The organism is Vibrio sp. (assembly GCF_038138445.1).
GTDB lineage: Bacteria > Pseudomonadota > Gammaproteobacteria > Enterobacterales > Vibrionaceae > Vibrio.
In genome coordinates this window covers 1-56,291 of the sequence record NZ_JAYQDQ010000016.1, presented here as the reverse complement: position 1 = coordinate 56,291, position 56,291 = coordinate 1, and the positions used below count along the sequence as shown (strand labels likewise).

Genomic DNA, 56,291 nt, shown 5'->3' with positions numbered 1-56,291 from the left:
CGGCGGACTGTTAATCCGTATGTCGCAGGTTCGAGTCCCGCAGGGGGAGCCACTTATAAAAAAAGCCTCATCATTTGATGAGGCTTTTTTTATACACTTAGCTCAATTATATCTTCTAGGGTTGGCAGACTACTATGCCAACCCATATTAGAGTGTCTAGTCAGTACCGCCAACCGTCAAGGAATCCAACTTAAGCGTTGGCTGTCCTACTCCAACAGGAACACTCTGTCCCGCTTTGCCGCATACACCAACTCCGCGATCTATGCTCAAATCATTACCAACCATGGAAACTTGCTGCATGGCTTCGATGCCTGAGCCTATTAAAGTCGCTCCCTTAACTGGACGTGTGATTTTGCCCTTTTCGATCAAATAAGCTTCTGAGGTTGAGAATACAAATTTACCAGAGGTAATATCAACTTGTCCGCCACCAAAGTTAGGTGCGTACAACCCCTTCTCTACAGTAGAAATTATTTCTTCAGGAGCGTGCTTTCCGGGTAGCATATAAGTGTTAGTCATACGAGGCATAGGTAAGTGCGCATAAGACTCACGGCGTCCATTACCTGTCGGCTCTACTCCCATCAAGCGGGCATTATGTTTATCTTGCATATAGCCCTTCAATACACCATTTTCAATCAGGGTATTGTACTGACCAGCAACACCTTCATCATCAATGTTGAGTGAACCACGGAGATCTTGCAAAGTCCCGTCATCGACAATAGTACAAAGCTCTGATGTGACTTTCTGACCCACCTTACCACTAAAGACTGACGACTCTTTACGGTTAAAATCTCCTTCTAACCCATGTCCAACAGCCTCATGCAATAACACACCAGGCCAGCCTGCACCCAGTACAACTGGCATAGCTCCGGCAGGCGCTGCATCTGCGTCAAGGTTAACCAGTGCCATGCGGATTGCCTCATCTGCATATTGGTAGGCGACTTTACTGCCCTTCTCTTGAGTGAGGAAAAAATCATAGTTGAAGCGTCCACCGCCACCAGAGCTGCCTCGTTCACGACGCTCACCACGCTGAGCTAGGACACTAATTGATAATCGAACCAATGGGCGAATATCACCTGCATATGTACCATCGGTTGCAGCAACGAGCATTTGTTCATGTACACCGCTGAGACTTATCGATACTTCTTTAATCAGAGGCTCTTTAGCTCGAATATAAGCATCCAATTCTTTGAGCAGCTGGGTTTTTTGTTGTTTTTGCCAACTTTCCAATGGATTCACAGCACCATATACCTGCTGGTTGCTGCTCGGTTTCAAAGCCTGAACTTGAGCGCTCTGACCTTGCTGAGCAATGCCTCTTGCCGCGAGAGCACTTTGTTTTAGTGCGTCTAGCTGGATTTGATCCGAATAGGCAAAGCCTGTTTTTTCACCAGCAACCGCTCTAACACCGACACCACGGTCGATATTAAAAGAGCCGTCTTTGATAATACTATCTTCAAGAACTAATGACTCATGCCAACTCGACTGAAAATAAATGTCGGCATAATCAATCTGACGTGTGGCAATACTTGCCAAAGTTTGTTCTATGTCCTGTGCGGTCAGGCCCCCTGAAGATAGTAATACCTCTTCTACATGATTTATTGTCATAGTTAGCTCTTAAACATTTAAATGGGTTTCAAAGCGAATGTGCTTGAGTGTTGGCATCGCAGATCGCACGGCTTCAACTCGGTCTAAATCCAAGTCAACGACTAAATTGTCTGGAAGGCTATCTAAACTAGCGATAACCTCTCCCCATGGGGATATTACCATTGAGTGCCCCCAAGTTTCTCGGCCACATCGATGAGTGCCAGTTTGATTGGACGCTATAATCCAGCTTTGAGTTTCAATTGCACGGGCACGTAGCAAGGGCTCCCAATGCGCTGCACCAGTTACTGCCGTGAAGGCTGCTGGAACCAATAAAATATTGGCTCCTCGTTGAACCAATTCACTGTATAAATGAGGAAAACGCACATCATAGCAAATTGATAAACCTAGATGACCAACTGGAGTATTAACCGTGACCACTTGATCCCCTGGCGTGAATGTTTCAGATTCCCGATAACGCTGGTGAGAGTCCTCAACATCAACATCAAACATATGTAATTTATCATAGTGTGCCATTAACTCACCTTGAGAATTATATACCAAGGATGTCGTCGTCACTCCTTTTGCTCGGCGAATCGGCATACTCCCAACAACCAGAAAGGTCGCGGTAGATTTTGCTAACTGGGATAATTCACTCTGAAGCTCCCCTTCAGCTAATGACTCTGCAACCTTGTGATAATCCTGTCGACTTCCAAAGACTAAGCTATTTTCAGGTGTAACAATGAGCTTTGCACCTTGTTCGGCCAACAATATAGCCTGACGCTTAATATAGGCCAGATTCTCTTGAGGATCTGGCCCAGAAGTCATCTGAATAATTGCTATCTTGGGCATGATTTATTTTCCCCTATTTAATCGCTTCACGCAGAGTTTCTGGTAGCTTAAACTCTCCTTTACTCCTCGATAGCTCCTTAACCTCAGGGTTATCAAGCGGTCCCTTAACTTCGTAATTAACTTGGGTGAAAACTTCAACCACAGGAGATATCACGGTTGTGATAGCTAAAACATACAAAGCCGTTGTGGGTGTCACCGCAAATGCTGTAAGAACTGGAATACCCGAAGTAATATCGGGTACAAAATTAACTTCTGCATCAACGGTTTTGGAGTTGAGATTTGCCAAACCTTTAATCGTCATCTCACCCGCCAAAGCATCCATTTTGATATCATTAGTAAGGAATATCCCATTCTTGATATCACCCGTTCCGGTTATTGAGTTAAATGCCATTCCACCATCAAATACATCGCTGAAGTCCAGCTGCATCTTACGTATGATGGAGTCTAGACTAAACAAGCCTAAAAGCCTTGCAGCCCCAGTGGCACCTGTCACTTGACCTTTACCTAATTTCAAAGAAACATGGCCTTCCAAGGTATTAACTTTCACCGACCATGGAGAGCCATCCCATTCGACTTTAGAATCGAGATCAAATGGAGCCTGCTGAATCCCAGAAGTAATGCCAAAACGCTCCATGACATCACTATTATTTTCTCCTGACATACTAATATTAAGCTGAGTATGACTTTGCTGCTCACCAAGTCGCCACGAGCCGTTCATAGCGACTTTGCTGCGGCCACTTTCAAAATTTAACTTCTTCCATTCAAGTACATCTTCATGACGTTCTAGGTCCATCAGGACTTTACCAACTTTATATCCTTGCAACCAAAAATCATCGATGGTGAGCGTTATATTGGGAATGTATTCATGGAAAGAACGTTCAAAATCACTAATAAGTTCTTGTTGATCTCTACCTGCTTTAAACAAGGTCACATCTTTATATTCTTTATCTAAAGCAGGAACATAGACGTGCAGCCTATCGAAAGAAACAGCAAGATCATAAGGCTCTATATAGTTTGCTTCCCCAGCTGCCTCCTGGCTTTCTAGGCTCATATGCCAGCCTAAGTTTTTCCTCTTGGCTCTAAAATCTACGTCATTCCACCAAATGCCTCCAAGCGTCAACTCCTCGACGTCAAGGTCAATACGATTAGGCATTGGAATTTCTGGCATATTCATATTATCAAGGGATGCGGTTCCTTCACTTTCCGAGTTAGATATCAAATCCATCCACTGATCAAAGTTGAGCTTATCTAGGCGAACCTGTGCTTGATGACCGGAAATCGGGCTGATTTTAAAACTACCTTTACCAAGAACCAGATTCGTGGCCTTAAGTACAGGGGTATCAGGGCGAATATCAATTTCGGTCTTGTACTTAAAGTTAGGTAATTGCAAACGTGCACTGATACTTTCTTGATTTCCTGACGCTTGCATGCGCGCTTTCCAAGCCTGATTGAGCTCTTTTTTGAGAGGGTAAGGATAATCGCTAGACACCATTTTTAAATCAGCATTAGTGTCAATCTGGTAAGAAAAACCGACATCATTGAGTTGAATCGCAATGCCCATTTGCCATGGAACATGACCATTAACTGGTTCTATCCAGCGCTTACCAAGATAAGAAGCTAAAGGTTTAAGCTCCCAGTCACCAACCACGTCGATATTAACATCGTATCCTTGGTCTGCATTTTCCCCTCTAAAGTCCAATGCAACTGGTTGTTCTAATAGACTTCCTGTTAGTCCAGCAGCACGAACGACGTCATTATCAAACTTAATGCGTCCTGACACCTTCTCTAAATTCATTTCTGGGGTTTTAATCGCAACTTTTGCATTCGTCAGATCAGCATGACCCCAAGCTCGTACCTCCTTTTCGGAATCAAAAGGCACATTGAGCTTAAAACTTGATTTCACTTCCCCTTTTACTTGAACCGTGGTCAATGCAGCGCCAACGGAATCAACCAGCGGTGATGACATCATATAATCTTTAACTGAGTTTCCCTGCCCGACTGCACTCGCTTCAATTTCTATATGTCCGCCGGACCCAAGCCTTGGTATTTGCCCTGTAATACGGGTTGCTTTTATATCGGTTAAGGTTGCGCCATGAGAATCGAGATAAAGCGAGTCGTTTTGAAAGAGTAGGTCGAGCTGCAAGTCAGTAATAGTTGGCCAAGCGGTATCAAAACTAAACTTGGCATTTTTAAGCCCAACCCACGCCTGAAATACACCATTATTATTGCTGTAGGGAAAGTCACCTAATTCGCCATACCAGAGTAGTTTGGAAGTCTTGACCTTACCTGCTTGAACACCGCTCGACAAGTAGTCAGTCAAGTCACGCCCTAAAGCTAACGCAGGTAAATAGCGCCAAGTTTCTCCAGCATTATAAAGGTCTGCTTCAGCATAAAATGATAAAAATGGACTTTGTTCTTTTGGAAAATCAAGGCGAAACTCTCCCAGAACTTGAAGATCAGGAGTCGCCACAGTGACTTTATCTGCCCACAACGACCAACCATTAGTATCGCTTTGCCATACAATATCTAGCTGACCTTGTTTAATGTTAAGCGGCGCCTGAAATACATCACCATAAGGTAAAACATCATCAATAAGGCTTACTTTGGACTTAGCTTGGTAACGATTACCTGATATGTCAGCTGAAAGGTGTTTAACGCCGGGCAATAGCTCCCATTGCTTCATTGAGCCATCATTAAGCTGCATCGAGTATTTAAGTGAATCAAAATCGGCTCCCTTCATTGATAGACGAATGTCTTCAAGAGAGCCGCCAAGATTTAATGTTTCTAATAGTTGCGATACTTGTTTGGAGTTTGGGAAAAGCTTGGCCAGAGGAGCGACAGCTTTTAGATCAAGCTGTGATACATTAAGAGACCAATCTTCAGCTTGCCAGCTAAATGCGGCATCAAGCTCAGGCCAAGGCTCATGATCGGTGCGTAGCTTGAAGGCGTGAGCATTGACTTGCCAACCTTGCTCACTTGGTTCTAACTCTAAAATTCCTGACTCAATCATCAATTCATGCTGTTGGCCTTCTTGCCAAATAAGTTCCGAAGGTTCTATTTCAACATAAGCACTGACTGGTTGGTTGTGTTCAAGATTCATCCAGCTATTGAGGCTTACTTGTCCCTTCTCAATACCCGTTTCGGTTTGTAGATACTGAGTTAGCCAAGGTGTAATCAGTACATTATCTACTGCTAAATAGAACTCACCACTAACCTCAGCTAAAGATCCATGATCAACAAAATTTGCTTTAACCTGTGCAGAGTTTAAATTGGTATCAGCGATACTAACTTCACCATCAGCGATGTGGTGTTGACCCTTGTTTTGCCAAAACAATTGACTGATATCGAGCTCTCGAACTGAGCCATCAACCCCTTGGATCCGAATTTCAGAGTCTTGCAAAAGAAAACTATCTAGCTGACGTAACAACAACTGATCAAGTTTTTCAATAACGCTTCGCTGCTCTGTTTTAGGCTGTAAAACCTTTGTACCACCGGATTGAGCCCATGTAACAGAACTCAGGTCTAGATTGAGTTTGTTCATGCTAAGATCAGCGATGACTGGCCTCATATCTAACAGTGATTGAACCAGATCAAACTCAACTTCAACCGTTTGAACTGAAAAGTGGATCCCACTTGATTCTGGGGTATTAGCTTGAACATTTTTCAGTGATATTGAAGGGTGGGTGTTACGCCAAAAACCACTGATTTGATCAATTTCAAAATCCAGCTCCGAACCTTGGTTGACCCAATGCTGAATTTCTCCCTTGAAATGGTTAAGTTGTGGTAGAGCTATCCTCAAGGTTGTGACAAACACAGCTAAAGTGACACAAAAGACAACCGCTAGCCACGAAAGTCCATGAAGAATAAATTGAGTCGTTAGTCTATTCACAAACAGCCTACATCATGACTACGTCAAATTGCTCTTGAACATATAAAGGTTCAGCTTGCACTTTAACCTGCTTTCCAATAAAAACCTCTAATTCTGCCAATGCGTGAGATTCTTCTCCTTGCAAGTTATCTGCCACTGCTGGAGATGCGTAAACAACAAATTTATCGGCCTCATATGCTCGATTCACTCTGGTGATCTCTCGCAAAATTTCATAGCACACAGTATCGACTGTCTTAACACTACCTCGACCTTCACAAGTAGGGCAGCTTGAACATAAAACATGTTCAATACTCTCTCGGGTTCGTTTACGAGTCATTTCAACCAAACCCAACTGAGTGAATCCATTAATATTCGTTTTTACTCTATCTTTATTTAGAGCAACTTCTAATGAAGTAAGTACTCGCTTACGGTGGTCTTCAGACATCATATCAATAAAATCGATAATGATAATGCCGCCTAGATTCCGTAACCTCAGCTGACGTGCTATTGCCTGAGTGGCTTCAATATTGGTATTAAATATCGTCTCTTCTAAGTTACGGCGACCAACAAAAGCTCCAGTATTAATATCAACTGTTGTCATTGCTTCTGTCTGATCTATGATGAGATAGCCGCCTGACTTTAACTCCACTTTGCGTTCTAGTGAACGCTGCACCTCGTTTTCGGTGTCATACATATCAAAGATTGGCTTATCACCATCATAGAGTTCAAGCTTATCGGTGAGCTCTGGTACGTACTCTGAAGTAAACTCTTGCAGGTTCTCAAATTCTAATCGCGAGTCGACTAATATTTTGGTCAGCTCTGTGCCCACGAAATCTCGTAAAATTCGTTGTGAAAGACCTAACTCACCATAAAGATTTGAACGGGTTTTATATTTAGTGCGACGTTCATTGACCTTAGACCAAAGGCGTTTCAAAAAAGCCGCATCTTGGGACAATTCTTTATCATCCGCTCCTTCTGCTGCGGTACGGATAATAAACCCGCCCTCCTCGTCACAATAATGACCTACTACTTTTTTAAGACGATTACGTTCTTCTTCACTTTCAATCCGTTGTGAGACACCAACATGACTCGCGCCAGGCATGAAGACGAGATAACGAGAGGGAAGCGTAATATCGGTAGTAAGACGAGCACCTTTAGTGCCAAGAGGATCTTTGACAACTTGAACAACTATGTCTTGGCCTTGGCGGACCAATTCCGAGATATCTCGAACTTGAAACTGCTGCTTTTCATTTTCAGCAACACATTCTGTGTGAGGGACAATATCGGATGCGTGAAGAAACGCGGCTTTATCGAGACCAATATCCACAAAAGCTGCTTGCATACCGGGTAAAACACGGCTCACTTTACCTTTATAAATATTGCCAACAATGCCTCGTTTTGCTTCACGTTCTACATGAATCTCTTGAAGGCTACCCCCTTCAATCATAGCGACTCGAGTCTCGCTTGGGGTGACGTTGATTAACAACTCTGCACTCATGAGTACACCTCAATATGTTAAAATTATAAGAATTTGTGCAAGAGCTGGTCAGTTTCGAATAATGGTAGGCCGACTACGGCATGATAACTACCTTCAATACGTGTTACAAAACGTCCTCCAATCCCCTGAATTCCATAAGCACCAGCTTTGTCACACGGTTCACCCGTTTGCCAATATTGTTCGATTTCTTCCTCTGACAGAGGCTTGAACCAAACATCGGTAGTTACAACTATCGTCTCTTGTTGCTCACTACTTACTATAGTCACGGCTGTCATCACTTGATGAGCGCGGTTAGACAATGACATAAGCATCTGCTTAGCCTGTTCCAGATTATTGGGCTTCTCCATTACCCTATTGTCACACACTACAATTGTGTCGGAGCCGATCACTACAGCATCACTTTCTATCTCTAACCCGGCTAAAGCCTTATCTTGAGACAGACGTTCAACATATTGTGTCGGTGTTTCATCTAAACTCTGAGACTCCTCTACATCAGTTCGGATAACACCAAATTGATAGCCTAGCTGAGACAATAACTCTTTGCGCCTCGGTGAGCCCGAAGCCAATATTAATTTCTGTTCCATTTTTTACCTCACATGCCAATGTCTTCTGATCCTTCGCATCAATAAAAACAGCCATGGCCAAAGAATGGCGTTGATAAGACCACTCCAAAGTAATAATGGATTAAATGCCACCTCCTGAACCAAGTATTCACCAGAGAAGATAAGCACATCTAACATCATAGAAAGCAAACCAACCAGTATGGCTTGCTGCCAAAGTGCCATATTCCTCAATACTAAGAAGTTCAGTGCGACTAGGTAAACAACGATGGACATCATCATGCCACGTATACCAAGAGTAGAGCCGAGCAAAAGGTCCCAGAGAAGCCCTAGAACCAGAGCGGTACCAACGTTCACTCTATGGGGCAAAGCCAGTACCCAATAGCAAGTAACCAAGAGTAGCCAAGAAGGGCGCAATAGGTCAAAAACACCTGGCCATGGAATGGTTTGCAGGGTTAAAGCAATTAAAAATGAAAAGGCAATGACCATCTTACCTTTTAAGACACTATTCGCCACCAGCGGTTACCTCTTGCGTGTTTTGCGGCAATGCCTGTTGAATTTTATGCTGTCGAGAATCGTTTGGCCAAACAAGGAGTAAGTAACGCAGACGTTCAAAATCAACCACAGGTTCTGCCTCAATTGCCGCAAATTCTCGTGCTGTATCGCGCATCACATTAGCCACATGGGCAACAGGGTAGCCTTCTGGATAAACCCCACCAAGACCAGATGTAACCAGCAGGTCCCCTTCCTCAATATCTAAGCTAATAGGGATATGATCCAAATTAATCCTATCTATCGAGCCCTTACCCGAGGCAATAACACGAATATCGTTTCGAATAACTTGGACAGGAATGGCACTTTGGCTATCAGTCAGAAGAAGCACTCGGCTATTATGCGCTGAGACAAAAGTCACTTGCCCGACAATCCCTTTCTCGTTGGCTACGGGCTGTCCGACGTAGACACCATCTATCTGACCTTTATCAATCACAACTTGCTGGCGATAAGGAGAAGTATCTACCGCCATCACCTCAGTCACCACCTTACGCTCATCACGTACAAATGAAGAACCTAACAGCTTACGCAAACGTTGGTTTTCTTCTCGGTACTGATCAAGCAGTAACATGTCATTCTTAAGACGAAGAATTTCACGTTTAAGTTTGTAATTGCTTTCCATAAAGTCTTGGCGAATATTAAATCGCTCATACGCATCATCAAATATAACGCGAGGGACATCTGCCAAGTATTGAATGGGTGCCACCATACTATTGAGAAGATAGCGTATTTCAGCAAAAGCACCTAAACGACTGTCAGCCAGCATAAGGCTGGCTGACATAATGACCGCAAAAAACAACCGTAACTGAAGTGAAGGTCCTCTGCCAAAAATCGGCTTCATTGAATATGAGTTCCTTTTTTCACTCAAATAGGCCTGAGGTTAATTCAGGCCTATTTGATTATTCTTCACTGAAAAGATCGCCGCCATGCATATCGATCATTTCTAACGCTTTACCACCACCTCGTGCAACACAGGTTAATGGGTCTTCAGCGATAACAACTGGGATGCCTGTTTCTTCAGTCAGAAGACGGTCAAGGTCTTTTAATAAGGCACCGCCACCAGTTAGAACCATACCATTCTCTGAAATATCAGACGCAAGTTCAGGTGGACATTGCTCTAGCGCAACCATAACGGCGGAAACAATACCAGTGAGAGGTTCTTGCAGGGCTTCAAGGATTTCATTGGAATTTAAGCTAAAGCTTCGTGGCACACCTTCGGCTAGGTTACGGCCACGCACTTCGATTTCTTCGACTTCATCACCCGGGTAAGCGGAGCCAATTTCGTGCTTGATTTTTTCTGCTGTCGCTTCACCAATTAAGCTGCCGTAGTTACGACGCACATAGTTAATGATGGCTTCATCAAATCGGTCTCCGCCAATTCGTACAGACGAAGAATACACCACGCCGTTTAACGAAATGACCGCAACTTCTGTGGTCCCGCCGCCAATATCAACCACCATGGACCCTGTAGGTTCTGAAACACGAAGACCTGCACCAATTGCAGCCGCCATAGGCTCATCAATCAGATAAACCTCACGGGCTCCAGCGCCAAGTGCCGATTCGCGAATTGCTCGGCGTTCAACCTGAGTAGAACCACAAGGCACACACACCAACACTCTCGGGCTTGGCTTTAGTACACTGTTGTCATGAACTTGTTTAATAAAGTGCTGCAGCATTTTTTCGGTGACATAAAAGTCTGCTATCACGCCATCTTTCATTGGACGAATGGCAGAAATGTTACCTGGAGTACGGCCAAGCATTTGTTTCGCTCCGTGCCCCACAGCAGCAACACTTTTACCTGCTCTGTTACGGTCTTGACGGATAGCGACGACTGAAGGCTCGTCAAGAACAATACCTTGTCCTTTGACGTAAATAAGAGTGTTGGCAGTACCTAAATCGATAGATAGGTCATTAGAAAATATGCCACGAAGTTTTTTGAACATATTCTTCGCTCGTCCTGAAAGAATTAGAAGATAGAAATTTGCACTAAATGTACCAATGCCTAGCCGTATCAGCAAGGTGTAGAGCTATAAACATGGGGTGAAATCCGTTATTTCTAACAGATTCCTAACCAAAGTCGAAAAATCACGCAATGAATAAAGCGTATTTATCGAGTGTGACGTTTTTTTGAACATTGAGAAAAACGCTAGTCTTGTTCATTCCACCAAATGACTCGATCGCTTCCTCGGTAAATACCAAACTGAACCTGTCCAGAAACCGAGTTATTATCATCGAAACTGCCATCGTTATCGACATCCTCTCTAAGCCATGGCACTCCCCTAAGCTGCATATCAAAAGACGAGGTAATCGTCCCCGTATTTCCAGAACCAGGCGCACTAAATTCAAGCCAAGACTCGCCGCTGCTAGCTGTAGCTGATGTCAGGGAGGCGTCAACCTCAGGCGGAATCGGGCTACCGCTGGTGACAACTGTGTAATCACTTGAACTAAAATCAAAGTTGGTGACGCTACCAAAGTTTGTACAAGCATCTGCCGTATTAGTGACGAACTGGTTACTATTGTAATACTGCAATTCGAGTCTTTGCCTTAGCGCAGAAAGCTCAGAGCCATAGGTATCATTAATGAGTAAACGCCCCCAGTAAAGCTGCATTGCATTATCGCTGTTAAAGCTAATACCTAAGCAATCGCTAGTGGAATTCGAATCGGCTGTTTTATAACAAACACCATCTTGATCGGTGATATCGCTCGCACCCAAAGTGAGCTGAAGATTTGCTGAGAAAGAGTTTATAGGGCTCACACCTTTGGCGTAGGTGATCTGTTCGTTATTTAGTTGCACTATAGAGGCGTTACCGGGGTCTGTAAACCTATCAACACTTGCTGCATCTTCATCATAACTAATCGATTCACTGGTATTAGTATCACTGTATGAACGCGTTGGCCAACTACTGTCATAACGCCAAAAGTCACCAAACTGATAGTTTGTGACATCAGCACCATTGGTAGCCTTCGGGTTTAGCGCTAAACGGGGGGCAAGGAGATAGCCAAAAGGCTGGCCAATATAGCTAAAGCTGTTGTTGCAAGTCGCTTGCAGCGTAGGTGATTGAAAAATAGACGCTGCAAAGTAGGCGGGAATAAAACGCAGATACACACTTTTAGCGGGTGCAATGGTTTTTGCGTTGCTGCCATTAAATGTTGCTGGAGGAGTAATGGTAAAATCAAATACTCCCACTTCTGACAAAGACTGGGGAACGATATTGGTGCTGCCAGCCACAGCAGAATGATCATAGCTTACGGTGCTTATTGTGCCCTCTTGAGAAGTTGCAGTATCAGGCGATGCCAATTTATGAGCAACATCGATACCGCTATGTGTGTAGTTGGGCGTTGGCTGATTAGTTTGACCTAGCGCTGTAACTTCTAGGTTAAAGCTCGCACCTGCTTTAGTAAACCAATTACAAAACGCATCGATACTGGTGCACTCTTCTTCAACTCCAGCAGAGTTCTTTGCTACTACAGCAAGAGAAGCAGGAAAACTCACAAAGTTACTGGCCCCAGTTAACTCCAAACCACTTTCATCCCCAGTACCAGTAAATTTAGCATTCAGTTGTAACTGCCCAGCATCGTCATAATTAAGATTAAACTTTGTTTGACCATTGCTATCAAAGGCCAAGTCAAAATTACCCGCTCCTGACTCACTGGTATTGAGTGCATCATATGTTCCAGTTGGATCAATTGACACTTTAGGATCACCAATTATATCAGGCGCTGTGGGGTTTAAATGCTGACTCCAGAGGGCCACACTTTTAGTCACATTGCCAAAACCCACATCACACTTAGTATTACTATCACCCTGCTTAACTGCGCTTATCGTCACCTCTACGGCTTCAGCGGCATATTTATCGGGTACATCAATTTCAAAACCACTGTCAGAAAAGACTAGGTCGCAATTTGATGCGCTCCAGCCTCCACTGCCTATTTGGCATAAATTTGTAGAAAATGGTCGAGCAGGTGGATTAGAACCCATAACATCCAAAGTTATTGTGCCAGGTTGATATTTTCTAATGTAAAAGGTCCCTGAACCACCAGTAAAACTCTGCGAACTTCCACCTTCCCAACCACCACCACCAGAGACACTCGATGGGTCTAGAGAAACAGTAACCGTATCAGTAAATAACTCACTACAAGTAGCGTTTTTGCAAGCCTGAATCGTGACTTCAGAACGATTACAAGTTATTCCTTGTCCCGTATGGGTGATACGAAAGTGATCGATTTGCTCATCGATAGGTCGCGATCGAAGCGCACACACTTCAAAATTATCTATTTCATGAATATTGGTCACACTACCAGTAGAACCTGTTACTGATAGTAGAAAGTCAGCCGGTACCGCTGCCTGATTGTACTGACTAGCTAAAACATTGACTGGACCAACGATAGACTGCCAACTCCCACTGCCTATTTTACGTGAAATCTCAACCTGAGATTGATTACTGACCTGTGAGTCAACAACAATGCGATAGCGGTGAATTGAACCCGAGTTATTGTTATCAACGGTAGGAGATAAGCAATTACCGTTAGTATTAGTCTGACCATTATTACATGCACCAGCTAAATATCGATAACCTGTTTCATCAACTCCGGATCCTCGAATAGCAACAGATTGCCGCCTGCGTCCAGGGGTAGAGCCTTGCCCGCCCTCTCTGGAAAAGTTACCATATTCATCGATGCCAACCCCAAGCCAACCACCAGCAAATCCAGGCTCATTAGGCTTAAAACCATAGCCAAGAGGGCCGCCAAAAGCACCAGCTCTGGGGGTAATAAGAGCATCAGACAGAACGATAGCAATACCGTCAGCTCCATTACCTCCATAAGCAAAATGATCAAACTCAATCTCAACTAAATTATCTGCAGCAGGAAAGAGACGCTGATAGGTGGAGGAAGTTGATTGGTCTTGAACGGCTTGAGTAAACCTCAGCCTATTACTTACTACTTGAGGCTGAAAACTTCCTTTACTGGTTGAGGTAACCCATAAATCAGACAATGACCCCGCATTGAAATCATCACTAAAGCATTGTGGTGATGGATTAGAACCACCATCGCACATATCCAATAAATCAGCATTGGTAATCGCATCAGGATCTATAATGACGTCACTATTACCTCCGATTGTCAGCGCCCCTCCTGCACCAATCGCTCCTGTTATATCAGCATTACCAGCTACATTGACTGAACCTGCAACATAAATGATACCATTGACGTTGTTCTGCCCAGTGATCGAAAGACTACCGGCAACATAAATAAATAGGTCTTCTGGATTACCACCTACGTTAATATCAGCATTTGACAGTTTAAGAGTATCAAAATAGAAACGTGCAGTAGTGCCTGTACTATTGAGTATGGTGCCATTTTTTAGATCACCATCATTAAAGTTCCAGTCTCCAGCAGGAAAATCTACCGTAACGCCTTGCCCATTAACCTCACATCTTCCGTTCCTACACTCTAAATCCCCTCGCTTAGCACCAATAACATCTGTAGATGGGCGAACAATACCATTAGGGCTTTGATTGCCCGATGGAGGATCGGTAAAAATATCAGTACATAGGGGTGCTGCATACACAAAGGTAGAGCAAAGCAAACTCAGTAAAAAGCAGCCAATAGAAGATAACTGTCTCATTGCTTAAGCCCTACTTGAATTACTCTTTGTAATTGCCAATCGCCCACACTACAGGTCCCTGTAGATGTAATCTGGAAAATATTACGGCTATCATCAAGTTGACCAACATTGACGCAGCTAACGCTTGCCGAGCATTGAAAAAAACCAGTGCCTTGCAGGGTTATCGCTTGGACGGAAAGAGATTGGCAGCTGCCGCTAGATGGGGTTTGATAGAAACGGCTAAGCTCGATTTGAGCAGCAGAGCGCGCTGCCAGTTCAGCCCTTGTTCCGATTACAGAAGCAATAAACTGATCGCTGCTGCGCTCTTGGTTTCGGTTAGCCACTGCGGCGACAAAGCCAACCACGACCACAATAATAAACACCACCAGCAGCAGGCCACTGCCAGTTTGTTTATGGCGTATTGTAGATAAGCGCATCATGATCAAATCTTACCTGTTCTCCGTTGTCCTCAAATATCAGCTCCATTTTCACCAAACCATTGCGTTGCAACTGTGGTTGCTCGACGAAAAAGTTAACAGCGCTTAGGTTACCTGCGACTCGAACTCCGGTATTGAGGGACGCTGGCGTCAGCGACGCTCTATTTAAAGAATAGCCGGAATAGCGCAATAACTCATTACCCACTAGGCAAAATGCCACTGGATCTCGATAGAAATAAAGGCGATCAGCGGGGCTAAGCGTTTCAAATCCACTTGCTTGGGTCAAAGTCACATCCACCATACTTGTCATTGCCCCACTAACAGCAAAATCAACCGCTGTCAGAACTTGGGCTGTTTGGCCAGTTGCTACCACATCGGTTCTAAGCTCAGTGGCATCGGTTGGGTAGACCACAACTCGCTCATTAGCTGGGATATTCTTTTCAATCGGCAGCACTCGAATCGTGTTGGAAGCAGCCGAAGTAGAAGGGAGATCAAGATAAATCGCACTATTGGTAATGGGTAAGATTTCAATGCACTCATTGTTAACAATCACGCTGTTGGGTACGGCTTCTCGTATTTCTCTGCGTAATCTTTCGGTGACAAAGCGCCCTTGCTGCACCAAAGCTTCACGACTGGCTGAATCTGAATAAAGCACTAAAGACTGGCGGATCACCTCGCCAATAAATAGACCGACAATGCCGAGCAAGGTAATAGAGACCACCATTTCAATTAGGGTAAAACCACGCACGCGCTCTAGTTGCATTAATAGTTACCTCTGATCACCGCAAACGGATACTGATTTCCCTGACGATCGGTCACTGTCACTTCGATTCGTTTGTAATGGGTGATGCTGGTCGATGGTGTGCCTTGCATCAGCCCGCCATTAAAATCCTCATAATAAACCCTAATCGCTATGTTATAACCTTGATAGCCTTCACTGAGGGTATCTCCCAACACATCACGCGCACTACCATTAAAACCATTAAAATCATCAACGTCATTGTAAAGGGTATTGTTACTCTCTCCAGAGCCGGTTTCTGGACCTAAAGCGGTTGGTGCGGTGCAAATCGCCCCTGACACGCCGGACAAAATGCATTCAGGTAAGCCCCCATTTAGGCCTGAGTTGTGATCAAAATTTCTGCCCAGCACTTCATCTATAACAGCACGTCCAAGCTCAGCCGCCTTAACAGCCGCAATTTGATCGGCGCTTTGTTTACCTCTTGGAAACAGGGCAGTAGAAACTCCGCCAACGGCTATCGCCAAAATGGTGATGACAATGATCATTTCAACCAATGTAAAACCACGTACCTTAGCAGCTTGATGCATTGGCGTAGATCCCCCCTTGTGCATTGATACAGATATAGCGTTGCGTACCAGATTGGCCAGTTAGCGTTACGGTGCAGTCGGGGGTGCATTGCTCTGGGCGTCCTAAAGTATCAAAATCAATAAAATTGACATTACCATCGGCATCAAGGCTAAGCTGAACATTGGCTTGTTGGCCATTAACATAACTGCTGTCACTGGTGTCTGTGGGAAGGGCAGTGCTGCATGAGCCTGCTGATGCCGCTGGCGAGACTTGCATCACTTGGTTATTGCTTATCAACCAGCGGCCGCAAAAGCCACTACGATTCATAGAACGAAGCTGAGTTAAACGTAAAGAGGAAAGTACTTCTTGTTCGATAAGCCGGGCATCAAAGCTGCTTTTGCCAAGAAAGCGACTCGAAGCGTACGCAGAAACGATTCCAAGTAGGATAACAATGGTGATAAGTTCAACGAGAGTAAAGCCTTGGTTTTGCTTACTAGGCATATCAACCTTTCATAGGTGATGGGCGTGGTTTAAGTATAGATAGTAAATGGTATTTCAGGCACTAAGACTGTCTTAATGTAAAAGCCTAGCACCTTAAATTTTAATAATAAAAAGGCCAGCATTGCTGGCCTAAATAAACAGGTTAGCAGCCAGTACTAATAACCTGTGAAGTCGCTATAGCAGTTGCAGTCGCTTGAGTGTACAAAACACCGCAGTTTGTAGTTGGTCCAGATGAAGCGCGATAAATAATTTGGGTGGCACCGCTTGTAGCCCCTACCCAATCAGGGTTTGTACTAGAAGTACCTTGAATTGCGTTTCCTATCCCAGCCGATGTAGCTGCAGGGTAGCCATAAACTATACTGATAGTTGTAGTTGCATCTGAAACAGTAGAGGATGCAAGTTTATCTTTTCCATCAATTGCGGCCTTACCATAGATAACGCCAGCCGCACCATCAATAGCCCCTTTAAGCCCCTGCAAAGCAGCACCACGCGCATCACCTTGAAGGTTAAGAAAACGAGGCGCCGCTGTTACGGCTAAGATACCTAAAATTACAATCACCACAACCAGTTCAATAAGGGTGAATCCAGCTTGTTTTTTCATCATCTTACATCTCTCTTTTCACTTTGACCCGCTATTGCAAGGTGACAATAACGCGGCCCGTTTTAATCTCATACACAAACTGATTGTCAACACCGCCGACTTTTTGAATATAAGTACAACGTTCATTACTCTCCGCTTGCGCCGAATATTTAATATTGTCGCTACCACTGGCTGTTGTTGCGGCCTCTACACCCGGTGGGTTTTGCAGTAAATTTTCCATCAGCTCGACACAAATATCATCGGTTAAAGCTGCTGGGAAACTGGTATCACCGGTTTTTTTTACTGCCCATGGGTAGCCATCACGAAACCCTGTGTCTGAGTTGCTGGAGTTTTTTGCCCTAGTAAGCCAAAACTCCACACCGTCATAATTAACACTATTGTAGGTTTCTGTATCCACTGTTACTGAAGGGCGAGATTCCGCTTCCCACTGCGCGCGTGCAGACAAGACTCCGGTCGCATAGCCTCCCGCTACACCTTCTACGCTGGCTTTCTTAGCGCTGTCTGTCACATCTAAAAAGCGTGGCAAAGCTGCCACTGCTAATAAACCGACAATCACAATCACCACTACAAGCTCAACTAAAGAGAAACCTGACTGCTTACCTTGCATAATTATCAACTCGCCATCTAGCGGCGCGAATTATACTTAATACGCCAATTATAACCAAGACAAATATTAGACTTTTTATTCTAGCCATTATTAATACCAATGCTGAACTTACCTTCTACTAACTGAACTCGAATTTGCCTATCCTTTGAAAATACATACTCACAGTCATAGTGACCTGCGATGGTGCGCTCTATCACCTGATTTGGCGCTTCATCAAGCACCCTTTGTTCTGGATACAAGAGTTCAAACCAAGCCTGGCAACTTGCCTTCCTCTGATCACCTAAGGGCAGCAACCATCCACTGGATGAAAAGATAATTTGCTGTCCTTCGATTTCTAATTGCTCTGGCTGTCCTTTTAATACCCACTGCTGTTTATAAAACCCCGCTCTATCGAGCATTCTTTTACTCGCCAATAAAAATGCCGTTTCATCCATGTCTTTTTGCAGCTTTTCCACCGCCGTCAGCAAACTTACCAGTAACACGCAAATCACAACCAGCCAGAGGACCAGTCGCGACCTATCTGGGCTTATCACCATATCAGCCTTGGATAGCATCTAGCATTCCCCACATAGGGAGGAATATTCCAAGTGCCAAGATGAGCACCATGGCCGCCACTACTACTAATAATATAGGCTCTATTCGCGCGGTTAGCGTTTTAAGATCGTAATCAACTTCCCTATCATAAAAATCTGCCGCTTCAAGTAACAACTCATCAATACGACCGGTTTCTTCGCCCACAGACAACATTTGTAGCACGAGTGGAGTAAATACTTTACTGTTGTTGGCTGTGGATGAAATGGTTCCACCCGCTTCAATTGATGATTTCATCTCAAGTAAACGATTTTCTAGAAACTTGTTTTCTAAGGCTTCTGCCGAAAGTGCTAAGGATTGATTCAGCGGAACACCGGCTTTAAGCATCAAGGCAAAGGTGCGAGAAAAGCGAGATAACTGGGCTCGGTTAACTAAATCTCCAATAATCGGCATACGCAAACGAAACTTATCCCACTTTTCCTGCCCACGGGCAGTGCGCTGCCAAGTCTTAAAGGCAAACAAGCCCCCGAGCAGAAGCGCTAAAAGCAGCCCCCAGTAATTCACAAAGAAATCTGAGGTAGTAATAATGATCCTAGTGGGGAGAGGCAGATCAACCCCAAAACGAGAGAACATACTCGCAAACTGAGGAATAACCTTCACATTAAGCACAAATAAGGCAACAAGAATAAAACTGATCACAAAAGTTGGGTAACGCATTGCGGTTTTTATCCGCTTGCGAGTTTCCACTTCCTGTTCATAATAATTTGCTAATTGCAGTAGGGCTTGGTCCAAACGACCTGTGTTTTCACCCACGTTGATTAAGGATACAAACAGAGGGCTAAACACTTTGGAATGCATTTGCATTGATGCCGATAGACCTCGACCATTGGTAAGCTCATGGGATACGTCTTCCAACGCTTCTTTGAGCTGCTTATTAGCGCTATTTTGTGTTAGCCCTTTCATAGAGCGCAGCAATGGCACACCAGCTTTGGTCAAGCTATACAATTGACGACAAAATATCACTAGTACTTCTAGTGGAACCGAAGGGGTAAATAGGGCTTTGAGATCGAAATTTAATGCACTGCCACCACCACCGCCAACTGCGATGGTGGTCGGTATCACACCTTTATTGATCAAAGATTCTGCCGCAGCTTCTTCCGTAGCTGCATCAATTTGCCCAGCGGCGGCTGAGCCATCTAAATTTCGTCCCTCGTAGCGAAAAATTGGCATCCGTGTACCCTACAGATAAATGGCATCAACAGAGCCTGACGCATCGCCTTCGCCAAGCGTCATGACTTCATCTAAACTCACCACGCCTTGCAAAGCCAGTTCCATCGCCGACGCTAAAAGGGGTTTGTAACTTTCAGCTTGGCGAGCAACAGCAGCAAAGCCCACCGCGTCTCCTGCTCTTAACATATCCATCATTTCATGCTCCAATTCGAGCATTTCAAACACACCTATCCTGCCTTGATAGCCAGTTAGGTTGCAATTTTGACAGCCTCGCCCTTTGACAAATGGTGCTTGTTCTTGATTAGGAAAACGCTGTGCTAGCCATTGTTTCTTCGCCTCTTCTAATTTGTCATCGGTTTTACAATCTGGACACACCTTACGCACCAACCGCTGGGCAACCACAGCTCGCACAGCACTGGCAACAAGATAGCCTGGTGCTCCCATATCCATCATACGTAGCGCACTATCGACTGCATCATTGGTGTGCAAAGTACTTAACACTAAATGCCCTGTCAGTGCGGCGCGCAATCCAATTTCAACCGTTTCTTGGTCACGCATCTCCCCAACTAGAATAATATCTGGGTCTTGGCGCAAAAAACTGCGCAAGATGGTAGCAAAGTCGAGATCAATTTTTGGATTGACCTGAACCTGATTAACCCGCGACAAGCGATATTCGACAGGGTCTTCCACGGTAATGATTTTTTTACCCGGCTGGTTAAGCTCTGTCAGCGCGCCATAAAGCGTGGTGGTTTTACCCGACCCCGTCGGTCCTGTCACTAGAATCATGCCATGTGGCCGCTTAAGTTGGCGTCTTAAACGAACCAGTAGATGCTCAGGTAAACCGGATTCTTCAAGCTTGCGCACCCCAGCAGACTGGTTGAGTAAACGCATCACAACTGATTCACCGTGTTGTACTGGCATGGTCGACATACGAATATCCACCGATTGCCCTTTCGAGCGAATATTAAAACGCCCGTCTTGCGGCAAGCGCTTTTCTGAAATATCTAGATTAGCCATCAATTTGAGTCTTAACACAAGTGCAGGTGCGACATTCACCTCGTTAAGTAGCGTCTCATGTAATACGCCATCAATCCGTTGGCGCAAACGCAGCACATCCGCATCTGGCTCAATATGAATATCAGAAGCTCCGACTTGAATTGCATCTTCAAATAACGAGTTGATAAGTTTGACTACGGTTACTTCATCACTGTCTTCGTCTTCAATATTGAAGTCAAATGAGTCAGTAACCTGATGCTCAGCCTGCAATTGTTCGGCAAAAGACGCAATTTCTTTGGTGCGCCTGTAATAGCGATCAAAACCATCAACCAACTGTTTTTCAGGTGTAATGACAAATTCTACTGTGTATTGCGACAGTTGATCGAGTAACGCTTCTTGAGCCGATAAATCCGCAGGATCACTCATAGCAATTCTGAGTGTATTGTCTTGACGACCAATCACCATAGCGCGCAGTCGACGTGCATGAACCTCAGGCAAGATCTGCACTGCATCAACATCGACATGCGCTCTGGCTAAATCAATCAAAGGAATATCTAACTGCCGAGATAAAAAGTTGAGCATATCGCTCTCAGTCAAAAAGCCCAGATCAATCAGTGTGTCACCTAATTTTCTACCTGAGCTCTTTTGCGCGGCTAGCGCTTCTTCTACCTGAGGCTCTGTAATAATGCCTTCTTCGACCAATAAGTCGCCTAGGCGCTTTCTTAGTTTAATCTGCATCAGGTTGCTCCTCTAAGCGACGGATAAGAGCCAAGCGATCACGAATAAACTGTTGAGATTGACTCGATAAACCAAGCTTATTTAGCGCTTGCTGATAAGCTTGTTCAGCGCCGGGTAAATCCAATGCTCTTTCTTGCTGAATGCCAAGGCCCAGCCACCAGCGACCTGAGTCTGGCTCCATAGACACCAAACTCTGATAACTATTAAGGGCAATCTCGTCATGATTCGCCTTCTGTGCCAACGCGGCTCGTAATGAGATATAGTCAACCGATGCCTGTTCTGGAACATGTACAAGCGCTGTTAAAGCTGCATCATTTTGCTTTTCTTTTATTAGCAATTTGGCAAGTGATAACCGAAGAACCGCCGATTCTTTATCAATTTGAATGCCTTTATTTAGTATTTCGACTGCCTTTCTGACATCCCCTTTACCGTAATACAAGGCTGACAGTTTCTTGCGAACTTCAATATTATTGGGCTCATAACGAAGAGATAGCTGGTACTCGTCTAAAGCCTGATCAAGATTATTATTTTCTAACGCTTTACTCGCTCTCTGTTGGGCTTTTTCCGACAACTGTGCTGGTGATAACTCAACTTGATGGATCACCATCTCACCGGCTGGCGCGCCAGTGAGATGAGCATGTTTATCAGCCTGATAGACCTGACTTTTCCTAGTCTGTGCGGTAACGAAAGGTGCAGCATTGGGGCTTGAAATGACGCGTTTTTTCTCAGAAGCTTTACTGGAAGATTCGGCCAAGTAAATGGTATCGGTACTCACCGAAGGTTTGGATGTTGGAGATAACACCTTTGCAGGCAATGGCGTTATGGTATCAGAAGCTGGGGCTTGCTCGGCTTCCAACGGGGACTGAACAGAGAGAGTCCAGCCACCCACGGCAAGACTCAAGGTAAAACTACCTATAATCCACGGAAAAACTCTGCGCTGTTTAATGGGTTGGATACGCGCTTTGACAACAGGTTCAGCCTGCCGCGAGCGACTCTTTGCCAATTCGGAAAGAGCGTTATTAATCGCACTCATGATACACTCCAACCCCATATCAACGGGCTTTTAAATTTCGGTTTACAGCTATCATAGGTATCATGAATGGCACTAAACAAATGTCGATTTTGCACCATTTCGCTTCCTTGGCTGCATGCTAGCACTAGGCACTTGTGACAAATTTGATTGATTAACCTTGGTATTCCTCGACTTGCCTTCCAAATTGCTTTTTTGTGACCAAGGGTGAACAACTCTGTATCTGCTCCAGACTTTTCCAATCTGTTATCAATATAAGCCACTACTTCTGAGAGTGTTAATCCTCGCAGTTGGGCACTAAAAGTGATTCTCTGTCTAAATTGACGCAGGTGATGTTGCTCCAAACGAGTATCTAACTCAGGTTGACCAAGCAAAACAATTTGTAATAATTTGCTGTGCTCTGTTTCTAAGTTCCCGAATAAACGCAACACTTCCAATGCCTCATCACTCAATGCCTGAGCTTCATCAACAAATAAAACGACTTGCTCTCCCAAACGGGCTAGCTCTATAAGTTTAGCTTGAATGTCTCCAACAATGGTGGTGGAGTCAGAAGGTGTCACATCCAGTTCAGCTGCTATAGCTCGGCGTAGCTCATCCCCATTAAGAGCAGGATTCGGCAAATAAACCAGTTGCACCTCTTGATCCAATTGGTTAACGAGAATGCGGCACACCATTGTTTTTCCAGTCCCCACTTCTCCTGTTACTTTGATTAAACCTTCTCCCATCTGAATCGCAGAATGTACTGTCTGAATAGCCTCATAGTGAGGCTCCAAACCTAAAAAAAGCTCTGTATTTGGAGTTAAGTGAAAGGGAAATTGGGTTAAACCAAATCGTTCAAGGTACATAGGCAGTTATTGCTCATCTGGGAACCATTCTTCAAGCAGATCTCGCGAGCGTTCCAACTCCTTCTGCCAAGTATTCACACCCACTATGGTCGGCTTAAGCAAAATAACTAGCTCAGTTTTCTCTGTAATTTGAGTTGTATTGCGAAATAAATGACCAAGCCCTGGTATATCGCCCAAAAAAGGCACTTTTGATGTTTGATCAAAAGTATTGGATTTCATCAAACCACCAATGATAACAACGTCACCATCTCTAGCTCGAATCACCGAATCTGATTCGCGAATAGAGCTTGTCGCAACAGGTAGTGTCACCTTGTCCGTACCATTGGTTATATCTTTAGTTTCTTCCTTTACATCAATGACCGCAGGGTGAACATGAAGCAAAACACTGCCATCATTGTCGATTTGCGGCGTTACATCTAAGGAAATACCTGAGAAGAAAGGCGTTAGCTCTATATCCGTGGTTGTGTCAGAGGCCGTGGTGCCACTGCTAGTATTGCTAGAAAAGTCAGTAACATAATAACTGTCATTGCCAACTTTAATGACAGCTTTTTGATTATTCGATGCAGTGACTCTTGGGCTCGAAAGCACATTGAGATCACCTTGTGTAGACATAAAGCTAATCACTGCATCAAAGCTGCCACTTGATATCACCAAATTACCAGGTCCGCCCAGCAAAGCACCGATCGAGTCTAATCCAGGCAGTGCTGGCACAGGAGTTGTTGGGCTGCCTTGACCCAAAGTGTAATTTGTCCCATTGGAGGTAAAGGCTTTTGACCAATCTATGCCCTGCTGATAGCCATCACTTAATGTTACTTCTAATATTTTCGCCTCCAGAATCACTTGGCGGTGTAATCTTTGCTGCGACATACCAATAAAGTTCTGCACTTCACGTATTTGATCTGGAAAAGCTCGAACGGTAATAATTCCAGCTTGCGGTGTAATCACCACACTCTGCCCTTGCCCCGAACCAATTAACTGACTCACCGCCTGTTCTAGCTGTGGCCAAAAATCACTTTCACTGGTGGTTTCAATTTCCGTTCCTCCTTTCGCTGAACTTGTTGTAGAGGAAGTGGAGGAAGTATCTGAACTGCTGCTTGATGACGACGTCGAAGAGCTCGTGTTAGTGATGGTTCCAGTCGTAATGAAGGTATTGGATCGACCATTTCGTTTAAACTGTAAGTAGTCAACAGGGATAGTAACGGTTCTAAGTCCAGCAGGGTATATTTGGATAACCTTACCAGTTTTCTCTACTTGGTAACCATACAGGTCTCGCACCACAGATAAAACCTCATCGAGCGACACATCAAGTAAGTTAACTGTGATGGCTCCAGATACATCAGGGTGCAAAGCGACACTGTACTCGGTGCCTTTTACCAAACTAGTGAAAAAAGCTTTCGCTTCTACCTCATTGGCTTGAATTCTAAAACGTTTCACCGTTTTAGATTCAATTAAACCCGCGTGATCAAGCTCCGGCATTAAATCCGCTTCAACAGAAGGAGGCAGTTGCTCTAACCCGCCAAAGCCACCAATCGCCTCGTCGAGTTCATTTTTTATTTCAACGGGGTCACGGTGCCCCATCGAGCAACCAGCTAGTAACGTAACAACAACTGTTATAACGAGTTTACGCATACAATCTAAAATACCTTAATGTTTAATATCCTGAGTAAAAATCTCGAGCTTCCATTGTTTCCCTCCACGCGAAAGCGTCACTAACTGAGCATCAATCTGACTAACGTTAAAGCCATTTACCATTTCGCCTACCACCACCACCTTGTCGCTCAGCACTGCTTGGCATTTCCCTGCACTTAAACAGACTATACTTTGCAGTTTAGGTAATGGCTGCTGAACCTTCTTACTATTAGACTCGACTGAATCAGTTTTTTTCCAGCCAAGCGGTGCTGTAGGGTCTTGCGAAGCAACTCCCAACAATGAGTAGACCAGCAATATAGCGCCCAAAACTCTAACCACCAATAAACTCCTGCCTTGTCCCCAAAGTGTATACCTCGATAGTCACACGCGCGTTTGGATAATCATCTACTGCGTAATCAAAACTATTCCAGTAGTAATTGACTGGCATAGATTCCAAAGTGTTTAAATAAGTCAAAATTGAAAAATAGCCACCGGTTAACTCTATTCTCACAGGATGCACGAAATACCCTGTCTGGCTTTGATTATCAGCCCCCAAAATCGGCTGGGGTTGCAAGGACTCTAACAGTACAAGCTTTAGTCCTTGTGTTTCAGCCAATACCTTCTCTAGTAACTGAGCCATTTCACTAGGTGAAATAAAGTCTTCCATAATCAAAGCTAGCTGCTTGGACAACCTTTGGCTCTCAGTGAGAAGTTTTTTGTATTCCTTGTTCAAGTTTTCATTCGGATCTTTCTTTAGCTTAGCAGTAACTATCAATATATCTGCTTCAAGCCTTTGAAGATTTTGTGAGGTCAGTGTAACTTGGCGCTCCAACTCCTGATTTGATTTTGCTAAGGGTTCGATCAACCAAGCTGACATAGTCAGAATAATGACAACGAAACCGCAGATGACCAAAAGGAGCTTTTCCCTTTGATTCAAGGATTTAAACTTAGTATCCAGTTGATTCCATATCGGGTGCATCACTTTCGCTCTCGCTGACTATTCAACTCAAAAGTCACTATGTCTTGGTCATTGCGCCCGATTCGTAGCTGTTCGAATCTACGACCGACTAAATTGACCTCAGATTGAAACTGGCTAACCCAGTTAGGTATGGCTTTCGGCTCACGAGCTAAACCCTGTAAATCCAGAGTGTCAGCATCAATAAAAATGCGGTTAAGAGAAATATCCTGGCGACCTAACTTAGCCAAAGCTTTCATCACTCCTGAATATCCTAATTGCTGGGACTCATCAAATTCTGCCACTGCTTTTAATGAAGCACGTTTAGCTTGAATATCAGTTTTGAGCCTCTCTACTGCCGCTATCTTGGCAGCAGAGGGCTTATGTATAGCAAGACGTTGATTAAGCTCGGATAACTCTTGTTGTGCTTGCTGCTGCTGGGCAAGATAGCGCTTAAGATCACTATTTAAATACGCGTGTTGAAAATAGAGATATCCGATGACTGCGAGCAAAAAAACCGCAACAAGAGCCCAGCCAATGGCTATATTGGCTAAGGTAAAATATTCTATTTTAGGTTTAAGTGATTCAGGGTAGAGGTTTACCGCATTGGCTCCCAACTGAGAGACAAATTTAATTAATACTTCTCCCGACTCACACTGCTCCTCTGTTAAGCTAGCAACACTAACATTTAAGCGTTCATTTAATGCTTCCACTAACTCATGCAATTCCTCTTCATCACAACACACTTTCATTTTGTGCAGAGAGGTACCTCTAAGCTGTGATGACAGGTAATCAATAGAACGTTGCAGTTCCAAGGCAATACCGTCCAGTTGCAAAACGCTGGTTGCAACACCGGTTAATGGTGAAGCTATGCCTCGCATGGTTCTTTGGAAAGCACAGTGGTGCTCAACAAAAGCACTCACTCTAAAACTGCGCTGTTTACTTCGCTGCAAAAGCAAAAAGCTATTATCTTCAGGCGCTGAAACACCCCATACTTCATCTTCAACCAAGACTCGCCCTAGTTGGATATCGAGTGCCAATAGCATTTGCTGCAATTCAACAATCAGACTTTTCACCACCACGTATACTTGCAATTTATTGCCAGTAGGCAACTCTGTCGCATCGGCAATAATATCTGTCACTTTTTCACTGATCAGATCTTTGAGTAAAAAAGGCAATGCTCCAGTTAGTTCTGAAGAAGGAATGTTAGGTTTGTCAATTTGATACGTCTGGTAGAGCTTTGAATTGAGTACAATGTCGAGAGTCAAATTGGAAACATCAAGTTCATCAAGTGTACTGCGCAGAGTCTCTTGCCAAGAAGCTCCATCAACGGAGGTCTTGGCAGGAAGATCAACGCCAGCTAGCTGCGAAAAATAATTCGTTCGGTTGAACGACAACCGTCAAACTGTTGCGTACCTGATTGCTACGCTTAAATTTCCCTATTAATGACTGAATATTCATTTACTGCTAACTTTTCGCCACCGATTACGACGGCCAATCTTGACTTGACTGGCCATCACCACTTTCTTCTCTAGTTCCGCTTTTGGCAACAACTGTTGTTCTGGCTGAAAATAACGCCCTTGAACTCCTTGGACACCTAAACGCATCATGGTTTTGTATTCTTGTTTGTTGTCCACCCCAACCGCAATAACTTGTGTTTTTAGTCCTTCACAAGCTCCCAATAAACTTCGAACAAAAAGTTGGTTTTCATCACGCTGATCGATTTGCTTGACTAAACTCCTGTGCAGTTTAAGAAAATCGACCGGTAAGTCTTTTAGGTAGTGAGTACTTACTATAGAGCGTCCTGCTTGCCCAACAGCAACCCTGCACCCTAGCCCAGCTATCATTTTTATCACTGGCCTCATATAGTCCAAGTGTTTAACCAACCTTGCTTCAGCAAATTCAAACACTAACTGTTTTCGTTGTCTTGAGGTTAATTGTAGTAGTTCATACTGAAACCACTTAAGATAACTTCGATCAGCAAATGGAACTACATGTATATTGATAGCGTAACACATTCTTTTTGATGATACTTTTAGAAATTCAATTATCGCAGTGAATACCTCGCGATCCAATACCGCTTCATACCCAACAGATTCAATCGCTGAGTTGAATCGAGAGGCTTTAATCAACCCTTTATCAGGTTCGTTGAGCCTGACAAAAACTTCATTATGGTCAAATATTCTCTCTTTATGGGAGTCGAGTAGATAGCAAGGCTGGCAATAAATAGCCAACTTGTCTGCTTGAATAGATAAATCAAACAAGGTACGCCAGCGTACATTCCCTCGCTCCTCATCTTGGTATTGACGTTTCTTGAATTTATTCCATGTATTCACGCGCTGTAACTGAGCGCTTTTTAAGGCCGTTTCTGCTTCATCTAGAATGCGCTCCTGAGTTTCTCCCTCTCGATACATAGTAATACCTATATGTATCCAATTGTCTTTTTCTAACGGTGCTGGAGCTTGCAATTTGGTTAACTGATTGAGGCTATTTGTGGCAATGTTGGACACGTCTTTGCTGCTCAAATGAGGTGCGAATATGGCAAAATCTGACTCATAATATCGAGACAAAATCACATCAGGATAGCGCTGAATAATATTATTTAGGCTCTCGCCAATACTGATCACAAAATCATCAGCGGTTTGCTTACCGGATTCTTCTTGTAACTGCTCCCAATCGTCAATACGCAACAGCAAAACACCACCATGAGAACCATGCTCAGACAAGGCAGCTTCAAGTTTACTATCAAATAAAACTCGATTCGCAGTTCCTGTTAGTTGATCTAAAAAAGTTTGAGTGCGAATAAAGGTGTCAAAGCGGCTGCGTTCTTGACGAGCATCTTGCAGCTCTTCAATTAAACTATCTAAAGCTTCACTCGCCGTATAAGGCCACTCCTTAACATCACCTTTTGCATATTCTTCAACACGGCCTGCAAGGATCATTCTTCCTCGCTCTTCAAGCATCTCTGATCCCGCTAGTTGCTCCTTCAACCATTTAACACCACGCACAAGACAGAAGACAATTAAGATCACAGCTAAGGTAATAGACCACAGAGCTTGAATAGAGTAGCCATAGCCTATGTAGGGGGGAACCGCTTTAAAATGAAGGCGATAATCAGGATTTCGTTCCAACTTATATTCGGTGTCATAGAGCAAGGCTTGTTCAACAGTAGAAGAGGTATCTATGTAACGGTAAATAATGCCATTATCAGAGAGCAGTTCCATTTCTATAATATTTGAAGCTCTTAGCATTTTAGGCATCCATCGCTGCAGAGAATCCGCCGCATCCGGATCTTCCATTTCCTTGTCTAGAACTTCAACAATACCCTCTAGTGAATGCTCAAGGTATTCTTGCCCCAAACGTTTGAATGAAAGAGTTCCACCTAAAAACAAAATAAACATCGCACTAATGACAATAAGGGTAACAAAAGCAACTAAGCGAGTGCTTAGCTTTAAGGTAGGTGTATACCTCATAGATGACGAATTCCTTTTCATGGAAATTATTAGCTCAGAGCCCAAAATAAGAGGGAAATAAACTCAAATTCTACTCAGTGATAAGTTTATTGTTTTAACTATATAAAAAGGCCGCGAAATTCGCGGCTTTTTTCAAGATTCAGATAGTTAAAAAGGGATGTCGTCATCAAAATCCATCGGAGGCTCATTATATTGAGGCTGACTTGGAGCCTGATTCGAAGGCTGAGAATAGTTTTGCTGTGTTTGAGGAGCTTGGCTTTGTTGTATTGCAGGCTGTTGAGGCTGTCCCCAACCACCTTGCTGCTGTGGCTGTCCCATGCTTTGAGCCGGCGCACCACCTTGAGCACGGCCACCCAACATCTGCATAACACCATTAAAGCCTTGAACCACCACTTCCGTTGAATAACGATCTTGACCATTCTGATCTTGCCACTTACGAGTCTGTAGTTGACCTTCGATGTAGACCTGAGAACCTTTGCGTAAATACTCACCAGCTACTTCAGCTAATTTGCCAAACAGAGACACACGGTGCCACTCTGTTTTCTCACGCTGCTCTCCTGTGGTCTTATCACGCCAACTCTCGGAAGTCGCTATTGTAATATTTGCAACGGCGCCACCATTTGGCATATAACGTACTTCTGGGTCTGAACCCAGATTACCGACTAATATAACTTTGTTGATTCCACGGCTCGCCATGATTCGCTCCGTCTAAATTGATTCATTAACATAATAGGCCACAAGGATAACACGCTTTAGCCGATGAACAAATTGCAATCCACGCAATGAACCTTTCCCACCACTGCCCACTCATTATTCTAGAGTAAATACCTGCCATTACGTGATTGATAGATCTAAAATTTACTTATTTATATGAAACTTAACGCAATACTATAATCGGGATTCGCACTTTGAAACGTTCTCCTTCACCCTGTTTGCATGTTTCTATTAAGTGTAAGATTAATTTCTATGGCCAAAAACATCTATGCTCGAACGATTTACTTCCTCACTGAACAAAATAAACAGAGTGATCCGATCATCGATCAAATTCAAAAACTATTGTGCGTTGAAATTCCTTACATTGAGCCTAACGACCTCATGTATGCGATGCAGTTACACAAACATAAGATCTTGATGATAGATCATCAGCATTATCAATCACTGAACAATCAAATTCGCGATTTACCACTCTCTAATAAAATGTTTGAAACCATTTTATTTAATGTCGAAAAACGATTAACAACCGAAGAAATACTCTGCTTTGGCAATATAAAAGCCTTATTTTATCGCCATGAGTCTATAGAGTCGATTGCACGTGGGTGTGAAGAAGTCATCAACAGTCAAAACTGGCTACCACGTAAAGTCACAGCACAACTGATTCACTATTATAGGCACGTAATACTGAGTCAAACGTCTCCAGCAACGGTCGACCTAACTTCTAGAGAAATTCAGATTTTGCGCTGCTTAAAAACGGGGGCTTCCAACCTGCAAATTGCAGACGACCTGTTTATCAGTGAATTTACTGTAAAATCTCATCTTTATCAGATTTTTAAAAAGCTTTCAGTGAAAAACAGAGTACAAGCTATTGCTTGGGCTAATCAGCATATGCTGTCTTAAATATGAGTCAAGGAGCCCAAATCAGCTTTATTCAAATTTAGTAATGGAATAAAAAATGCTATAGTCGCGCCAATTTATGAGACCAATTAATGACAAAGGTATTATCATGATTAAAAAGTGCCTCTTTCCAGCAGCAGGCTATGGCACACGTTTTCTACCAGCAACCAAATCAATGCCAAAAGAGATGATGCCAGTCGTCAATAAGCCTCTTATTGAGTATGGTGTTGAAGAAGCAATTCAAGCTGGAATGGACGGGATGTGTATTGTTACTGGTCGTGGCAAACACTCAATCATGGATCATTTTGATAAAAACTATGAATTAGAGCATCAGATTAGCGGTACCAACAAGGAAGAACTTCTCGTCGATATTCGTGACATTATTGACAGTGCCAACTTCACCTACATCCGTCAACGTGAAATGAAAGGGCTGGGCCATGCTATATTGACTGGCCGTGAACTGATTGGCGATGAACCTTTTGCTGTCGTTTTAGCTGACGATTTATGCGTTAATGATCAAGACGGTGTTTTGGCACAAATGGTGGCGCTCTTTAAACAGTTTCGCTGTTCTATTGTTGCGGTTCAAGAAGTGCCTGCTGATGAAACCCATAAGTACGGAGTTATCTCAGGTGAGATGATCAAAGATGACATCTATCGCGTTGACAATATGGTTGAGAAACCAGAATCTGGAACGGCACCAAGCAATTTAGCCATCATAGGTCGCTATATCTTGACGCCCGATATTTTCGAGTTAATCGAAAATACGGAGCCAGGAAAAGGTGGCGAGATCCAAATCACTGATGCACTACTAAAGCAAGCGCAAGCAGGCTGTGTTCTCGCGTATAAATTTAAGGGAACACGCTTTGATTGCGGAAGCGTTGAAGGCTACATCGAAGCAACCAATTACTGCTTTGAAAATCTTTATCTTAAAGACAGCAAAAAGTCTGAGCTGGGTAAGCAATCAACAACCAAAGAGTCGTAGTTATCAGACTAAACAGTGACCTATAGCTTAATAGATACAGGTCACTGTTTTTTTATCCAGTATTTTCTTTGAACATCAATCACTCTATGTAATACTTAGCCCACTTATTTTTACATTGGGCGATAGTAATGGATAAGATCGACATTCGCGGTGCACGCACTCATAACCTCAAAGAGGTTAACCTCTCCATCCCACGCGATAAGCTTATCGTTATTACTGGGTTATCTGGCTCAGGTAAGTCCTCATTAGCCTTTGATACCCTTTATGCAGAAGGACAACGTCGCTACGTAGAGTCTCTTTCTGCCTACGCGCGTCAATTTCTATCATTGATGGAAAAGCCTGATGTCGACCATATTGAAGGTTTATCTCCGGCGATTTCTATTGAGCAAAAATCAACCTCTCATAACCCTCGTTCAACGGTAGGGACTATTACTGAAGTCTACGACTATCTTCGTTTGCTTTATGCGCGAGTCGGAGAGCCGCGCTGTCCAGAACACCAAGTTCCACTAAGTGCCCAAACCATTTCGCAAATGGTGGATAAAGTACTTGAGCTCCCTGAAGGTTCTAAAATGATGCTACTCGCCCCTATCATTAAGGAGCGCAAAGGAGAACATGTTAAAACACTTGAAAATCTAGCAGCACAAGGGTTTATTCGAGCTAGAATTGACGGTGACATTTGCGACTTGTCCGATCCCCCAACGCTGGAGCTACATAAAAAGCACACCATTGAAGTGGTCGTTGATCGATTTAAGGTGCGTAAAGATCTTCAGCAAAGACTGGCTGAATCTTTCGAAACAACACTTGAGTTATCAGGAGGTATTGCTGTTGTCACTTCAATGGGAGGCGAGGGAGAAGAAATCATTTTTTCTGCTAATTTTGCGTGCCCGCACTGTGGATACAGTATGCAAGAACTCGAGCCCAGATTATTCTCATTCAATAACCCAGCAGGAGCTTGCCACACCTGTGATGGACTAGGTGTTCAGCAATACTTTGACCCTCAAAGGATAGTGATCGATGACAATCTTAGTCTTGCAAAAGGCGCAATACGAGGTTGGGATCAAAAGAACTACTATTACTTTCAGATGTTGTCTTCACTGGCTGAGCACTTCAAGTTCGACCTAGACGTTCCCTTTAATTCTCTTTCGAGTAAAGTTCAGGATATTATCCTTAAAGGGTCAGGAAGAGTTGAGATAGAGTTTAAGTACATCAATGACAGAGGGGATATCAGAGTCAAACGTCACCCTTTTGAAGGTATTTTAAATAATTTGGAGCGCCGATACAGGGATACTGAATCCAATTCCGTTCGAGAAGACCTAGCCAAATATATTTCCACTCGAACTTGCAGTAGCTGTGATGGAAGCCGCTTAAGACTTGAAGCTCGCAATGTCTTTATTGGTGAAACCAGCCTACCTGAAATTGTCGAACTTAGCATTGCGGATGCACTGGTATTCTTTGAGTCACTGAAATTGGAAGGTCAACGAGCTCAAATAGCAGAAAAGGTGATGAAAGAAGTGAATGATCGCCTGCAATTTTTAGTCAACGTAGGCCTAAATTACCTCAATCTTTCACGAAGTGCAGAAACACTCTCTGGTGGAGAAGCTCAGCGTATCAGACTAGCAAGCCAAATAGGTGCAGGGTTAGTTGGCGTGATGTATGTGCTTGATGAGCCATCAATTGGCCTACATCAACGTGATAATGAACGACTATTAAAAACATTAACTCATCTACGTGATCTAGGTAATACAGTACTGGTCGTCGAACATGATGAAGATGCAATAAAAATGGCTGATCATGTGATTGATATCGGCCCAGGTGCTGGAGTGCATGGCGGAGAAGTGGTTGCACAAGGCACAGTGGCAGACGTTATCGCAACACCAAGATCCCTCACAGGACAGTACCTAAGTGGAAAGAAAGAAATCACTATACCCAGTCAACGTACGCCAAAAGATGAGAATAAAGTAGTAACACTTAGCGGCGCATCAGGAAACAACCTAAAAGATGTCACATTAGACATTCCAGTAGGCCTATTTAGTTGTATTACCGGCGTATCTGGCTCTGGAAAATCAACATTAATCAATGATACTTTCTTTAAAATCGCTCACACCCAGCTCAATGGAGCAACCACTGCCACGCCAGCCCCATACAAAAAAATAACGGGTCTGGAACACTTTGACAAAGTCATTGATATTGACCAGAGCCCAATAGGGCGCACTCCACGTTCAAATCCAGCGACTTACACAGGTATTTTTACTCCAATTAGAGAATTGTTTGCTGGAACCCAAGAAGCACGTTCGCGTGGTTACAAACCCGGACGCTTTAGCTTCAATGTTCGCGGAGGAAGGTGTGAAGCTTGTCAGGGCGATGGCGTCATAAAAGTTGAGATGCACTTTTTACCAGATGTATACGTTCCTTGTGATGTGTGTAAGGGTAAGCGCTATAATCGCGAAACCTTAGAGGTACATTACAAAGGCAAAACCATTGACCAAGTTCTAGACATGACAGTAGAAGATGCACGCGCATTTTTTGACCCTGTACCTGTTATTGCTCGAAAGTTGCAAACCTTAATCGATGTCGGGCTGTCTTATATCCGTCTTGGTCAAGCAGCAACAACCTTATCAGGAGGCGAAGCGCAACGAGTAAAGCTAGCCCGAGAGCTTTCGAAGAGAGACACTGGAAAAACATTGTATATTTTGGATGAACCTACCACAGGTCTTCATTTTCATGATATCCAGCAGCTGCTCACAGTACTTCACCGCCTTCGAGATCATGGTAATACAGTGGTAGTCATTGAGCATAACCTCGATGTAATCAAAACCTCCGATTGGATCATCGATTTAGGACCAGAAGGGGGACAAGGAGGAGGAGAGATTATTGCTCAAGGCACACCAGAAGATGTTGCTAAAATAGCTGGCTCTCACACAGCAAGATTTCTCAAGCCTATGTTAAAATAAACAAAAACTCAGCATAACAGGCCACCTTTGGTCTGTTATCTTTCAAGGATATTAACCAATGGCAAGTACTCACCTTACTGGCACAAATTTGGAACCCCAGAAGCCTAAGTTGCCAATGACTAAACCTTTTCTTGCCTCCATTGCGATCATTTTTCTTCTTGGCATGCATGTGTTCATGCCTAACCCAGGTGGTTCTGGACTTGAATTGTCGTTCAACACAACAACATGGATTGCGGTTAGCATATCTTTGGCAATAGGACTTTATCAGATAGGTACCCAAGGGTTCATAAGATACAACAAACTTACCATAGGTTTATTTATTTGCTGCGTATTGTTAACTCTCCCTGTTTTCTATCCAAAGTCAGATATTTCTCTTTCATTGGGTAGATTGTTTGGACTATGGTCTGGCATGGCGTTATTTTTATTGCTCCAGCAATTTCGATTCAGTAACAAACAAAAACAGCGCTTACTATGGTTTATTGCTATCGCCGTCTTGATTGAGTCGCTGTTTGGCTGGATACAATACCTGGTGCTCGAGCCTAACAATGCTTTTGGCTATAGTACTAGTGTCAATCGACCCTATGGGATTTTTCAGCAGCCTAATGTTATGGCTAGCTTTCTTGTAACAGGCCTAGCTTTATCTGGTTACCTGCTTACCAAGCATCCAAAAAAATATCACAGCAAAGTCAGTGAAGTTTCATTTCTCTATCTGATGCCCGCGTTGACTATTCCACTGATACTGTTTCTCGCTTCTCGAACAGGCTGGTTAAGTGGCTTTTTAGCTGTGTTATTGCTATTGCCCTATCTCTATAGGTTCGCAACTCCGAAACGATTCTGGGGCTGGATTGTTTCAATTTTAATAGGACTCATTATTGGTAGTAGTATCACCGTATTAATTGGTGAAACAGAACTTATGACAGAGAAAGCTCGGGTAAGCGATAAAGCCAGAGCTCTGTTCTTCCCACAAGCATTAGATATGTTGATTGAAAAGCCATTTACCGGCTATGGTTATGGCCGATTTGAACCAGAATATATCACTTACACTGCTCGACAGCATCAGTTGAATGCCAATTACGATCCTGGTTTTCCTTCGTTAGATCATCCTCATAATGAATTGCTTTTTTGGGGCGTTGAAGGTGGACTATTACCCGTTTTAGCTATCATTATTGCAGCCATAATTGTGTTATTAAGGATCTACAATGCCAAGAAAGGAACTCGTCTTGTCATGTTTGCTTTGTTTGTTCCTATCGTATTACATAGCCAACTCGAATACCCTTTCTACCACTCGGCAATCCATTGGATAACATTTATCATTTTACTTTTTTGGGTTGATCAACGTGCACGTTCATACCGAAGTACTTCAATTACTTTTATCACAAGAACTTCTCTTAGAGTGATGAGTTTAATCATCCCTGTTATTGTCAGTTTCTATATGCTCACCGCTTTACATACTAACTACATACTGACTAAGTTTGAAACTTCGACCATCAAAGATCCAAAACTTCTTGAGAAGGTCACAAACCCTATCCTATGGAAAGACAGGTACGATTGGGATATTTACAGCACTTACCTCAATATAGGTCTGCTTCAACAGGAAGCTAACTATATCCAGCCTTATATAGATTGGTCACTTAGAACCATCAGAAACAAGCCAAGGCCCGCGTTGTATAACAACCTAATTATTGCCTATCAAGGGTTAGGAGACACGGTTAGAGCAGAGCAAGTACGTAGCGAAGCGCAGTATCTATTTCCCAAACATGATTTTTCTAACGTTCAATATATTGCCCCAAACATCGATGCGCTCAAACCAAACATCGACCAACTATCAGAGTAAGTAATGGCGGTCGAATAGACCGCCCTATAGATTTATTGCCATTTATAAAGCCATGACTTCTTCTAACGCTCTTAAACACAGCGACACATTTTCATTTCTCGCACCATAGCCCATAAGTCCTATTCTCCATGCCTTACCAGCTAAGTACCCTAACCCTGCACCTATTTCAAGGTTGTACTGGTTTAACAACTGACCTCGAACTCTAGCGTCATCCATACCTTGAGGAACTGAAATGGTATTTAGCTGCGGTAAACGAACGCTCTCCTCAACAACAAACTCAAAACCTAATTTATCAAGGCCATTCTTAAGTTTATTGTGCATCTCTTGATGGCGTTTCCATGTGTTTTCGAGCCCTTCATTCTTTAGCATAACTAAAGACTCATGCAGAGCGTACAGACTGTTGACTGGAGCGGTATGGTGGTAGCTGCGCTTACCTTTGCCACTCCAATACCCAAGTACCAAACTTTGGTCTAAAAACCAACTTTGTACCGGAGTGCGCCTTGCTTGAATCTTCTCAATCGCAAGAGGTGAGAAAGTAACCGGAGACAATCCGGGCACGCAAGATAAACATTTCTGACTTCCCGAATAGACGGCATCTAGCTGCCATTCATCAACTTTTAGAGGTATCCCAGCCAGTGATGTAACAGTATCAACAATAGTCAAGACACCGTATTGCTTTGCTAATTTGCCCAGAGCCTTCGCATCACTCTGCGCACCTGTCGATGTTTCCGCATGAACAAAAGCCAATATCTTAGCATCAGGATGTGCTTTAAGAGCGCTCTCCACTTTATCTAAAGAGACAGCCTCACCCCAGTTGTCATCGACTATAACGGCGCTCCCTCCTGCGCGAATAACATTTTCGCGCATTCGCTCTCCAAATACACCATTGCGGCACACTATCACCTTATCGCCTGGTTCAATCAGATTAACAAAACATGCTTCCATACCTGCGCTTCCGGGCGCTGAGACCGCGATCGTAAAATCATTGTCGGTTTGAAAAGCGTATTTAAGGAGCTGTTTCAATTCATCCATCATGTTAACAAAAAGCGGGTCTAGATGGCCGACAGTTGGGCGACTTAATGCTTGCAATACTTGCGGTGAAATATCCGATGGACCTGGTCCCATGAGAATACGCTTGGGAGGAATAAAGCTCTGAATAGTCATCCTATGCTCCTTAGAAGCTGTGCATGTCACAAAGTGTAATTGCCACGATAAAACATATTGACCAGTCCAGCAATTTGACTAGGCATCTGAAATAGAAATCTTTATCACAAGTTTACGCATCTGACGAATCAAGCATGTTTCAATTGCCTCTGTCTTAGCTTGTACTATTGCCAAGCACACAATCTAACTCGCTATCTAATCGATTTTACACTAGGGTTTAAAGCTCAGGATCGCCATTTAATCAGCCTTTACTTGGTACAAGTTTCAGCCTAGAGAGAACAAGGTTCAGCAAGCAAAAAAACCTTTAGTAATCATCTATTTTTCTGTAGAAAAACATGGAAATCAAACCAAAATACTGTTTAAATATACAGTATTAATCCTGTTCTTTATCGAGGTAACAATGAACTTTGATGCAACCGAGCACATTCAGTGTGCGGACGTAAAAGTACAGCAACTCACAGCCGTTGCAACTGCAGCGGGAGAAGCAGCAAACCAAATAGATCACGCTACTTTATCTCTCTGTTTTCAAGTTATCGAACAGCTAGGAAGAGAATGCCAACAACACATAAACCACGCAGAACTCACAAGCGAAGCTTAAAGAAGCCATTAGTAAAATGCCTGCATCATTAATTAATCTTTTTTCTATCATGATGATTTTTCATCATAAACTCCACTAACGACCTACGAGCAGCAGCACTGAGCGTCCGTGCTGCCGCCGCAACATCACACGCCGTCACTGGTGTTAGATTGAGTAGATCCAAAGCCAAATCCAAGTAAGTTATATTTAAAAACTTCATCGCATTGACAAATTGTGACAGCTTCAATTCTGCTTTTCCTGACTCACATCGAACATAATGTCGCCGACTAACACCTATCGCCTTTGCTATGGCCATTTGGGTCAATTGATCACGTTCACGCCTTCTTTTTATAACCAGCATTAAGTCATGATGCGACATACGCCTACCTTGGTGTGATTGTTCAATCCCTAATATGACTAAAAAGAGATTTATAGAGTTGAAGGTATTTACGTGTTATGCGTTTCCTATATTATGAAATTTAACTATATGCCAATTAGTTAATAAAAGAAAAATAGAAAATTTTATATAATAAAAACTAAGCTAGGAAAACATGACTTTATTTAACCTTATATTAGAAACCTATTATAAAAAAACTAAAATGCTACAGCTAATAGTTTTCAGTCTAATCTCTATATTTATTGATTGGACAAATTCTATCCTAATAGAGTGGAAATATTTCTCAATGACTGGAGTGGCTGTATGAGTAATGAGGAAAGTTTGGATTTACTGGAGAGCGTAAAAGGCTTGGCTGCTTGCGGAAGTGAGGCTGCTACCAACTGGGAACAAGCCCATTTGGTCTGCTTGTTCATCGAAATAGAAAGGAAAATTGAAAGGGCTTTACAACACTTAACCCAAGCCGAGGACAACTAATTTAAGTAACAGGAATGAGGGCCCAACACCATACCAGTTGGGCCAAGTGTTATATGTAATTAGCACTACATAATTTGAGCTGAGCAATGTAGTGTTGTAGGTCTTTAAAACTTTGTTCAGGTAAATAGACCCCTTGCTCACCATTATCATTAACCGTATACCACTCAAGATTTTTTGGCGTCGGAGGGCAGTTTGCGTCGGATACTCTTATCGAGCTGCACGCTACCAGAAGCGGGGCCAAAGTCATCACTAAAAGTTTCGATAGGGTTTTCATTAATACGCTCCTTGTGCTTATTGTTATTTTTTTTCACTCTCTCTTTACGTTGATCTTGGTAGCTATCAACTAAATAAGGTGCAATTTTTAACATTTCTATAAATAATTTCAGGAATGGCATATATTTCCAATTAAAGTTTATGGGATTATCATCCAGCTTATTTTTGGCATAAGCCAAATACAAATAAAAAGCCAATAGCTTTTCCAATACCTCTGGTTAAATAAACTAAACAATCACAAGCAGACAAAAGTCAGCAAGGCCATCAAGAAAGGTAGTATTATTAAAGCCGACATTGAATAAGAATGATCTTCATCGAAGATTGAGTTATTATCAGCAAGGAATAGCACAATAAATATTATCAATTATAAGACTAAATGTGATTTCATATTAAATGTATTTATAAAATATAATACTATTTGATACTGTTCAGTTATCACTCGCTGCAAGGCGCAAGTTATCGGCAATACGCTGTGACCATCCGCGTGAAAACAACGACCATGTTTTAACCTCTTTCATAAAGTCCAAACGTTCGGCTAAAAACTTCAAAAGCAGGTCATTGTGGTCTGTAGCTTTTACCGCAGCATCTGTTTTCACACCATAGTGGCCATCATCTTTGGTGCCTACAGAACGCTGTAGAAACTGAACAGCTCGCCAGCTGCCATGATGAATCGCGGCGTCAAAAAGCTGATACATAACAGCTTTATGGACTTTATCTCCGCCTAATTTCAACCAAAAATCACGATAATAAATAGCTTTAGCTTGCTCTATGGTTAATTGCTTAATATTAAGGCTCGGGTAACTCATGGCCGAAATACCAAACTTAGTGCCTTTGCGAATACCTTTACCCACAGTTCCGCTTGTCCAATTTCCACGGTCGTAATACGAATTCTGATATTTACCTTCGTGTCCTATTACTCTGTTAAATGCAATTAAATATGATTGAGGGTATTTCATAATACCTCCTTATAATTATATAGGCCGAGTCGCTTCAACTTGAATAGTGTAAGAAGTACGGGTGCCAGATAATGTCACGTTGTCGACCGACCAGTGACCTTTTGCACGAGGGGATTGAAAGCCTTGCAATATCATTACCGATTCAGCAAATAAGCCAGGCTGACCGAGCAAAGTAGCATTAAACTTTTGTATTTTGCGCTTAAATTCCGCCAACTTCGCCTCTGCTGCTACTTGAGCTTCATCAGGATGTTTAAACACTTCTTTAATACTAAAGTAAGGCTGAGAACCAATCACTTGAATGTCACTTATGCCCGTCTCAGGTGTTTGCCAATGTGCTTTAACGCCGTTAAAGCGCACAAAGCTGGGGTGGGCTAATTTCGCACTACCTTGTTGTACATCTTGCGGAGTAATGGTCACCACAGGCTGCTCATTACCGGATAAGGTTTTCAGGCTGCCGCGCTGACCAAACACATACATACGATCAATCGGCTTGGCAATAGCGTCGTGCTTTGCTGCTAAACGAGCAATAAAAGCTGAGTCTGTTTCCTCATTTTGGTTAAGATGCTCGGTTGGCTTGAACGCAAACTTGGGACAAACTCGTACTTCATAACCATGTGGTTCCATTACTGCTTTAATCACATCTTGTATTCTTGCTGGCGGAAAGGTTCGTCGCCTTGGCTCTTTAAAGCCCTTTTCATCCGCCACACAAAAAATAGCAGGGGTCAATTGCACAACCAATTTAACCGGATGTAGATACTCAGATATCGAAGAGATTTGGTAAACTCCCCTTTTCTCACCATCGATAAATACACGCCATTCAGTGCCACTTTTAGGAATAAGAGTTTGTGACTCCATGCCAGAAAAGGTTAATGATAACCGGTCAGACTGCATACCTTCACTGTCCGACAACGACCAGTTGGTTAGAAGCGGCATCAGACTTGCCGCTCCTTCACCTTTGATATCAATTACGTCCATACAATAATATCATCGCTTGTAGTTTCTAAATCCTCCTCTAAATAGGGAAGCTCTATTTCTTGGTTAGCCCTTAAAAAAGGGGTGTTCTGAGTGGGATTAAGTCTGTAAAACTCTTCTTCAAGATCGTCAGAGTCCACACCAAACACCCGGTAAAGTAAGGTATTAACGGTTTCGTACGGTTTTGCTCGGGTTTTCATCTTGTTGTCGATATTCCTTTAACGTCAGGGTCATTTTGACAATTTGGGCTTGGCCTTTTTCAACAATGCGTGTGTAGCTGGTTTTGATATTACGAAGAGTAAACCGGCCCCATTTTTGCCCTTTGCCATCTGTGACTGTAATGATTTCATGTGACTTCATCATGGTTCGCAGAGCCTGTGCTTCACTTTCCCCATTGCCAGTGAAGGCAACAAGGTTCAGTGTCCAGTTATCCAACGGGTTTGCAGTTGGGTCTTGTCGTGGGCTGTGTATAGCGTCAAAATCAGACCATCCAGCAGAAGAATCATACGAGTGCTCTTCTAATGGATTGCCATTCACTACGCTTAACACATGATCGTTAAGTGCTAAGTGCTGCATTAGTTCACCAGTGAGTGTTCAAAATCTTGAGTAAGATTGTCAGAATCTAGGCCATGTTCGCGAGCAAATTGCGCTAAGGCTTGTTGTATTGCGTCCGCAGTCAAAGCAGCCGTTTTTTCGGGTTGTTCAGCACCCGTTACCTGAACCACAGGAGAGAAAGTCACGTTTGGCTTTTGCGCCTGTTCGACCTTTTGAATCTGCGCTGCTTTTATTTCCTCAGATTTATTGGGCAAGTCATCTTTCGAAAACCAATCAAACAAGCCAGAGGCGATATCAGAACCCGCAGAGTCTCCCAACATACCGCCAATAGTGGCACCGACTATAGTGCCTACCCCTGGCAGTATCATAGTTCCCAAAGCGGCTCCTGCAGCGGCCCCGCCCATGCCCCCCAATAACCCACCGCCACTTTCAACAGCTGAAGCCGTATCGCCTTGGGCTAGGCTGCTTCCAATATCAATCGCTCTTAGCCCCATTTTTAAAGGACCAAAAGCCAACAGTTTTTTAGGTAGCGGATTAACACGCTTGTCTTTTAACTTGTCACCAATAGTATGTGTGGTTTGGGCTACCTTCTTAGCTCCGTTGGAAATAAGACTAGGCACCCCCTTCGCTTTATCAGCAAGGAAAGATGCAGCACTAGTAGCAAAACTTAGGATACGAGGTTTGAGCTTATTTCGAGGACGAGAGCGGGGTTGTCTTGTTCTGGGATTACTTCTGGTTCTAACTTGATCTCCGGACTGATTCACACGCCTACTACGGTTGGCTTTTTCTCGGCGATCAACATCATCACAATGTGTGCAAGCCGCATTCGATGCTCCATCGATAGCACTAGGCTGCTTTTTCATCCCCAGCGCTTCTTTGGCAATACCTGCAAGAGTGCCAATAAACTTAGCACCTCGATATGCTTTATACGCAGCGAGGCCACCGAGTATCGCTCCCCCAAAACCTAAAATAGCAGAAGCCGCAACTTCTGATTCGGCTATCCACTGAGTGGTGGCTATGGTTACATCAGTAATGGCGTTTAATATGCCACTAAATGCGGGCCACATTTTATCCCCGACAACAATGGATAAATTATTAAAAGCGTCTAAGGAACGCTCCATATCCGCTTGCTTGGTATCTGCGCTTGCAGCGTACTCTTTGGTTACCGAATCAGGGCTAGCATTCTCCGCTTGATTCTTAGTTTCGATAAGCTTTGTAGGATCGTTCAAAAGACTTTCAATATAAGATACTGAGGCATTGGGGGAGTTAGCGCCAAATAACGTCTTCACCGTAGCGAATTGATCTTGTTTACTAAGTCCTTTTATACCCTCAAGTACTTTAACAAGAGTCCCCATCGCATCCGTTTTCATTGCGGTTGATACTGATGTTGCATCCATGCCCAGCTTTTCAAAGGCAGCAACTTGATCATCGCTTGCAGAAGAACCAAGGTTAAGCGCTGATGCAATATCTTCTGCCGATCTTGCCGCATCGTCTTTGTTCGCGCCGGCCAGCAAAAGTGAATTGGCGAGACTCAGAGCCTCTTGTTCTGTAAAACCTGAGTTTGACAAGCGAGGAGCAGCCTTGATCATCACATCAATCAGATCTTTCTCTGCTATACCGCTATTTTTATTCACCTCATTGATCATGTTTGCCATTTGCATAAACTGCTTTTGGCCAACCTCTCCCTCTTCATACCCCATAGACGTACGAAGCGCTATACCTTTCTGAGCAGACTCCTCTTTGGTCATCCCCCAAGCTTGCGCCGTCATTATGGTATCACGGGTAAACACTTCTAGGTCTTGCTTGGCAATCCCTCCATTAGCACCTAACTCGGCAATTTTTAACACATCACCATGCTTTGCTCCTGCCATTTCAACCGCTAGAGCGTTGAGAGCATGACGTAATTCTTTAGCCTCTTCACTAACAAGCCCTTGTTCGCCAAAATCTAAATTATTGGCAACATTGATATAGGACGCCTCATTGTTCATTGACGAATACAATGCAGTACTCGCAGCAGTAATCATCACTTCCATAGCCTTGTCGGATACGCCAGGCAAAGCTTCCAAAGCCTCTTGCTTTTGTTTTTCCCAGCGGCTTTCTACGTCTTGGCCTGACTGCATTCTTGGCTTGGTTAACTCTGACTCTTTGGCTGAGTCTTTTAATCCTGCATTCGTTAACCTAAGTTTTTCATTTAATGCACTAAATTGTTTCTGGGTTTGCTTTAGTGTGTTGATTAACCCTTGTTGCACACTTTCTAGTGTTTTGAACCCAGCGACCACCTGTTGTGCGTTTATGGTGATGCCAGGTTGTGTTTTTTTATCCACGCTTCACCCCCAAATGAGCCAAAGCTAGCTCGTAACGCCTTAAGGCAATTTCCGTTGTCCACTCAAGTGCATCCGTGGCGCAATAGCCCGCCAAGGGCACAATATCTAAAATGGTTTCAACGCTCTTTACTGAAAGTAAGCCGCTGGTTTGGTTAAAAAATGGGAGGCTGCACTGACAAGGCTGCGATAATCAGGCAGGGGTAAGTTCATGATCTCTGCTTCTTCTAAGTCAGTCAGGTTGGCCAAAATAAAGCAAGCACGCTTGATATCGTCGCTCATTTTATCGGCCATTTTGGATAATTTGAGCGTAGGAAGTTCTAACGATACTTTTCGCTCACCACTGAAAAAGAGGATCGCGTCTTTGGCAGTATCCACTTGTTTTTCACCTGCCAATTGGTAACCGGTTTGATGATAAAAATCGTACGATGCGCTATATAGTGTTAGCCAGTCTGGGCTTGATAAGGCATCAAGCTCTTCTTGATTCAAACCGGTAGAGGCCATCACTAGGGCTTCTTTCTCTTCTTGAGTGAAGGTGTCTCCCTTAGGCTCTATCTCCATGCTCGATTGACGGCTCATGGGTTTTACTGTGACTTGGCGGTGATCTTCAACGGGCTTCAACAGCGTGAAAGTGCGTTCTAGATAGTGCGTTTGGCTCATGCTCGTGTCTCTTTTTTGGTATAAAAAAGGCCACCCTTGGGCGGCCTTTAGTCAGGTAAATAAATGGTTTAAACGTTAAATTGCTTACCGCCTATGATGTATCGACCATTGTCAATATCAACATCAGCAAGCGTGTTACCGTTTTCTTTCCACAAATGCTTAGTGATTTGCCCCGTTAGGGTTAGCGTTTGCTGCTCACGCATCTTATTTGCGGAGTATTCAACCACGACTTCGCCTGTCATTGCGTGCTCAGCGTCATAACGTTTATGTTTATTGACACCATTTTCGTTGTAGATGATGACAGTTTTATCTGCATCTTTTAGCGCGCTTTTTACTACCGCAGCCATTTCACCTTTAATGGTGACTGACCACTCAGAGGCTTCGTAGCCAACACACACTTTCTTGCCCATAAAGGATCCCGGCACATCCGCATACACCTTGGTGTATTTGGGTGGCGTGAACTCTTCCATGTTGTTAGTGATTTTAATACCGCCTGGCAGCGTTAGTTTTCTCGCGTGAGTAACTCTATTAGACATATTTAACCTTTATTAACCGAATGTTTTAATTGCGTCGTCGACGTATACTTTAAGCAGTTCATCGTCTTGATTGAGTTCAATAATGGAGTGCTCATTTGGACGATAAGCGCCCCAATCGATAACCAAGACCCATTCGCCATTTTTATATCTTTGCAAGTTGTTGCGAGTTTCATGCAGATAGCATCGCGCGCCGATGATCTCGCCATCAGCTTGTAGGCTTGACAGCCAGTTGCTTAACTGAGCAATGCGCTGTTTAAAGAAATCAAAGTCTAGGTTGTATTTCATTGTGTCGCGGTGCGACTTAATAAGCTCGCGGCACAACTGGTTTTCAATCCCAATGATATTGCCAAAACTGCCATCAGCGGTGCGAGTACCAAGGAACATCAAGCCGCCATTTGGATCGCGAATCGTTACCGATACCCCGACTTTATTCAACTCAACCCCTTCGCTGTTTTTATCATTCACGCGGTATCCGACACTACGTGAAATATCATCCAAAGGAGTAGAAGCACCATTTGGTGTTTGAGAAGGTTTAACACTGCATCGCGCCGCCATACCAATCACAGAAGCTGGAATAGCGTGATCCCAGCGCTCACCATTAACATCACAACACCATACACGCTTGTGGCTCTCTCCAAGCTTTTTAGCAAACGTCTTCGCCGCTTCAGTGTTAGTGTTGGGGCCATCAATCCAAGCTTCACAGTAAGTCTGATCAGCAACACCAGCCAGTGCATTAGCAACTTCAATACTATGAAAACCGGGCGCGGCAATACTGGTTGGCGCTTCAGGGCAAGCTTTAAAAGCGTGAATACCCGTTAAACGGCCGGCACTTGAAGTCCCACCAATCACATTGTTAATGTTGGTTGCTTTGTTAGCATCTTCTTCGCACATAATGACGTAACATGGCACCTGAGCCACTTCCAGAAAATACTTGACGCTGTTATACAAAACGCCCGCTGGCTTTTCTCTTGTATCAATCAGCGCTAGGTCAGCAAGGGTGCGAATTTTCACTGGCTCGCCATAGCTAACGTTTTCACTCTTGTGTTTGGTCGTGCCAATAAAGCCACCAAGCTGGTTATCTACGCCGCCCATAGGGCCTAGTGGTTCACTCACTTCCAGAGAAATCCCGTTATGAGTTTGTGTGGTTATCGTTGCCATTATTTACTCTCTTCGTTTAATTCAAGGGTATCATTCATCAGGTGGTATTCAGCTTGAGAAGGCATCAAACTGATGATCTCACCGGGTTCGCGCCAGCATTGAAGAATGCGCTTTTCCACCAGCATTCGGTAATCGCGCGGATCGTTTTCTCCCTTAGCGCGAGAGGTTGAGGCTTTTTTGCTTGCCATTGGCATTTGCTCCATATAAAAAGCCCTGCAAAAGTGCAGGGCCAAAGTTGATAGTTAGATATAAAAAAACCGCCGAATTGGCGGTTTGTTATAGCTCTTGGGGTAGTGGGTATCGAGTATTAATCTGTTCGACTTTTTCTCGGCACGCTTGCTCTTTTTGCTCATTTCGCTCAAATTGCAAATCAAGCAGCATGGGGTAGACTTCTTTTTGATACGCGGCGTTTCTTTTATCTAACACAGCTTGCTGTTGCGCCTCCAAAACAATTCGCGCTTTATCTTCCGCCGGAATATCGAGTGATTCAAATAGCTCTGAGCTAGGGTCAAAGTTGACATAACTTTGGTTATTGTAATTAAAAGAGATTTCCATGCTGCCTCCTATGACTTAAATGGAACGTTAGATAGGGTATTATCTTTATTCGCTCCTAGGATAAGGTCCTCTACGTATTCAAAGCCCCAAGAACTATCAACTACCAATTGACAAGGGTATGCAAGATAGCCTTGATTTTTTTCAATTTCAGCCTCACGTAAAGTAACTTTATTTGGGCTGAGATAACGCCGTTCGCCAAAGAAGCATTTTTTGTCTGATTGAAGGTTTAAGACTAAGCGGCTGCGAGCTATTGTTACCGCACCTCCTCCCCAGAATTCACTCTCTGCTCGGTCATTTAACTCGATAATGAGTGATTCTTGATGGCCACCAAAAACCAAACTGCCATATGTGTTGATTCCGCCTTGGATGTCTAAAATAGGTGTCGATGCATCATAGTGGAAAGAACGAGTAGTATCTGCGTTTCTACCCCAAGCGCGAAACTCAATAAGACTAGAAAAGTTAGTAACATTTTCTTCTATTATATGCCTTTGATTTCGTTGTAATCGGATGGTACATACGGCGCCTGAATAAGCAGAGCTGAGCGCTTTTTTTACGGTTTTAAAAGGGCGTTGCGCTGAGCCTGTTGCCGAGTCATCACCCGTTTCAGCATCAACATAAAACACCTGCTTTTGGGTAAGCCCTGTGTTAGCGCGAATGTCATTGGCTACCGAATCCACTTTGCTGTCTATATCGGCGATTTTATCTTGAACGGTTTGGGTCAAACGATTCACCGCCTGAATCAACTGTCCCGTCTCTGAACTTGCCATTACTTTCCTCATTAAAGATAGAAAAACGCCCTATCGGCTATTGGTTTTACAATAGAGATAGGGGCGTTATTTAGATATAAAAAAACCGCTTAACGCGGTCATAGGTTTATATTTGCTCTAGTGTGGGTTTTTGCGGCCAGATAATCTCTGTAGCATCAGTAAAGGTTTGAGGAATATCGCGCAAGGCTTGGCGATACTGGCGAAACGGCGCAGCATCGAGGCCATTATCTAAAGCGGTATTAACCAGCTTGTCAGCTTCAAACATAAGCTGATCGCGCTTTTCTATCGATTCAACCCAGTCTTCAGCCACAAGGCCACGGCGAGTTACAACTAACATTGTCATTACTTATTTTCCTTATTGTGAGTGAAGTGTATTAATTTTACGGATCAACTCGGTTTTCGGGCTGTATAGCACGCCGTGTTTTTTTGATTTAGGGAAGTGCCCAGTACAAATGGTCGGCAGAGCCAAATAAAGAACATCACCCACACTGGCATCAGTAAAGTTAAGGTCAATATGTCTGTAACTACCAGGGGTATGACTTGACTTATGTGCTATTATTTGCTGCCATTCATCTTTTTGTTTGACATTTAACCAATTGACTTTAGAGGTACCTTCAATTTTGGCGTACGCCATAAAGGTAGCCGAAGGACTAAGCTTTACGTGTCGATCGGGAATATAAAAATCGTATCTTGGAATAGATTCAAACGATGTATCAAGCACCGTCATTTTTAGTATATTGAAACTTTTGCTAAAGTACTGTGTTCCTCGCTTAATACACATAAAGTCAAGGAGCTTTTTTGCTTCTTCGTCGCGACTTTCTGGGTTAGCGCCGTAGTGCACTTTAATCATTTCAGTTTTAACCCAATCATTACGTAACTTATTTATCCCCATCCCTAGGGGATACACATTTTTATGTCCGTGGGCATTGGCTTCAAGTTCATGGGTATCTAAAAAGTCATGGTTGTAATTCATCGCGGTAAAGCCGGTGTTATCGACCACACTTTGACTAAACTTTTGAAAATCACTCTCGGCGCTGGCGACTTTATTATCGATATCCGCCATTTTACCCAACACAGCTTGGGTTAATTTAGTCGTTTCGCTAATTAAGTTGGCTATTTCGCTTGTATTGGCCATGGTATTCCTTATTAAATGGGTTGGCGGCTGTGCTGAGTGATAAGGTCCAGCACAGCCGCATGATTTGGGCTTAATTTAGGCATAAAAAAACCGCCGAATGGGCGGTGGGTTATGCTTTGGGTGGCAATGGGTAGCGGGCTTTAATTTCAGCGACTTTATCGCGCCATTGTTGTTCTTTTTCGGCAGTTTTGTCATATTGCCATTCAGTGTAAATAGGATCAGATTCCAGTGCATAAGCTTGGCGACGCTCGGCCACCAAACTATCGTATATTGCCTCTTGCTGCGCTTGGTTGATCACCGCATCGGGAATGTTTGCTTGCTGAGCATCCTCTACTGTGTAGTTAATATAATGCGCGCCTTGATAAAAAAACGTTAATAACATGCTCTACCCTTTCTTTTTTGTTAATACATCGCTGGCTAATAAATTGGTGGCATAGCCATGTAAGCCATATTGCAACCCACTAAATAACTCTCGAGCTTCTACCTTAGCGCCAGAAGAGTTGAACACTTTTGAATTATGCATACTAAAACGCATAGTAGCTCCACCATATTGCAACTGAAACAGTGGTTTTTTATCGGTTGTTTCAATACGAACATAGGACAAGGCAACTGACATATCCCCTTTGACATCACGTGCACTGGAGCGTAGAAAAGGCACTGGCGCTTCATTTGAGCCATTATTTTCAACAAAAATTCCCGGGAGCGTAATGTTGTAATTATGTTGTTTGAATGTAATGGCACCACTAATAAAAGCTCCAGAGTGGGCATGCCACTCTTTACTATTTGGGAATAGTCGGGGAAGCATGGTTCTTACGTAAAGGAATTTCAACTCTCCTCCTGCATGCCCATAAAAACAACCTTTCAATGCGGTGCGGTTGTGAATATTTAATTCTTTTATTGGTTTAATGATTGTGGGTTTGTAGCCTTCACTTTCCATGGAGGAATAACCACCAATAATAGTCACCTTTCTTGAGCCAATATTGATAGCCCTATCGAGCTCATAGACAAAGCCTTCTTTACTGCGAGGTAAAGTGACCCTCACATTCCCCCCGTCTGGGACACTATAAATAGCAGCATGTAGGTTTTTAAATGGGCCATTGGGATTACTGTCATTACCATTATTTACATCGACGGTAACTCTTTTCTCTTCAAACATGGCTGGTATTTTGGCGACCGCTCTGTCTACGGTTTGGTCGATATCCGCCATTTTATCCAACACGGTTTGGGTTAATTTAGTCGTTTGATTAATTAAGTTGGTTATTTCGCTTGTATTGGCCATGGTATTCCTTATTTGTGGTTATTTAATGCGACTTTCTAATGCGTTGAGTCGCAGCTCTTGCTTAATGACACTCAGCTGAGTCGAGACATGGCCTTCGGCCAAACTGGTAAAATCGTTACTTAATTGTTCACGAGACCTGTCTAGGTCTGAGATGATGGATTCTAGTTTTGCCGAGTGGCTTTCAAGCTGCTCACGCATCTGATGAGTAAACTGGTTGTACTCTTTGTTAGCTGCGAGCAAGTCTAGCTGCTGCTGAATATCATTGGCTTGGACACTGACTAGGCTTGTGCTTAGCGCAGTAAACTCGGTATTGATACGGCCTTGAAAGCGCTCTATCTGACTATCAAGACTGCGCAAATGGGCGGTTTGATGTTCAAGCGTTTGGTTAACTTGCCCAGCAAACTCATCGCGCTGCTTTTGTGACTCAGCCATGCGCAGCGCTTGCTTTAACGATTGAGCCTGATTATTGACCACACTGGCGCTTAGCGCAGCGAAGTCTTCATCGATGAGAATATTAAGATTCTCTACCCCAACATTGACCTTGACTGAATCGGTCGGCAGCGCCGATAAATCCATGGTAAATGGGATAATGACGTGTGCATTGGTGGCTTTATAGTTGAGGGTTTTGTCTTTCTCTGAAATAACCCCGAGCAAGGTGCCGCTTGATAACCAGATACCGATTTCCCGAATGGCAAATTCGCTATCGCCGGAAAACTTGGCGGTACATTGTAGTGATGCTTCTCCTGTGTCCCTGTATTGTGAAATTTCAACCCGCTGCTTTTCATTGCGCAGGCTAGTTTGAGTCGCGCTAGGTGTGTAGTCTCGGTCACCAACAGAAATCCATTTGATCTCAGCATGAATTCCTTTGGTTTTCTTGTTCACACACTCAGCTAACCCTTGCTCTGTGATGGTGACAGCTAGTGTCATAGCATTCTCACTTTAGTAAAAATAGGTAGTGTGGATAGACAGGGATAACCCTCTTGCTATAAGAAAGCGCTCAATATCTTGTGATTGATGTCCGCCATTTGGCCAGATTAGGCGGCGGTATTGAGAAGATAGAGAAAATAGCTTGGGGTTATCCCCGTCATATCAAAAGCGGATGTTGACCAAGGTGTTACTTGGTATCGCTGGGTTTTACTGCGCCGGTTTTACTGCGCCAACTTTCACCAAAAGATTCGTTATTCTCCCTGGTTGTACATCGGTTGGCTTTGTCGGCCACTCTACGTCAGCAAACACTTGTCCCTTGTCGGTAATGTCTCTAAGCGCTTGGCGATAGTCGCGTGCAGGCTTAATATCAAGGCCTTTATCCAACGCAATATTGACCAAGTGATCCGCTTCAATCAGCAAAGGCGCGCGATGGGCGCGTATTTTCTCAAGCTCCTTTTCTGCTTGGTAAGCGCTAAGGGCTTGCTCTGCTTCGGCTTTAGATAAACCCATTTCGAGTAGTAAGTACATATCAGCGGGAACATTAATTAGTGTTTCACCGCGAAAGTTAAGTTGTTTGATCATGGTGTAATTACTCTCTTGAATTCATAGCGTTAAATGATGAAGGGGCGGGTTGAGCCTTACCGTAACTTATGTAGTTAAGTGGGACATTATTGTTCGAGTCTCCCGCTTCAGCTTCTGCCAAAGACACCGTTTTCGAAAGCCAGTTGACATTATGGCCCGAGTAAGAATAAATCTCCTCTCCTTCAGTTTGATATAAATGAAACTCAATAGGCTTATTTGAGTAGATTTGGTATTTAAGCTTACCGCCCCTAAGCATAAAGCCAGACCGAGCTCTTGCTAGATAACCCACTTGGGGTTTGTTATATTCGCTATCAGGGCCGTCTGGATCAATCTTTTGGGCCTCACACCAAGCAAGAAAGCCTACGTTGGCCACACATGGGCGATATTGCTGGCGATTGACTACAGTGCGCAAGTAGTTAGCTTGACCATTCCAAGGATTGGCTTGCCCCTTAAGCACCACCAAAGCCGAGGCTACATGTCGCCTAGCATTAAAATCGTTATTATCGTGGTTCCAATTATAGTTTCTATATATTTGAATTTCGTTTTCGTCCTCTGCATGCATTTGGAAATACACCGGATAAAAGGTATCTTTATCGCCATCGACAAAGAGTTCCGTGACATATCGGCCTTGGCCTTCAATCCCTTCTGCTTTGGTGCTCGATTTCCATGTATCAAAACTTTGCTTGGCTTGTTGCAGTGTTTGGTCAATGTGGCCCATTTTATTGGCCACTTCGGTGGTTTGCGCCTGACTGGCCTCAGTTTGGGCTTGCGCCGCCAGTTTGACCTCTTGCAATTGGTTTAAAATTTCAGACATTAGTGTGTCTCCAGTTGTCTTAATCGCTCTGCTTGTTGCATTAGCATATGAGATTGCTGAGTTTGCACCGCTTGTGAGCGCATAAACGCCAGTGCATCTTTCATCATCTCGCTATCAATCAAAATATTAAGGTTTTCCACCCCAACCGATACCTGCACCGAATCGGTTGGCAGTACCGATAGGTCCATGGTAAAGGGAATGATCACCTGGGCTTTGGCCGCTTTATAGTTAAGGGTTCTATCCGGCGCTGAAATCACGCCAAGTAAGGTGCCACTTGCTAACCAAATGCCTATCTCTCTAATGGCAAACTCTGAATCACCGGCAAATTTAGCGGTGCATTGCAGTGAGGTGTCACCTGTGTCTTTATATTCTGATATCTTTACCCGCTGCTTTTCGCGGCGCAGCTTGGTTTGGGTTGGGCTTGGGCTATAGGCCCTATCGCCTGCCGAGATCCATTCGATCTTGGCATGCAATCCTTTTTCTTTGGCGCTGATACATTCAGCTAACCCGTGTTCGGTAATGGTTACGGCTAGTGTCATGGCGTTCTCGCAGTTATATAAATAGGGCTAACAGATAAGGGGTGAAGACCAAGGGCTGAACCCAAGTAGTCATTGCCGCTTAACTTAGTTTGAGCCAGCTTGGCTTTGACCAAAAGGGGGCTAACCGAAATGGGCGCACCGCCAGCTGCGCCAAGTGAAACGCGTCCACTGGTGCTTATTGGCCATAGCTTAACTTGGGCTTTGGTCGGCTGAATATTGACTCTCGGCAGTACCGCCGCCTGAACTCTAAATTTTTGTTCAACATCGTAAGCTAAGGTTAAATCGACCGTATCGCGCTCAGATTTAACATGGTTTAGCCGCTCAATAAGGCGGTGCGCCCGCTCTTTGGTGACATTTTGATTGGTGTTAGCCCGCGCCGTAACATAAACCGTGTAGGGCAAACCGCCTTGCACCTTGGTCCAATGTTCAATCTTGGCAGAGAAGTCCACCGCTTCCAGCGCCAGCTCAATCCCCGCATTGGTGCCACTGGTTTGATGCACCGAATAAGAGACTCTGGTTATCGCGCGTTTTTGATCTTCAGTATCACTAAAAAACCAATCATTCACCCCACGCTCCGAGGCGATGATGGGCAAAATCTCTTGGCTGGTGGTGCAAGGGTCTGCAATTTCAGCTAATACGTCTGGGCTTTTGACCAGTTTTTTAAACCCCTCTTCAAAGCTGCGCTCAAAAGAGGTGCGGTTGTCAGGTAAAAGAGTCTGTTCATCGATTGGCTTTGACATGCACGTTTACCTCCTGACAATAAGGCGCTTCAAACCATTCACACACCAAATCAGCTGATGGCTGCAAAATGTTGAGCTTGGTGGCGTTATGGTTGTGCGCAATTTGGCTTATCCGCGAGCGCTGGATTTTTTCGCCGAGTTTATGCTGCTGCTTAGCGTAGTCACTAAGCGCTTGCTCTAACGCCTTTTCGTCTATCAAACCAGTAGGCGCGGTTTCTTCCCATGCCTCAATCACAATCTTGTAGGGCTTGATGCTGGCAGAGCGCACGCTAATATGATCAGACTCTTGGGCAATATCAGGGCGGCGACAATACTCTAACACCGCATCTTGCAGTGTTTGACTCGCTTGACCATTGCCTTCAGGCGAGAGTATGCGTATTTCCACCTCCCCTGAATTTTTTTTGAGCATCCTTGCTTTGGCATCTTTAGGTCGAATCACGCCCTCGGTTGGTGTGAACTCAAAGCGCTGAGTCACCACATTGTCCGACTCACTAGAAATCGTGATCAAAGGGCGCGCTCCCAAGGTCATGGCATGGAATTTATAGCCACTTCGGGTTCCTGTGGTCGCCAAACCATAGGGTGCTAAGCTATAGCGATGCAGTAACGAGGCATCCGATTCCTTTACAGCAGGAGTGGTAGGTGAGACCGTAGTATCCTCTGCTTTAATGATTTGACGTTTCAAACCCAAGCGGGAAACCACCACATCCACCATTTCCGAGTCAGTAACGGTTTTTGCAAAGTGTTGTAGGTATTTGTAGTTATCGTTACGGGTTTCTTGTTGGCGAAATAAAATCATGGCGTCAAGCAAAAGAGCAGCAGACTCGTTGGGGCTGCGCAGCCCTTCGGTTAAGTTGCGCGCATTTTCATTACCCACTTCCTTTTCTGCATGTGGAAGAAAAAAGTCATTAATAAACCGCTCGCGCATGTCTGCAAATTTTTCAACGGTCAATATTTGCGGGATTTTTATTTTACTCATAGCTCCAACACCTGTTTTTGTCCGTCGTATGTGTAATTAATGCGGGTCAGAAAGCCCGCCCCATGTATTCGAATGTCAACTTTTGGGTTAACTATGTCTGATAAATCGTTGGCAGGATTAGCCATAATTCGGTGAATGCGGTTAATGGCTTGCATGCGATTGTGCTCATTGGCAAGGCCCATAAGTTTTCGAAACTCGCCGCCAACATCGCGCCGTTTTTCTCTTGAACCTAGCTGAGTGGTGATTGCTTTGAATAATCGGCACTCTGCTTGCCTAGCGCCCCGAACGGTTAAGCCTGTAGTAGGATCAATACCTTGTTGCATAATAACCTCTTAATTAATAGGAACCTCGGTTGGCGAGCCTTCACGGTTTACTTTGTGGCGATGGGTACTAAATTTCACATTGGCGATCACAGCCTCAGAGAAGTTGGCACCGTTGCCTGCAAGGGAGAACGCACCCGGTGCGTAACTCACTAGGGCTGGCGTTTTGATTTGGTTACTCACATCAAGCGAGCCTTTAATGCTGACATTGCCCTCTTGTGACTGAGTGCCCTTGGTGTTAGCCGTGTTCGCGGTTCGGTTATATTGTTTGGTCTGCATTGAAATAACTTCTGAGGCATCGACAGAGAAAGACGGTGTGACAAACTTGACCGAGCTATCGGCTTCAACCAAGTAATTACCCGCAAAATCTGCGGTGACTTTAAACACATCAAGAATGCTTAACGTGGTTTTACGTGGGTCCGTCTCTTTGGGACAAAAGTCGCTACAATAGGCCGCTGGTAATGCGATCGCGTGTGCTTCATCAACACCGCCAGATAAATTGAGCACCATAACTTGTTCACCAATACTTGGCGCTCGCCATTTAATTACCTCGCCCGCTTCAAAAGCCACCCATTGAATAGGCGGTGAAAGATAGTCATCCTCATTATTGGGCGCATAATCAATCACAGCTTTTGAGCCGGATACTGACTTTACCCGCCCGAGCCTAATAAGGTTTCTAAGCTGGCGCTCTAAACCGTTCACACGGCCAATGAGATCAAGTATTGCTTGGTTCAAATTCATAGATCACCTTCTCATCACCTTTGCTTTCTTTGATGTTTAATGACTTAACCCAGAAGGTTTCCTGCTGCGGGCTTCCATAACGGACCTTTTGTGTAAATCGAAC

Annotated in this window: 57 protein-coding genes and 1 pseudogene; 6 read left to right on the top strand and 52 right to left on the bottom strand. The window is 43.8% G+C overall.

Annotated features, from left to right (window positions below):
• Positions 1 to 156 precede the first annotated feature (156 nt).
• From tldD to AAFM34_RS06835, 26 genes and pseudogenes are all read right to left on the bottom strand, one after another.
• The gene (tldD, locus tag AAFM34_RS06960) at positions 157 to 1,602 is read right to left on the bottom strand and encodes a metalloprotease TldD (RefSeq protein WP_341661285.1); all 1,446 of its coding nucleotides are present in this window, start codon (positions 1,600 to 1,602) and stop codon (positions 157 to 159) included.
• A gap of 9 nt (positions 1,603 to 1,611) precedes the next feature.
• Complete coding sequence (locus tag AAFM34_RS06955; RefSeq protein ID WP_341661283.1) at positions 1,612 to 2,430, bottom strand: carbon-nitrogen hydrolase family protein; 819 nt, start codon at positions 2,428 to 2,430, stop codon at positions 1,612 to 1,614.
• A gap of 13 nt (positions 2,431 to 2,443) precedes the next feature.
• A complete protein-coding gene (locus AAFM34_RS06950; RefSeq protein ID WP_371833255.1) occupies positions 2,444 to 6,319 on the bottom strand; it encodes a YhdP family protein in 3,876 nt (1,291 codons plus the stop codon).
• A gap of 7 nt (positions 6,320 to 6,326) precedes the next feature.
• Complete coding sequence (gene rng / locus AAFM34_RS06945; RefSeq protein ID WP_341661281.1) at positions 6,327 to 7,796, bottom strand: ribonuclease G; 1,470 nt, start codon at positions 7,794 to 7,796, stop codon at positions 6,327 to 6,329.
• A gap of 23 nt (positions 7,797 to 7,819) precedes the next feature.
• Positions 7,820 to 8,380 carry a Maf family protein gene (locus tag AAFM34_RS06940; RefSeq protein WP_341661279.1) on the bottom strand — a complete coding sequence of 187 codons (561 nt, stop codon included), beginning with the start codon at positions 8,378 to 8,380 and terminating at the stop codon, positions 7,820 to 7,822.
• Between the two features lie 3 nt (positions 8,381 to 8,383).
• Entirely contained in the window at positions 8,384 to 8,872 is a 489-nt protein-coding gene (mreD, locus tag AAFM34_RS06935) for a rod shape-determining protein MreD (RefSeq protein ID WP_160932358.1), read from the bottom strand.
• Positions 8,862 to 9,749, bottom strand: a complete 888-nt coding sequence (gene mreC / locus AAFM34_RS06930) for a rod shape-determining protein MreC (RefSeq protein WP_341661275.1) — start codon at positions 9,747 to 9,749, stop codon at positions 8,862 to 8,864. The genes mreD and mreC overlap by 11 nt, the downstream gene beginning before the upstream one ends.
• Before the next feature lie 58 nt (positions 9,750 to 9,807).
• Complete coding sequence (locus AAFM34_RS06925) at positions 9,808 to 10,851, bottom strand: rod shape-determining protein (RefSeq protein WP_114787462.1); 1,044 nt, start codon at positions 10,849 to 10,851, stop codon at positions 9,808 to 9,810.
• A 203-nt stretch (positions 10,852 to 11,054) separates the two neighbouring features.
• Entirely contained in the window at positions 11,055 to 14,534 is a 3,480-nt protein-coding gene (locus tag AAFM34_RS06920) for a DUF6701 domain-containing protein (protein ID WP_341661271.1), read from the bottom strand.
• Entirely contained in the window at positions 14,531 to 14,953 is a 423-nt protein-coding gene (locus AAFM34_RS06915) for an MSHA biogenesis protein MshP (protein WP_341661269.1), read from the bottom strand. Before AAFM34_RS06915 ends, AAFM34_RS06920 begins: the two co-directional genes overlap by 4 nt.
• On the bottom strand, positions 14,925 to 15,713 hold the full coding sequence (locus AAFM34_RS06910) for a type II secretion system protein (RefSeq protein WP_341661267.1): 789 nt from the start codon (positions 15,711 to 15,713) through the stop codon (positions 14,925 to 14,927). Before AAFM34_RS06910 ends, AAFM34_RS06915 begins: the two co-directional genes overlap by 29 nt.
• Positions 15,713 to 16,276 (bottom strand): type II secretion system protein, encoded by a 564-nt coding sequence (locus AAFM34_RS06905; RefSeq protein ID WP_341661265.1) that lies wholly within the window; start codon positions 16,274 to 16,276, stop codon positions 15,713 to 15,715. The genes AAFM34_RS06910 and AAFM34_RS06905 overlap by 1 nt, the downstream gene beginning before the upstream one ends.
• Positions 16,260 to 16,757, bottom strand: coding sequence for a type II secretion system protein (locus AAFM34_RS06900; protein ID WP_341661263.1), 498 nt, complete (start codon positions 16,755 to 16,757; stop codon positions 16,260 to 16,262). Before AAFM34_RS06900 ends, AAFM34_RS06905 begins: the two co-directional genes overlap by 17 nt.
• A gap of 142 nt (positions 16,758 to 16,899) precedes the next feature.
• Positions 16,900 to 17,358, bottom strand: coding sequence for a type II secretion system protein (locus tag AAFM34_RS06895; protein WP_341661290.1), 459 nt, complete (start codon positions 17,356 to 17,358; stop codon positions 16,900 to 16,902).
• A 31-nt stretch (positions 17,359 to 17,389) separates the two neighbouring features.
• A complete protein-coding gene (locus tag AAFM34_RS06890; RefSeq protein WP_341661261.1) occupies positions 17,390 to 17,965 on the bottom strand; it encodes a prepilin-type N-terminal cleavage/methylation domain-containing protein in 576 nt (191 codons plus the stop codon).
• Positions 17,966 to 18,045: 80 nt separating this feature from the next.
• Positions 18,046 to 18,519, bottom strand: a complete 474-nt coding sequence (locus tag AAFM34_RS06885) for an MSHA biogenesis protein MshF (protein WP_341661259.1) — start codon at positions 18,517 to 18,519, stop codon at positions 18,046 to 18,048.
• Positions 18,503 to 19,726 (bottom strand): type II secretion system F family protein, encoded by a 1,224-nt coding sequence (locus tag AAFM34_RS06880; protein WP_341661257.1) that lies wholly within the window; start codon positions 19,724 to 19,726, stop codon positions 18,503 to 18,505. Before AAFM34_RS06880 ends, AAFM34_RS06885 begins: the two co-directional genes overlap by 17 nt.
• Before the next feature lie 9 nt (positions 19,727 to 19,735).
• Positions 19,736 to 21,460 carry a GspE/PulE family protein gene (locus AAFM34_RS06875; RefSeq protein WP_341661255.1) on the bottom strand — a complete coding sequence of 575 codons (1,725 nt, stop codon included), beginning with the start codon at positions 21,458 to 21,460 and terminating at the stop codon, positions 19,736 to 19,738.
• Positions 21,450 to 22,493 carry a tetratricopeptide repeat protein gene (locus AAFM34_RS06870; RefSeq protein ID WP_341661253.1) on the bottom strand — a complete coding sequence of 348 codons (1,044 nt, stop codon included), beginning with the start codon at positions 22,491 to 22,493 and terminating at the stop codon, positions 21,450 to 21,452. The genes AAFM34_RS06875 and AAFM34_RS06870 overlap by 11 nt, the downstream gene beginning before the upstream one ends.
• Positions 22,490 to 23,335, bottom strand: coding sequence for an AAA family ATPase (locus AAFM34_RS06865; RefSeq protein ID WP_341661251.1), 846 nt, complete (start codon positions 23,333 to 23,335; stop codon positions 22,490 to 22,492). Before AAFM34_RS06865 ends, AAFM34_RS06870 begins: the two co-directional genes overlap by 4 nt.
• A 6-nt stretch (positions 23,336 to 23,341) precedes the next feature.
• Positions 23,342 to 24,964, bottom strand: a complete 1,623-nt coding sequence (gene mshL, locus AAFM34_RS06860) for a pilus (MSHA type) biogenesis protein MshL (RefSeq protein WP_341661249.1) — start codon at positions 24,962 to 24,964, stop codon at positions 23,342 to 23,344.
• A gap of 15 nt (positions 24,965 to 24,979) precedes the next feature.
• Positions 24,980 to 25,303 (bottom strand): MSHA biogenesis protein MshK, encoded by a 324-nt coding sequence (locus AAFM34_RS06855; RefSeq protein WP_341661247.1) that lies wholly within the window; start codon positions 25,301 to 25,303, stop codon positions 24,980 to 24,982.
• Positions 25,296 to 25,943: a type II secretion system protein GspM gene (gspM, locus tag AAFM34_RS06850; protein ID WP_341661287.1), complete on the bottom strand. Its 648-nt coding sequence runs from the start codon at positions 25,941 to 25,943 to the stop codon at positions 25,296 to 25,298. Before gspM ends, AAFM34_RS06855 begins: the two co-directional genes overlap by 8 nt.
• A pseudogene (locus AAFM34_RS06845) lies at positions 25,943 to 27,380 on the bottom strand (MSHA biogenesis protein MshI). The gene gspM and the pseudogene AAFM34_RS06845 overlap by 1 nt, the downstream one beginning before the upstream one ends.
• Positions 27,377 to 29,392, bottom strand: coding sequence for an RNase E specificity factor CsrD (gene csrD / locus AAFM34_RS06840; protein ID WP_341661245.1), 2,016 nt, complete (start codon positions 29,390 to 29,392; stop codon positions 27,377 to 27,379). Before csrD ends, AAFM34_RS06845 begins: the two are co-directional and overlap by 4 nt.
• A gap of 147 nt (positions 29,393 to 29,539) precedes the next feature.
• Positions 29,540 to 30,088 carry a single-stranded DNA-binding protein gene (locus AAFM34_RS06835; protein ID WP_341661242.1) on the bottom strand — a complete coding sequence of 183 codons (549 nt, stop codon included), beginning with the start codon at positions 30,086 to 30,088 and terminating at the stop codon, positions 29,540 to 29,542.
• A 270-nt stretch (positions 30,089 to 30,358) separates the two neighbouring features.
• On the opposite strand from AAFM34_RS06835, the gene AAFM34_RS06830 reads away from it, so the two are divergent.
• The 4 genes from AAFM34_RS06830 (at position 30,359) to AAFM34_RS06815 (ending at position 36,770) form a co-directional block, all read left to right on the top strand.
• The gene (locus tag AAFM34_RS06830) at positions 30,359 to 31,006 is read left to right on the top strand and encodes a LuxR C-terminal-related transcriptional regulator (protein WP_341661240.1); all 648 of its coding nucleotides are present in this window, start codon (positions 30,359 to 30,361) and stop codon (positions 31,004 to 31,006) included.
• A 106-nt stretch (positions 31,007 to 31,112) separates the two neighbouring features.
• On the top strand, positions 31,113 to 31,985 hold the full coding sequence (gene galU, locus AAFM34_RS06825; protein ID WP_341661238.1) for a UTP--glucose-1-phosphate uridylyltransferase GalU: 873 nt from the start codon (positions 31,113 to 31,115) through the stop codon (positions 31,983 to 31,985).
• Between the two features lie 128 nt (positions 31,986 to 32,113).
• Positions 32,114 to 34,936: an excinuclease ABC subunit UvrA gene (gene uvrA / locus AAFM34_RS06820; RefSeq protein ID WP_341661236.1), complete on the top strand. Its 2,823-nt coding sequence runs from the start codon at positions 32,114 to 32,116 to the stop codon at positions 34,934 to 34,936.
• 58 nt (positions 34,937 to 34,994) lie between these two features.
• Entirely contained in the window at positions 34,995 to 36,770 is a 1,776-nt protein-coding gene (locus tag AAFM34_RS06815) for a PglL family O-oligosaccharyltransferase (protein ID WP_341661234.1), read from the top strand.
• Between the two features lie 42 nt (positions 36,771 to 36,812).
• Here AAFM34_RS06815 and AAFM34_RS06810 read toward each other — a convergent pair whose 3' ends face one another.
• A complete protein-coding gene (locus AAFM34_RS06810) occupies positions 36,813 to 37,934 on the bottom strand; it encodes an alanine--glyoxylate aminotransferase family protein (protein WP_341661232.1) in 1,122 nt (373 codons plus the stop codon).
• Between the two features lie 400 nt (positions 37,935 to 38,334).
• Between AAFM34_RS06810 and AAFM34_RS06805 the strand changes: the two genes are divergently transcribed.
• Positions 38,335 to 38,532 (top strand): hypothetical protein, encoded by a 198-nt coding sequence (locus AAFM34_RS06805; RefSeq protein ID WP_341661230.1) that lies wholly within the window; start codon positions 38,335 to 38,337, stop codon positions 38,530 to 38,532.
• Positions 38,533 to 38,560: 28 nt separating this feature from the next.
• Here AAFM34_RS06805 and AAFM34_RS06800 read toward each other — a convergent pair whose 3' ends face one another.
• Positions 38,561 to 38,890: a helix-turn-helix transcriptional regulator gene (locus AAFM34_RS06800; RefSeq protein WP_114787486.1), complete on the bottom strand. Its 330-nt coding sequence runs from the start codon at positions 38,888 to 38,890 to the stop codon at positions 38,561 to 38,563.
• 321 nt (positions 38,891 to 39,211) lie between these two features.
• On the opposite strand from AAFM34_RS06800, the gene AAFM34_RS06795 reads away from it, so the two are divergent.
• Positions 39,212 to 39,382, top strand: a complete 171-nt coding sequence (locus AAFM34_RS06795; RefSeq protein WP_341661226.1) for a hypothetical protein — start codon at positions 39,212 to 39,214, stop codon at positions 39,380 to 39,382.
• A gap of 164 nt (positions 39,383 to 39,546) precedes the next feature.
• Here AAFM34_RS06795 and AAFM34_RS06790 read toward each other — a convergent pair whose 3' ends face one another.
• The 24 genes from AAFM34_RS06790 to AAFM34_RS06675 all read right to left on the bottom strand — a co-directional run bounded on the left by AAFM34_RS06790 (position 39,547) and on the right by AAFM34_RS06675 (position 56,188).
• Entirely contained in the window at positions 39,547 to 39,852 is a 306-nt protein-coding gene (locus AAFM34_RS06790) for a hypothetical protein (protein WP_341661224.1), read from the bottom strand.
• Between the two features lie 231 nt (positions 39,853 to 40,083).
• Positions 40,084 to 40,611, bottom strand: a complete 528-nt coding sequence (locus AAFM34_RS06785; RefSeq protein ID WP_341661222.1) for a glycosyl hydrolase 108 family protein — start codon at positions 40,609 to 40,611, stop codon at positions 40,084 to 40,086.
• Between the two features lie 15 nt (positions 40,612 to 40,626).
• Positions 40,627 to 41,586: a hypothetical protein gene (locus tag AAFM34_RS06780; RefSeq protein ID WP_341661220.1), complete on the bottom strand. Its 960-nt coding sequence runs from the start codon at positions 41,584 to 41,586 to the stop codon at positions 40,627 to 40,629.
• Complete coding sequence (locus AAFM34_RS06775; protein WP_114787490.1) at positions 41,577 to 41,783, bottom strand: phage tail protein; 207 nt, start codon at positions 41,781 to 41,783, stop codon at positions 41,577 to 41,579. The genes AAFM34_RS06780 and AAFM34_RS06775 overlap by 10 nt, the downstream gene beginning before the upstream one ends.
• Positions 41,749 to 42,159, bottom strand: coding sequence for a phage tail protein (locus AAFM34_RS06770; RefSeq protein ID WP_341661218.1), 411 nt, complete (start codon positions 42,157 to 42,159; stop codon positions 41,749 to 41,751). The genes AAFM34_RS06775 and AAFM34_RS06770 overlap by 35 nt, the downstream gene beginning before the upstream one ends.
• Complete coding sequence (locus tag AAFM34_RS06765; RefSeq protein WP_341661216.1) at positions 42,159 to 44,462, bottom strand: phage tail tape measure protein; 2,304 nt, start codon at positions 44,460 to 44,462, stop codon at positions 42,159 to 42,161. The genes AAFM34_RS06770 and AAFM34_RS06765 overlap by 1 nt, the downstream gene beginning before the upstream one ends.
• Before the next feature lie 126 nt (positions 44,463 to 44,588).
• Positions 44,589 to 45,119 (bottom strand): hypothetical protein, encoded by a 531-nt coding sequence (locus AAFM34_RS06760; RefSeq protein WP_341661214.1) that lies wholly within the window; start codon positions 45,117 to 45,119, stop codon positions 44,589 to 44,591.
• A gap of 68 nt (positions 45,120 to 45,187) precedes the next feature.
• Positions 45,188 to 45,655, bottom strand: a complete 468-nt coding sequence (locus tag AAFM34_RS06755) for a phage major tail tube protein (protein ID WP_114787494.1) — start codon at positions 45,653 to 45,655, stop codon at positions 45,188 to 45,190.
• A 12-nt stretch (positions 45,656 to 45,667) separates the two neighbouring features.
• On the bottom strand, positions 45,668 to 46,813 hold the full coding sequence (locus AAFM34_RS06750) for a hypothetical protein (RefSeq protein ID WP_341661212.1): 1,146 nt from the start codon (positions 46,811 to 46,813) through the stop codon (positions 45,668 to 45,670).
• Positions 46,813 to 47,001, bottom strand: coding sequence for a hypothetical protein (locus tag AAFM34_RS06745; protein WP_341661210.1), 189 nt, complete (start codon positions 46,999 to 47,001; stop codon positions 46,813 to 46,815). Before AAFM34_RS06745 ends, AAFM34_RS06750 begins: the two co-directional genes overlap by 1 nt.
• Positions 47,002 to 47,089: 88 nt before the next feature.
• Entirely contained in the window at positions 47,090 to 47,368 is a 279-nt protein-coding gene (locus AAFM34_RS06740) for a hypothetical protein (protein ID WP_341661208.1), read from the bottom strand.
• Positions 47,369 to 47,376: 8 nt separating this feature from the next.
• Positions 47,377 to 48,135 (bottom strand): DUF948 domain-containing protein, encoded by a 759-nt coding sequence (locus tag AAFM34_RS06735; RefSeq protein WP_341661206.1) that lies wholly within the window; start codon positions 48,133 to 48,135, stop codon positions 47,377 to 47,379.
• 106 nt (positions 48,136 to 48,241) lie between these two features.
• Positions 48,242 to 48,478: a phage tail assembly chaperone gene (locus tag AAFM34_RS06730; RefSeq protein ID WP_341661204.1), complete on the bottom strand. Its 237-nt coding sequence runs from the start codon at positions 48,476 to 48,478 to the stop codon at positions 48,242 to 48,244.
• A gap of 12 nt (positions 48,479 to 48,490) precedes the next feature.
• Complete coding sequence (locus AAFM34_RS06725; protein ID WP_341661202.1) at positions 48,491 to 49,270, bottom strand: phage tail protein; 780 nt, start codon at positions 49,268 to 49,270, stop codon at positions 48,491 to 48,493.
• Between the two features lie 109 nt (positions 49,271 to 49,379).
• The gene (locus tag AAFM34_RS06720) at positions 49,380 to 49,652 is read right to left on the bottom strand and encodes a hypothetical protein (RefSeq protein ID WP_341661200.1); all 273 of its coding nucleotides are present in this window, start codon (positions 49,650 to 49,652) and stop codon (positions 49,380 to 49,382) included.
• A gap of 3 nt (positions 49,653 to 49,655) precedes the next feature.
• A complete protein-coding gene (locus tag AAFM34_RS06715) occupies positions 49,656 to 50,549 on the bottom strand; it encodes a hypothetical protein (RefSeq protein ID WP_341661198.1) in 894 nt (297 codons plus the stop codon).
• Positions 50,550 to 50,567: 18 nt separating this feature from the next.
• The gene (locus AAFM34_RS06710) at positions 50,568 to 51,476 is read right to left on the bottom strand and encodes a phage tail protein (RefSeq protein ID WP_341661196.1); all 909 of its coding nucleotides are present in this window, start codon (positions 51,474 to 51,476) and stop codon (positions 50,568 to 50,570) included.
• Positions 51,477 to 51,683: 207 nt separating this feature from the next.
• The gene (locus tag AAFM34_RS06705) at positions 51,684 to 52,058 is read right to left on the bottom strand and encodes a phage tail assembly chaperone (RefSeq protein ID WP_341661193.1); all 375 of its coding nucleotides are present in this window, start codon (positions 52,056 to 52,058) and stop codon (positions 51,684 to 51,686) included.
• A gap of 7 nt (positions 52,059 to 52,065) precedes the next feature.
• On the bottom strand, positions 52,066 to 52,872 hold the full coding sequence (locus AAFM34_RS06700) for a hypothetical protein (RefSeq protein WP_341661191.1): 807 nt from the start codon (positions 52,870 to 52,872) through the stop codon (positions 52,066 to 52,068).
• On the bottom strand, positions 52,872 to 53,411 hold the full coding sequence (locus AAFM34_RS06695) for a phage tail protein (RefSeq protein ID WP_239174231.1): 540 nt from the start codon (positions 53,409 to 53,411) through the stop codon (positions 52,872 to 52,874). Before AAFM34_RS06695 ends, AAFM34_RS06700 begins: the two co-directional genes overlap by 1 nt.
• Positions 53,408 to 54,151 carry a phage tail protein I gene (locus AAFM34_RS06690; RefSeq protein WP_341661186.1) on the bottom strand — a complete coding sequence of 248 codons (744 nt, stop codon included), beginning with the start codon at positions 54,149 to 54,151 and terminating at the stop codon, positions 53,408 to 53,410. The genes AAFM34_RS06695 and AAFM34_RS06690 overlap by 4 nt, the downstream gene beginning before the upstream one ends.
• The gene (locus AAFM34_RS06685; protein WP_341661184.1) at positions 54,132 to 55,127 is read right to left on the bottom strand and encodes a baseplate J/gp47 family protein; all 996 of its coding nucleotides are present in this window, start codon (positions 55,125 to 55,127) and stop codon (positions 54,132 to 54,134) included. The genes AAFM34_RS06690 and AAFM34_RS06685 overlap by 20 nt, the downstream gene beginning before the upstream one ends.
• Positions 55,124 to 55,450, bottom strand: coding sequence for a hypothetical protein (locus tag AAFM34_RS06680; RefSeq protein WP_341661182.1), 327 nt, complete (start codon positions 55,448 to 55,450; stop codon positions 55,124 to 55,126). Before AAFM34_RS06680 ends, AAFM34_RS06685 begins: the two co-directional genes overlap by 4 nt.
• 9 nt (positions 55,451 to 55,459) lie before the next feature.
• Entirely contained in the window at positions 55,460 to 56,188 is a 729-nt protein-coding gene (locus AAFM34_RS06675) for a phage baseplate assembly protein V (RefSeq protein ID WP_341661180.1), read from the bottom strand.
• Between the last annotated feature and the right edge of the window lie 103 nt (positions 56,189 to 56,291).

Excerpts from the sequence above, each read along its gene's own strand:
- AAFM34_RS06700 (WP_341661191.1), bottom strand. The coding sequence starts at position 52,872 with ATGTCTGAAATTTTAAACCAATTGCAAGAGGTCAAACTGGCGGCGCAA.
- AAFM34_RS06925 (WP_114787462.1), bottom strand. The coding sequence starts at position 10,851 with ATGTTCAAAAAACTTCGTGGCATATTTTCTAATGACCTATCTATCGAT.
- AAFM34_RS06830 (WP_341661240.1), top strand. The coding sequence starts at position 30,359 with ATGGCCAAAAACATCTATGCTCGAACGATTTACTTCCTCACTGAACAA.
- AAFM34_RS06710 (WP_341661196.1), bottom strand. The coding sequence starts at position 51,476 with ATGACACTAGCTGTCACCATCACAGAGCAAGGGTTAGCTGAGTGTGTG.
- AAFM34_RS06835 (WP_341661242.1), bottom strand. The coding sequence starts at position 30,088 with ATGGCGAGCCGTGGAATCAACAAAGTTATATTAGTCGGTAATCTGGGT.
- AAFM34_RS06900 (WP_341661263.1), bottom strand. The coding sequence starts at position 16,757 with ATGCCTAGTAAGCAAAACCAAGGCTTTACTCTCGTTGAACTTATCACC.
- AAFM34_RS06725 (WP_341661202.1), bottom strand. The coding sequence starts at position 49,270 with ATGGCCAATACAAGCGAAATAGCCAACTTAATTAGCGAAACGACTAAA.
- AAFM34_RS06880 (WP_341661257.1), bottom strand. The coding sequence starts at position 19,726 with ATGCCAATTTTTCGCTACGAGGGACGAAATTTAGATGGCTCAGCCGCC.
- AAFM34_RS06675 (WP_341661180.1), bottom strand. The coding sequence starts at position 56,188 with ATGAATTTGAACCAAGCAATACTTGATCTCATTGGCCGTGTGAACGGT.
- AAFM34_RS06750 (WP_341661212.1), bottom strand. The coding sequence starts at position 46,813 with ATGGCAACGATAACCACACAAACTCATAACGGGATTTCTCTGGAAGTG.
- AAFM34_RS06695 (WP_239174231.1), bottom strand. The coding sequence starts at position 53,411 with ATGACACTAGCCGTAACCATTACCGAACACGGGTTAGCTGAATGTATC.
- AAFM34_RS06780 (WP_341661220.1), bottom strand. The coding sequence starts at position 41,586 with ATGGACGTAATTGATATCAAAGGTGAAGGAGCGGCAAGTCTGATGCCG.
- AAFM34_RS06785 (WP_341661222.1), bottom strand. The coding sequence starts at position 40,611 with ATGAAATACCCTCAATCATATTTAATTGCATTTAACAGAGTAATAGGA.
- AAFM34_RS06865 (WP_341661251.1), bottom strand. The coding sequence starts at position 23,335 with ATGTACCTTGAACGATTTGGTTTAACCCAATTTCCCTTTCACTTAACT.
- galU (WP_341661238.1), top strand. The coding sequence starts at position 31,113 with ATGATTAAAAAGTGCCTCTTTCCAGCAGCAGGCTATGGCACACGTTTT.
- AAFM34_RS06705 (WP_341661193.1), bottom strand. The coding sequence starts at position 52,058 with ATGATCAAACAACTTAACTTTCGCGGTGAAACACTAATTAATGTTCCC.
- AAFM34_RS06920 (WP_341661271.1), bottom strand. The coding sequence starts at position 14,534 with ATGAGACAGTTATCTTCTATTGGCTGCTTTTTACTGAGTTTGCTTTGC.
- AAFM34_RS06870 (WP_341661253.1), bottom strand. The coding sequence starts at position 22,493 with ATGAGTGCGATTAATAACGCTCTTTCCGAATTGGCAAAGAGTCGCTCG.
- AAFM34_RS06910 (WP_341661267.1), bottom strand. The coding sequence starts at position 15,713 with ATGCAACTAGAGCGCGTGCGTGGTTTTACCCTAATTGAAATGGTGGTC.
- AAFM34_RS06955 (WP_341661283.1), bottom strand. The coding sequence starts at position 2,430 with ATGCCCAAGATAGCAATTATTCAGATGACTTCTGGGCCAGATCCTCAA.
- AAFM34_RS06685 (WP_341661184.1), bottom strand. The coding sequence starts at position 55,127 with ATGAGTAAAATAAAAATCCCGCAAATATTGACCGTTGAAAAATTTGCA.
- AAFM34_RS06770 (WP_341661218.1), bottom strand. The coding sequence starts at position 42,159 with ATGCAGCACTTAGCACTTAACGATCATGTGTTAAGCGTAGTGAATGGC.
- AAFM34_RS06805 (WP_341661230.1), top strand. The coding sequence starts at position 38,335 with ATGAACTTTGATGCAACCGAGCACATTCAGTGTGCGGACGTAAAAGTA.
- AAFM34_RS06775 (WP_114787490.1), bottom strand. The coding sequence starts at position 41,783 with ATGAAAACCCGAGCAAAACCGTACGAAACCGTTAATACCTTACTTTAC.
- AAFM34_RS06690 (WP_341661186.1), bottom strand. The coding sequence starts at position 54,151 with ATGTCAAAGCCAATCGATGAACAGACTCTTTTACCTGACAACCGCACC.
- AAFM34_RS06875 (WP_341661255.1), bottom strand. The coding sequence starts at position 21,460 with ATGCAGATTAAACTAAGAAAGCGCCTAGGCGACTTATTGGTCGAAGAA.
- gspM (WP_341661287.1), bottom strand. The coding sequence starts at position 25,943 with ATGCACCCGATATGGAATCAACTGGATACTAAGTTTAAATCCTTGAAT.
- AAFM34_RS06885 (WP_341661259.1), bottom strand. The coding sequence starts at position 18,519 with ATGCTATCCAAGGCTGATATGGTGATAAGCCCAGATAGGTCGCGACTG.
- AAFM34_RS06810 (WP_341661232.1), bottom strand. The coding sequence starts at position 37,934 with ATGACTATTCAGAGCTTTATTCCTCCCAAGCGTATTCTCATGGGACCA.
- AAFM34_RS06680 (WP_341661182.1), bottom strand. The coding sequence starts at position 55,450 with ATGCAACAAGGTATTGATCCTACTACAGGCTTAACCGTTCGGGGCGCT.
- tldD (WP_341661285.1), bottom strand. The coding sequence starts at position 1,602 with ATGACAATAAATCATGTAGAAGAGGTATTACTATCTTCAGGGGGCCTG.
- AAFM34_RS06730 (WP_341661204.1), bottom strand. The coding sequence starts at position 48,478 with ATGACAATGTTAGTTGTAACTCGCCGTGGCCTTGTGGCTGAAGACTGG.
- AAFM34_RS06815 (WP_341661234.1), top strand. The coding sequence starts at position 34,995 with ATGGCAAGTACTCACCTTACTGGCACAAATTTGGAACCCCAGAAGCCT.
- AAFM34_RS06915 (WP_341661269.1), bottom strand. The coding sequence starts at position 14,953 with ATGATGCGCTTATCTACAATACGCCATAAACAAACTGGCAGTGGCCTG.
- AAFM34_RS06735 (WP_341661206.1), bottom strand. The coding sequence starts at position 48,135 with ATGGCAAGTTCAGAGACGGGACAGTTGATTCAGGCGGTGAATCGTTTG.
- mshL (WP_341661249.1), bottom strand. The coding sequence starts at position 24,964 with ATGCGTAAACTCGTTATAACAGTTGTTGTTACGTTACTAGCTGGTTGC.
- AAFM34_RS06740 (WP_341661208.1), bottom strand. The coding sequence starts at position 47,368 with ATGGAAATCTCTTTTAATTACAATAACCAAAGTTATGTCAACTTTGAC.
- AAFM34_RS06760 (WP_341661214.1), bottom strand. The coding sequence starts at position 45,119 with ATGAGCCAAACGCACTATCTAGAACGCACTTTCACGCTGTTGAAGCCC.
- AAFM34_RS06940 (WP_341661279.1), bottom strand. The coding sequence starts at position 8,380 with ATGGAACAGAAATTAATATTGGCTTCGGGCTCACCGAGGCGCAAAGAG.
- AAFM34_RS06800 (WP_114787486.1), bottom strand. The coding sequence starts at position 38,890 with ATGTCGCATCATGACTTAATGCTGGTTATAAAAAGAAGGCGTGAACGT.
- csrD (WP_341661245.1), bottom strand. The coding sequence starts at position 29,392 with ATGAGGTATACACCTACCTTAAAGCTAAGCACTCGCTTAGTTGCTTTT.
- mreC (WP_341661275.1), bottom strand. The coding sequence starts at position 9,749 with ATGAAGCCGATTTTTGGCAGAGGACCTTCACTTCAGTTACGGTTGTTT.
- AAFM34_RS06895 (WP_341661290.1), bottom strand. The coding sequence starts at position 17,358 with ATGAAAAAACAAGCTGGATTCACCCTTATTGAACTGGTTGTGGTGATT.
- AAFM34_RS06890 (WP_341661261.1), bottom strand. The coding sequence starts at position 17,965 with ATGCAAGGTAAGCAGTCAGGTTTCTCTTTAGTTGAGCTTGTAGTGGTG.
- AAFM34_RS06745 (WP_341661210.1), bottom strand. The coding sequence starts at position 47,001 with ATGGCAAGCAAAAAAGCCTCAACCTCTCGCGCTAAGGGAGAAAACGAT.
- AAFM34_RS06795 (WP_341661226.1), top strand. The coding sequence starts at position 39,212 with ATGAGTAATGAGGAAAGTTTGGATTTACTGGAGAGCGTAAAAGGCTTG.
- rng (WP_341661281.1), bottom strand. The coding sequence starts at position 7,796 with ATGAGTGCAGAGTTGTTAATCAACGTCACCCCAAGCGAGACTCGAGTC.
- AAFM34_RS06905 (WP_341661265.1), bottom strand. The coding sequence starts at position 16,276 with ATGCATCAAGCTGCTAAGGTACGTGGTTTTACATTGGTTGAAATGATC.
- AAFM34_RS06755 (WP_114787494.1), bottom strand. The coding sequence starts at position 45,655 with ATGTCTAATAGAGTTACTCACGCGAGAAAACTAACGCTGCCAGGCGGT.
- AAFM34_RS06720 (WP_341661200.1), bottom strand. The coding sequence starts at position 49,652 with ATGTTATTAACGTTTTTTTATCAAGGCGCGCATTATATTAACTACACA.
- uvrA (WP_341661236.1), top strand. The coding sequence starts at position 32,114 with ATGGATAAGATCGACATTCGCGGTGCACGCACTCATAACCTCAAAGAG.
- AAFM34_RS06715 (WP_341661198.1), bottom strand. The coding sequence starts at position 50,549 with ATGGCCAATACAAGCGAAATAACCAACTTAATTAATCAAACGACTAAA.